At 62.0% G+C, this 55,683-nt stretch carries 53 protein-coding genes and 1 pseudogene (1 of these 54 only partly in view); 25 read left to right on the top strand and 29 right to left on the bottom strand.

Features of this window, described 5'->3' with window-relative positions; all coding sequences use genetic code 11:
* Positions 1–101, top strand: partial view of a galactan export ABC transporter ATP-binding subunit Wzt/RfbE gene (locus HMPREF2736_RS10930; protein ID WP_070422008.1) — the end only. It extends 685 nt beyond the left edge of the window; the window shows 101 of its 786 coding nt (coding positions 686–786); its start codon lies beyond the left edge, outside the window; the stop codon is at positions 99–101.
* A gap of 121 nt (positions 102–222) precedes the next feature.
* Here the strand turns inward: HMPREF2736_RS10930 and HMPREF2736_RS12275 are convergent, their stop codons facing one another.
* A complete protein-coding gene (locus HMPREF2736_RS12275; RefSeq protein ID WP_070422007.1) occupies positions 223–1,179 on the bottom strand; it encodes a hypothetical protein in 957 nt (318 codons plus the stop codon).
* A 73-nt stretch (positions 1,180–1,252) separates the two neighbouring features.
* Here HMPREF2736_RS12275 and HMPREF2736_RS10915 point away from each other — a divergent pair, with 73 nt between their 5' ends.
* Positions 1,253–2,155 (top strand): galactofuranosyltransferase GlfT1, encoded by a 903-nt coding sequence (locus tag HMPREF2736_RS10915; protein WP_070829774.1) that lies wholly within the window; start codon positions 1,253–1,255, stop codon positions 2,153–2,155.
* On the opposite strand, the gene HMPREF2736_RS10910 is transcribed toward HMPREF2736_RS10915, so the two are convergent.
* Entirely contained in the window at positions 2,118–2,561 is a 444-nt protein-coding gene (locus HMPREF2736_RS10910) for a GtrA family protein (RefSeq protein WP_070829772.1), read from the bottom strand. The two genes, HMPREF2736_RS10915 and HMPREF2736_RS10910, sit on opposite strands and share 38 nt — an antisense overlap.
* A 29-nt stretch (positions 2,562–2,590) precedes the next feature.
* On the opposite strand from HMPREF2736_RS10910, the gene HMPREF2736_RS10905 reads away from it, so the two are divergent.
* Genes HMPREF2736_RS10905 through HMPREF2736_RS10895 form a run of 3 tightly spaced genes read left to right on the top strand, consistent with a single transcriptional unit; the run spans position 2,591 to position 5,011 of the window.
* Complete coding sequence (locus HMPREF2736_RS10905; protein ID WP_070422004.1) at positions 2,591–2,818, top strand: hypothetical protein; 228 nt, start codon at positions 2,591–2,593, stop codon at positions 2,816–2,818.
* 21 nt (positions 2,819–2,839) lie between these two features.
* Positions 2,840–4,237, top strand: coding sequence for a decaprenylphosphoryl-beta-D-ribose oxidase (locus HMPREF2736_RS10900; protein WP_070484962.1), 1,398 nt, complete (start codon positions 2,840–2,842; stop codon positions 4,235–4,237).
* 9 nt (positions 4,238–4,246) lie between these two features.
* Positions 4,247–5,011 (top strand): decaprenylphospho-beta-D-erythro-pentofuranosid-2-ulose 2-reductase, encoded by a 765-nt coding sequence (locus HMPREF2736_RS10895; RefSeq protein ID WP_070829770.1) that lies wholly within the window; start codon positions 4,247–4,249, stop codon positions 5,009–5,011.
* A 115-nt stretch (positions 5,012–5,126) separates the two neighbouring features.
* Here HMPREF2736_RS10895 and HMPREF2736_RS10890 read toward each other — a convergent pair whose 3' ends face one another.
* A complete protein-coding gene (locus HMPREF2736_RS10890; RefSeq protein WP_070829768.1) occupies positions 5,127–6,518 on the bottom strand; it encodes an FtsX-like permease family protein in 1,392 nt (463 codons plus the stop codon).
* Entirely contained in the window at positions 6,515–7,180 is a 666-nt protein-coding gene (locus HMPREF2736_RS10885; RefSeq protein WP_070472485.1) for an ABC transporter ATP-binding protein, read from the bottom strand. Before HMPREF2736_RS10885 ends, HMPREF2736_RS10890 begins: the two co-directional genes overlap by 4 nt.
* A 92-nt stretch (positions 7,181–7,272) precedes the next feature.
* Here HMPREF2736_RS10885 and HMPREF2736_RS10880 point away from each other — a divergent pair, with 92 nt between their 5' ends.
* Genes HMPREF2736_RS10880 through HMPREF2736_RS10850 form a run of 7 tightly spaced genes read left to right on the top strand, consistent with a single transcriptional unit; the run spans position 7,273 to position 17,081 of the window.
* Complete coding sequence (locus HMPREF2736_RS10880) at positions 7,273–7,947, top strand: sensor histidine kinase (RefSeq protein ID WP_070829766.1); 675 nt, start codon at positions 7,273–7,275, stop codon at positions 7,945–7,947.
* Positions 7,944–8,588 carry a response regulator transcription factor gene (locus HMPREF2736_RS10875; RefSeq protein WP_070421998.1) on the top strand — a complete coding sequence of 215 codons (645 nt, stop codon included), beginning with the start codon at positions 7,944–7,946 and terminating at the stop codon, positions 8,586–8,588. The genes HMPREF2736_RS10880 and HMPREF2736_RS10875 overlap by 4 nt, the downstream gene beginning before the upstream one ends.
* 30 nt (positions 8,589–8,618) lie before the next feature.
* A complete protein-coding gene (locus HMPREF2736_RS10870) occupies positions 8,619–10,484 on the top strand; it encodes a galactan 5-O-arabinofuranosyltransferase (protein WP_070829764.1) in 1,866 nt (621 codons plus the stop codon).
* 10 nt (positions 10,485–10,494) lie between these two features.
* Positions 10,495–13,710 (top strand): arabinosyltransferase domain-containing protein, encoded by a 3,216-nt coding sequence (locus HMPREF2736_RS10865; protein ID WP_246822149.1) that lies wholly within the window; start codon positions 10,495–10,497, stop codon positions 13,708–13,710.
* Between the two features lie 12 nt (positions 13,711–13,722).
* A complete protein-coding gene (locus HMPREF2736_RS10860) occupies positions 13,723–14,571 on the top strand; it encodes a cutinase family protein (protein WP_070829760.1) in 849 nt (282 codons plus the stop codon).
* Positions 14,572–14,580: 9 nt separating this feature from the next.
* Positions 14,581–16,431: a M13 family metallopeptidase gene (locus HMPREF2736_RS10855; protein WP_070829758.1), complete on the top strand. Its 1,851-nt coding sequence runs from the start codon at positions 14,581–14,583 to the stop codon at positions 16,429–16,431.
* Entirely contained in the window at positions 16,425–17,081 is a 657-nt protein-coding gene (locus HMPREF2736_RS10850; RefSeq protein WP_070829756.1) for a hypothetical protein, read from the top strand. Before HMPREF2736_RS10855 ends, HMPREF2736_RS10850 begins: the two co-directional genes overlap by 7 nt.
* On the opposite strand, the gene HMPREF2736_RS10845 is transcribed toward HMPREF2736_RS10850, so the two are convergent.
* From HMPREF2736_RS10845 to HMPREF2736_RS10820, 6 genes are read right to left on the bottom strand one after another with little or no spacing between them, the layout of a single operon-like run.
* Positions 17,017–17,751 (bottom strand): hypothetical protein, encoded by a 735-nt coding sequence (locus HMPREF2736_RS10845; RefSeq protein WP_070820007.1) that lies wholly within the window; start codon positions 17,749–17,751, stop codon positions 17,017–17,019. The genes HMPREF2736_RS10850 and HMPREF2736_RS10845 overlap by 65 nt on opposite strands.
* A complete protein-coding gene (locus HMPREF2736_RS10840) occupies positions 17,748–18,437 on the bottom strand; it encodes a VOC family protein (RefSeq protein ID WP_070829752.1) in 690 nt (229 codons plus the stop codon). The genes HMPREF2736_RS10845 and HMPREF2736_RS10840 overlap by 4 nt, the downstream gene beginning before the upstream one ends.
* Positions 18,437–18,718: an RNA-binding S4 domain-containing protein gene (locus tag HMPREF2736_RS10835; RefSeq protein ID WP_371326004.1), complete on the bottom strand. Its 282-nt coding sequence runs from the start codon at positions 18,716–18,718 to the stop codon at positions 18,437–18,439. Before HMPREF2736_RS10835 ends, HMPREF2736_RS10840 begins: the two co-directional genes overlap by 1 nt.
* Before the next feature lie 16 nt (positions 18,719–18,734).
* On the bottom strand, positions 18,735–19,445 hold the full coding sequence (locus tag HMPREF2736_RS10830) for an SDR family oxidoreductase (RefSeq protein WP_070829750.1): 711 nt from the start codon (positions 19,443–19,445) through the stop codon (positions 18,735–18,737).
* Positions 19,442–20,014, bottom strand: a complete 573-nt coding sequence (locus tag HMPREF2736_RS10825; protein ID WP_070421988.1) for a LysE family translocator — start codon at positions 20,012–20,014, stop codon at positions 19,442–19,444. Before HMPREF2736_RS10825 ends, HMPREF2736_RS10830 begins: the two co-directional genes overlap by 4 nt.
* Positions 20,014–20,649 (bottom strand): alpha-ketoglutarate-dependent dioxygenase AlkB, encoded by a 636-nt coding sequence (locus HMPREF2736_RS10820; protein ID WP_070829748.1) that lies wholly within the window; start codon positions 20,647–20,649, stop codon positions 20,014–20,016. The genes HMPREF2736_RS10825 and HMPREF2736_RS10820 overlap by 1 nt, the downstream gene beginning before the upstream one ends.
* Positions 20,650–20,808: 159 nt before the next feature.
* Here HMPREF2736_RS10820 and HMPREF2736_RS10815 point away from each other — a divergent pair, with 159 nt between their 5' ends.
* A complete protein-coding gene (locus HMPREF2736_RS10815; RefSeq protein ID WP_070829746.1) occupies positions 20,809–21,060 on the top strand; it encodes a hypothetical protein in 252 nt (83 codons plus the stop codon).
* A gap of 55 nt (positions 21,061–21,115) precedes the next feature.
* Here HMPREF2736_RS10815 and HMPREF2736_RS10810 read toward each other — a convergent pair whose 3' ends face one another.
* The 4 genes from HMPREF2736_RS10810 to HMPREF2736_RS10790 all read right to left on the bottom strand — a co-directional run bounded on the left by HMPREF2736_RS10810 (position 21,116) and on the right by HMPREF2736_RS10790 (position 24,772).
* Positions 21,116–21,739 carry a response regulator gene (locus tag HMPREF2736_RS10810; RefSeq protein WP_070484946.1) on the bottom strand — a complete coding sequence of 208 codons (624 nt, stop codon included), beginning with the start codon at positions 21,737–21,739 and terminating at the stop codon, positions 21,116–21,118.
* A 181-nt stretch (positions 21,740–21,920) separates the two neighbouring features.
* Complete coding sequence (locus tag HMPREF2736_RS10805) at positions 21,921–23,015, bottom strand: sensor histidine kinase (protein WP_070829744.1); 1,095 nt, start codon at positions 23,013–23,015, stop codon at positions 21,921–21,923.
* Positions 23,016–23,744: 729 nt separating this feature from the next.
* Positions 23,745–24,323, bottom strand: coding sequence for a hypothetical protein (locus HMPREF2736_RS10795; RefSeq protein WP_083279376.1), 579 nt, complete (start codon positions 24,321–24,323; stop codon positions 23,745–23,747).
* A 140-nt stretch (positions 24,324–24,463) separates the two neighbouring features.
* Positions 24,464–24,772 (bottom strand): hypothetical protein, encoded by a 309-nt coding sequence (locus tag HMPREF2736_RS10790; RefSeq protein WP_070829742.1) that lies wholly within the window; start codon positions 24,770–24,772, stop codon positions 24,464–24,466.
* 160 nt (positions 24,773–24,932) lie between these two features.
* Here HMPREF2736_RS10790 and HMPREF2736_RS10785 point away from each other — a divergent pair, with 160 nt between their 5' ends.
* Positions 24,933–26,498, top strand: a complete 1,566-nt coding sequence (locus HMPREF2736_RS10785) for an HNH endonuclease signature motif containing protein (RefSeq protein ID WP_141761647.1) — start codon at positions 24,933–24,935, stop codon at positions 26,496–26,498.
* A 1-nt stretch (position 26,499) separates the two neighbouring features.
* Here the strand turns inward: HMPREF2736_RS10785 and thpR are convergent, their stop codons facing one another.
* Positions 26,500–27,042 (bottom strand): RNA 2',3'-cyclic phosphodiesterase, encoded by a 543-nt coding sequence (gene thpR / locus HMPREF2736_RS10780; protein ID WP_070829738.1) that lies wholly within the window; start codon positions 27,040–27,042, stop codon positions 26,500–26,502.
* 25 nt (positions 27,043–27,067) lie between these two features.
* Between thpR and HMPREF2736_RS10775 the strand changes: the two genes are divergently transcribed.
* A complete protein-coding gene (locus HMPREF2736_RS10775; protein WP_070829789.1) occupies positions 27,068–29,185 on the top strand; it encodes an ATP-dependent RNA helicase in 2,118 nt (705 codons plus the stop codon).
* Here HMPREF2736_RS10775 and HMPREF2736_RS10770 read toward each other — a convergent pair.
* Positions 29,163–29,807 (bottom strand): Rib/alpha-like domain-containing protein, encoded by a 645-nt coding sequence (locus HMPREF2736_RS10770; protein WP_070829735.1) that lies wholly within the window; start codon positions 29,805–29,807, stop codon positions 29,163–29,165. The genes HMPREF2736_RS10775 and HMPREF2736_RS10770 overlap by 23 nt on opposite strands.
* 88 nt (positions 29,808–29,895) lie before the next feature.
* Here HMPREF2736_RS10770 and HMPREF2736_RS10765 point away from each other — a divergent pair, with 88 nt between their 5' ends.
* Entirely contained in the window at positions 29,896–31,263 is a 1,368-nt protein-coding gene (locus HMPREF2736_RS10765) for a basic amino acid/polyamine antiporter (protein ID WP_070829734.1), read from the top strand.
* On the opposite strand, the gene HMPREF2736_RS10760 is transcribed toward HMPREF2736_RS10765, so the two are convergent.
* Positions 31,234–31,983 carry a TSUP family transporter gene (locus HMPREF2736_RS10760; RefSeq protein WP_070829732.1) on the bottom strand — a complete coding sequence of 250 codons (750 nt, stop codon included), beginning with the start codon at positions 31,981–31,983 and terminating at the stop codon, positions 31,234–31,236. The genes HMPREF2736_RS10765 and HMPREF2736_RS10760 overlap by 30 nt on opposite strands.
* A gap of 18 nt (positions 31,984–32,001) precedes the next feature.
* Here HMPREF2736_RS10760 and HMPREF2736_RS10755 point away from each other — a divergent pair, with 18 nt between their 5' ends.
* Complete coding sequence (locus tag HMPREF2736_RS10755; protein WP_141761646.1) at positions 32,002–33,021, top strand: AbrB family transcriptional regulator; 1,020 nt, start codon at positions 32,002–32,004, stop codon at positions 33,019–33,021.
* Here the strand turns inward: HMPREF2736_RS10755 and HMPREF2736_RS10750 are convergent.
* Positions 33,018–34,649, bottom strand: a complete 1,632-nt coding sequence (locus HMPREF2736_RS10750; RefSeq protein WP_246822147.1) for a DUF885 domain-containing protein — start codon at positions 34,647–34,649, stop codon at positions 33,018–33,020. The two genes, HMPREF2736_RS10755 and HMPREF2736_RS10750, sit on opposite strands and share 4 nt — an antisense overlap.
* A gap of 67 nt (positions 34,650–34,716) precedes the next feature.
* Between HMPREF2736_RS10750 and HMPREF2736_RS10745 the strand changes: the two genes are divergently transcribed.
* Together HMPREF2736_RS10745 and HMPREF2736_RS10740 are read left to right on the top strand one after the other, a co-directional pair.
* Positions 34,717–35,781 (top strand): ROK family transcriptional regulator, encoded by a 1,065-nt coding sequence (locus HMPREF2736_RS10745; RefSeq protein ID WP_070421975.1) that lies wholly within the window; start codon positions 34,717–34,719, stop codon positions 35,779–35,781.
* Positions 35,781–36,533 carry a hypothetical protein gene (locus HMPREF2736_RS10740; RefSeq protein ID WP_083308797.1) on the top strand — a complete coding sequence of 251 codons (753 nt, stop codon included), beginning with the start codon at positions 35,781–35,783 and terminating at the stop codon, positions 36,531–36,533. The genes HMPREF2736_RS10745 and HMPREF2736_RS10740 overlap by 1 nt, the downstream gene beginning before the upstream one ends.
* Positions 36,534–37,297: 764 nt before the next feature.
* Here the strand turns inward: HMPREF2736_RS10740 and HMPREF2736_RS10730 are convergent.
* Both HMPREF2736_RS10730 and HMPREF2736_RS10725 read right to left on the bottom strand, forming a co-directional pair.
* Positions 37,298–38,437 (bottom strand): glycosyltransferase 87 family protein, encoded by a 1,140-nt coding sequence (locus HMPREF2736_RS10730; RefSeq protein WP_070829726.1) that lies wholly within the window; start codon positions 38,435–38,437, stop codon positions 37,298–37,300.
* Positions 38,434–39,366 carry a Sir2 family NAD-dependent protein deacetylase gene (locus HMPREF2736_RS10725; RefSeq protein ID WP_070484936.1) on the bottom strand — a complete coding sequence of 311 codons (933 nt, stop codon included), beginning with the start codon at positions 39,364–39,366 and terminating at the stop codon, positions 38,434–38,436. The genes HMPREF2736_RS10730 and HMPREF2736_RS10725 overlap by 4 nt, the downstream gene beginning before the upstream one ends.
* A 36-nt stretch (positions 39,367–39,402) precedes the next feature.
* On the opposite strand from HMPREF2736_RS10725, the gene HMPREF2736_RS10720 reads away from it, so the two are divergent.
* Entirely contained in the window at positions 39,403–40,284 is an 882-nt protein-coding gene (locus HMPREF2736_RS10720) for a hypothetical protein (protein ID WP_070829724.1), read from the top strand.
* 142 nt (positions 40,285–40,426) lie between these two features.
* Here HMPREF2736_RS10720 and amn read toward each other — a convergent pair whose 3' ends face one another.
* Positions 40,427–41,785, bottom strand: a complete 1,359-nt coding sequence (gene amn, locus HMPREF2736_RS10715) for an AMP nucleosidase (RefSeq protein ID WP_070829722.1) — start codon at positions 41,783–41,785, stop codon at positions 40,427–40,429.
* A gap of 11 nt (positions 41,786–41,796) precedes the next feature.
* The gene (locus tag HMPREF2736_RS10710) at positions 41,797–42,387 is read right to left on the bottom strand and encodes a TetR/AcrR family transcriptional regulator (RefSeq protein ID WP_070421969.1); all 591 of its coding nucleotides are present in this window, start codon (positions 42,385–42,387) and stop codon (positions 41,797–41,799) included.
* Positions 42,388–42,428: 41 nt separating this feature from the next.
* Between HMPREF2736_RS10710 and HMPREF2736_RS10705 the strand changes: the two genes are divergently transcribed.
* Positions 42,429–43,742, top strand: coding sequence for a M20/M25/M40 family metallo-hydrolase (locus HMPREF2736_RS10705; RefSeq protein WP_070829720.1), 1,314 nt, complete (start codon positions 42,429–42,431; stop codon positions 43,740–43,742).
* 197 nt (positions 43,743–43,939) lie between these two features.
* The gene (locus HMPREF2736_RS10700) at positions 43,940–44,509 is read left to right on the top strand and encodes a hypothetical protein (protein ID WP_070829719.1); all 570 of its coding nucleotides are present in this window, start codon (positions 43,940–43,942) and stop codon (positions 44,507–44,509) included.
* Here the strand turns inward: HMPREF2736_RS10700 and HMPREF2736_RS10695 are convergent.
* From HMPREF2736_RS10695 to HMPREF2736_RS10685, 3 genes are read right to left on the bottom strand one after another with little or no spacing between them, the layout of a single operon-like run.
* Positions 44,488–45,645 (bottom strand): alpha-amylase family protein, encoded by a 1,158-nt coding sequence (locus HMPREF2736_RS10695; protein WP_070829717.1) that lies wholly within the window; start codon positions 45,643–45,645, stop codon positions 44,488–44,490. The two genes, HMPREF2736_RS10700 and HMPREF2736_RS10695, sit on opposite strands and share 22 nt — an antisense overlap.
* Positions 45,646–45,655: 10 nt before the next feature.
* A complete protein-coding gene (locus HMPREF2736_RS10690) occupies positions 45,656–46,900 on the bottom strand; it encodes an ATP-binding protein (protein WP_070829715.1) in 1,245 nt (414 codons plus the stop codon).
* Positions 46,901–46,948: 48 nt separating this feature from the next.
* Entirely contained in the window at positions 46,949–48,610 is a 1,662-nt protein-coding gene (locus HMPREF2736_RS10685) for a glutaminase (protein ID WP_070452048.1), read from the bottom strand.
* An 89-nt stretch (positions 48,611–48,699) separates the two neighbouring features.
* Here HMPREF2736_RS10685 and HMPREF2736_RS10680 point away from each other — a divergent pair, with 89 nt between their 5' ends.
* Positions 48,700–49,950, top strand: coding sequence for a hypothetical protein (locus HMPREF2736_RS10680; RefSeq protein ID WP_070421965.1), 1,251 nt, complete (start codon positions 48,700–48,702; stop codon positions 49,948–49,950).
* 48 nt (positions 49,951–49,998) lie between these two features.
* Positions 49,999–51,171, top strand: a complete 1,173-nt coding sequence (locus HMPREF2736_RS10675) for a globin domain-containing protein (protein ID WP_070421964.1) — start codon at positions 49,999–50,001, stop codon at positions 51,169–51,171.
* Here the strand turns inward: HMPREF2736_RS10675 and HMPREF2736_RS10670 are convergent.
* Positions 51,168–51,854, bottom strand: coding sequence for a helix-turn-helix transcriptional regulator (locus HMPREF2736_RS10670; protein ID WP_070421963.1), 687 nt, complete (start codon positions 51,852–51,854; stop codon positions 51,168–51,170). The genes HMPREF2736_RS10675 and HMPREF2736_RS10670 overlap by 4 nt on opposite strands.
* Positions 51,855–51,980: 126 nt before the next feature.
* Between HMPREF2736_RS10670 and HMPREF2736_RS10665 the strand changes: the two genes are divergently transcribed.
* The gene (locus HMPREF2736_RS10665) at positions 51,981–52,367 is read left to right on the top strand and encodes a cupredoxin domain-containing protein (protein WP_070829713.1); all 387 of its coding nucleotides are present in this window, start codon (positions 51,981–51,983) and stop codon (positions 52,365–52,367) included.
* On the opposite strand, the gene HMPREF2736_RS10660 is transcribed toward HMPREF2736_RS10665, so the two are convergent.
* The 3 genes and pseudogenes from HMPREF2736_RS10660 to HMPREF2736_RS12270 all read right to left on the bottom strand — a co-directional run.
* On the bottom strand, positions 52,345–53,541 hold the full coding sequence (locus tag HMPREF2736_RS10660; protein ID WP_070829711.1) for a hypothetical protein: 1,197 nt from the start codon (positions 53,539–53,541) through the stop codon (positions 52,345–52,347). The genes HMPREF2736_RS10665 and HMPREF2736_RS10660 overlap by 23 nt on opposite strands.
* Entirely contained in the window at positions 53,534–54,925 is a 1,392-nt protein-coding gene (locus HMPREF2736_RS10655; protein ID WP_070829710.1) for an MFS transporter, read from the bottom strand. The genes HMPREF2736_RS10660 and HMPREF2736_RS10655 overlap by 8 nt, the downstream gene beginning before the upstream one ends.
* A 45-nt stretch (positions 54,926–54,970) precedes the next feature.
* Positions 54,971–55,683 (bottom strand): annotated as a pseudogene (locus HMPREF2736_RS12270) (hypothetical protein); the annotation flags it as partial.

The following is a 55,683-nucleotide window of genomic DNA, read 5'->3' as shown; positions in this document are numbered from 1 at the left end:
AAATTAGGGAAGCCGGCCTGGTTGCCGACGTCGTCCGCGCCTACGAAGGCCCCGAAGCCGGCGACCACGTCGCAGAACTGGTGCAGCGCTTCCACGGGTAGGTGTCAACCATCTCCCGAAGAAAGTTCCCCGCCCGGGAACTTTCTTCGATTTCGGCCCCCAAAAGTTTCACTTTGCCCAGGACGCCGGGCGACACACCCCGTAAAAGTTCCACGAATCCCATTATCGCTGGGAACTTTTTTGCATCAGGGACTCGACGAGGCCCAGGCATTCAAACATCGTCCTGGACGAGCACCTCGCGGGCGTCCATCCCGCCAAGGTCATCTTGAGGTTGATGGAAGAGTCTTTGTTGCGCTGCTTATAGTCCGAGTGGTGTTCGCCGTCGTACATCACGGCAATCTTCAGATCAGGAATGGCCAGGTCAAACGTGGTCACTGTCCTGCCGTCGACGACCAGCGGCACCTGCTCCTGCACGACGTGGCCATACCGAGCCGCGAGCACCGCAACGAGAAGGCGCATCTCGGTCTCCTTGGGGGAATCAGCAAGAGAGCTGCTGAGCCGCAAGACCTTCCTTAACCAACTGGCGTTGATTTTGTGGCGGGCAGCTGCCGTAATGTCGGCGAGTGTGATGCCCCAGAAGCGACGGACACAGTCGACGAGTTGCACCGCTCGGACTTCCTCGGCAGACAGGCCCTCTACATCGACGACATTCCAACAGTGCTCCCCGCGTTTGACCTGGATCAACGCCTGGACAACTGCCGCCACTGGGCTAGCCGTCCGAAGGCCAACGCCACGGTGGGTGACTTTCCAAATGGGGAAGGTTGCTCGGGAGTGGCGTCGGATCGTCGGTAAGCAAGGCCCTGCGAGTTGGTTGCGTCCCGAGGAGGCGAGCAGCGTGGTGTCGGCTCCTTCGACCAGGTAGGGCAAGCCATAGAGGGCGAGTGCCGAGAAGCCGGAGACGATGCTGCCGGGGCGTTCGACGGCGTGGGCGATGGCACGGGCGGCGGCGCAGCCGTGGTAGCGCACGCCGCGTGGGTGGTGACGGGCGTCGTTGTCCACCCGCCATTCTTCACGGCAGTGTTCGGTGGCGAGGTAGCGGTCGGCGCTGACTTGGTGGTAGGTGAGGTCGGGTGTGCGTTGTTTGTCGTGGATGAGGATTGCTTCGATGTCGACACTCATGCCGTTTCGTAGGTTGGTCATGGTTATTAGACGCAAGAACGACGGTTTGGGATCCCTCGGGCACAATAAATGTATGACTGCCTTGAATCGCAACGGTACGACTGCTGCCGTGATTGTGACCCATAAGCGCGTTGACCTGCTGCGGCATTCGTTGGAGCAGGTGGTGTCGCAGACGCATCCGGTGGATTGGGTCATTGTGGTGGATAACGGTGATGAGGATGCGGTGCGTGTGCTTGTCGACGAGCTCGCCAACGACAAGGGCGTCTACCTACCAAGCAAGACCAATCTGGGCGGGGCGGGTGGCTTCGCCTACGGATTCTTGCACGCGCTGGCGTTGGGGGCGGATGCGATTTGGTGCGCGGACGATGATGGTCGCCCGCGGGATCACACGGTGCTGGAGGTGTTGTACCGAACCGCAGAGAAGCATCAGTTGTCGGAGGTGTCGCCGGTGGTAGCGAACATCAACGACCCGGAGAAGCTGGCGTTTCCGCTGCGGCAGGGCACGACGTGGCACCGGCGTGTTGATGAGCTGCAGGGCGATTTTCTGCCGCAGTACGCCAGTCTGTTTAATGGCGCGTTGATTTCGGCGAAGGCGATGGAGCGCATCGGCGTGCCGGATTACCGTCTGTTTATCAGGGGCGATGAGGTGGAGTATCACCGTCGTTTGGCGCAGTCGGGGCTGAAGTATGGCACGGCGTTGACGGCGTTTTATCTGCACCCGGATGGGTCGGACGAGTTCCATCCGATCATGGGCGGGCGGGCGCACGCGCAGTTCCCGGACAATGAGACGAAGCGGTATTTCACGTACCGCAACCGTGGCTACATCATTAATCAGCGCGGCATGAAGAAGATGCAGTTGCAGGAAGTTGTCCGGTTTGGGTGGTTCTTCCTGGTGGAGCAGAAGGACCCGAGGGGCTTCGTCGATTGGCTGAAGTTGCTTAGGCGGGGGGCGCGAGAGGACTTTCGCCGCCCTTAGCGCCACGGAAGATCCAGTAGCGCTGGAGGAGGAAGTTGGTAGTCGTCGCTACGCCTTGTGCGATGACGAAGGACACGGCGTTCTTCCACGAATCTTGCAGGCCTAGCGACGACAACGGCTCGTCCGTCACCCTCCACAGCAGCATCTGCACCGCGAAGGTGGTGGCGTAGAGGATGAACACGGCGCTGGCTTTTTTGGCGTCGATTTTGGCGTTGAAGGCGAACTTGGAGTTCAGCACGTAGGCGGAGATGGTGCCGAAGACCCAGCCCACGGCCTTGGCAAGGTCGCGCTGGACGTCGAGGGCTTGGTCGAGGGTGTTGGTGATGCCGAAGTCGATGACAGCGCAGCCGATACCGATGACCAAAAACGGGATGAGCTGCTGTTTTAGGGAAGCGTTCGAGGACACGGGCGTTTACCCTACTAGGCTCGTGTGCCATGAGGAAGCATTACAAAGGTGATGACCCGGACGCGATCCACGAGGCAGCACAGCGTGTCGACGTCCCCCTGTCCGACTTCATGGTGCGCCTGATGGCCGAGGAGCTGCCGTTTGTGGACTCCAAAGGCCGCACACGTATCTATGAGATTCTTCGCGAACACGACGGACCTGTGATTTCGAGCCAAGAAGAACTGCCCGCGGAGATTCGTAGCATTATGGATCTCTAGTCCGGCGGTAGGGTTGTGGGCATGGAACTGACAACCCAATCCCTCTACGGATGGGGCCGTACTGCCCCTTCCACCGCCCAGGTCCTGTCCACCCCTGATGTGGACACGATTGCGGAGGCAGTCAAGCGGGTCGCGGATGAGAACGCGGACCTGCCCGAGCACAAGCGCCGCGGCGTCATCGCCCGTGGTCTGGGTCGCTCCTATGGTGACCCCGCCCAGAATGGTGGCGGTTTGGTCGTCGATATGACTCCGCTGAACCGGATCCACTCCATCGACCCGGATTCTGGCATTGTCGACGTCGACGCGGGCGTGAGCCTCGACCAACTGATGAAGGCCGCCCTGCCGTATGGCCTGTGGGTTCCGGTGCTGCCGGGTACCCGCCAGGTCACCATCGGTGGCGCGATCGGCCCGGATATTCACGGTAAGAACCACCACTCGGCGGGTTCCTTTGGCAACCACGTGTTGTCCATGGAGCTGCTGGTGGCGGACGGCCGCGTGCTGCACTTGGAGCCGACCGGCGAGACCGCCGAGCTGTTCTGGGCCACTGTTGGCGGCATGGGCCTGACCGGCATCATCCTGCGCGCCCGGATCCAGATGACCAAGACGGAGACCGCCTACTTCATCGCAGACACCGACCGCACCAACACGCTCGACGAGACGATCGCGGTGCACTCCGACGGCTCTGAGGTGAACTACACCTACTCGTCGGCCTGGTTCGACGCGATCTCCGCACCGCCGAAGACGGGCCGCTCCACCATCTCCCGCGGCTCGCTGGCCACCTTGGATCAGTTGAAGGAGTTCGCCCCGAAGCTGGCTAAGGACCCGTTGAAGTTCAACGCCCCGCAGTTGATGACGGTGCCGGACATTTTCCCGTCCTGGACCATGAACAAGCTCTCCCTGATGGCTATCGGCGAGGCGTACTACATGATGGGCTCCCCCGCCCGGAACCAGGTGCTGAACCTGACGCAGTTTTACCAGCCGCTGGACCTCATCGGGAAGTGGAACCGCGGCTACGGCAAGGCTGGCTTCCTGCAGTACCAGTTCGTCGTCCCGACCGACGCTGTGGAGCCGTTCAAGGACATCATTTACGACATCCAGTCCTCCGGCCACTACACCGCCCTGAACGTGTTCAAGCTGTTCGGCGAAGGCAACCAGGCACCGCTGTCCTACCCGATGAAGGGCTGGAACGTGTGCGTGGACTTCCCAATCCGTCCGGGCCTCAACGAGTTCCTCGACCGCCTGGATGACCAGGTCATGCAGTTCGGCGGCCGCCTCTACCTGGCTAAGGAATCCCGCACCAGCGCGGAGAAGTTCCACAAGATGTATCCGGAACTGCCAGGCTGGTTGAAGACCCGCCGCGACATCGACCCGACTGGCGTGTTCGCATCCGACATGTCCCGCCGTCTTGAGCTCAACTAAGGAGTACCCATGCTGAACGCAGTAGGCCAAGCCCAACACATCCTCCTCCTCGGCGGCACGAGTGAGATCGGGCTCGCGATTGTCAGCGAGCTCGTCTCCCGCGGCGGCAGCCCCACCGTCACCCTGTGTGCGCGCAAGGACTCCCCGCGTATCGACGACGCCATCGCCGAAGTCCAGCGCGCCGGCGCAGGCCATGTACGCCTGGTCGATTTCGACGCCCTGGATTTCGCCTCCCACCCTGCCGTGATCGATGCGGCGTTTGAGGACGGCGAGGTCGACGTCGCCGTCGTCGCCTTCGGCACCCTGGGTGACCAGGAGCAGCTCTGGCAGGACCAGGCTGCTGCCGTCGCCTCGGCGCAGACCAACTTCACCGCCCCGATGTCGGTCGGTGTGCTGCTGGGCCAGGAGATGAAGCGTCAGGGCCGCGGCAACATCATCGCCCTATCGTCGGTGGCGGGCCAGCGTGTGCGTCGCTCCAACTTTGTCTACGGCGCAGCGAAGGCCGGCATCGACGGCTTCTACCTGCAGCTCGGCGAAGCCTTGAAGGACAGCGGCGTGAAGGTCACCGTGGTCCGCCCGGGCCAGGTGCGCACCAAGATGACCGATGGTCTCGACGAGGCCCCGCTGACCGTGAACAAGGAAGACGTCGCCGAGGCTGCCGTGGAGGCTGCCCTGGCCGGCAAGCCATCGGTGTTCGTGCACAAGCTCTTCGGCCCGATCTCCCTGGTGTTGAAGGCGATCCCGGCGCCGATCATGAGCAAGCTCAACTTCTAGCGCCAAAATAGTTCCCAGCCGGGGAACTTTCTTCAAAAACGACCTGCAAAAGATTCACTCCCTGCAGGTCGTTTTCGTCTTGGTGGAAGATAGTTCACACCCCGGGAACTATTTTCTAGTCCTTGGCGCGGCCCATCCCCATCAGCACTTGCTCGCGAAGCCGACCGGTCCCCACCACCGCCAGGACACAGCCAACCAGCGCGACCGCAACAAGCGCGCCGAACAGGGCCACCTTGTCCAGCACGTTGACGTGAACCATGACCATGATGGTGCCCATCAGGCTGCCCATGCCGAATCCCAGCAGGGCCACCACCAGCATGGGAACCCCAACCTCGCGCACGGCAACCTTGGTGTGGAACGCGGCCGGCGCGCCAATGAAGTAGAGCGATTTGGTCAGTTGCTTCTGCTCCACCACGGACAGTGCCTGGGTGAGCAGCGTGGACGACACCAACAGGACCGCCGCGAAGACGGCGGTGATGGCCACGCCGGAGGGAATATCACCCGTAATCATCTTCAGGGCGGGCTCGTCCTCGATGTCCGGTACTGCGGAGATCCAGGCGCCGACGCCGCCGATGAACGCCACGAAGTACAGGGCGGTCACTCGCTTCCAGGTGGTTTTCGCGCCTCGGCCGACCCGGCGCGTGGCCACGTAATTCGCAGCTCCGGGGACCCAGTAGCTCAGGCGTGCGAGGAGTTGGATCACGCCGACGGCGATCAATGCGTTGACAGTAAGGACGCCGCCTGCCACGACCAACAAGGCGCCGAACTCCAACGCGTCTGCCTGCGGAGCGATAGTCAGCGAGCTGAGGTAGCGGTACAGCACCACCGCGCCAACCAGTGACAGCACCAGCGTGATCATGTTTTGTCCCTTTGGCGGGATTTTCTTGGTGACGCCGAGAGGGGTGACGGCGACTCGTCGCAAGGCAAGCCACACTGAGCACGCGGCTAGTACCAACACCACGATCCACGCGATGGGGATGACCCACCAGGTGAGCATCTCCCAGGCGCCGACGGGTTTGTCCTGGAAAGTCAGCAGCGACCACGCGGGACTCGTGACCACATAGAGCACCGACCCGAGCACCAACCCAACCAGGGCCTGGCGCAGGGACTCCAAGATCATCATCCCGCGCACTTCGCCGGCTGTCGCGCCGATGAGGCGTAGCGCCGCCAGGTGTTCTTCGCGCCCGCCGAGGTTCGCCCGTGCGGCTTGGGTGAGCAGCCCCAGCAGGCTCGGCACGAGGAGCACGCACGCGAACAGCGCGAGGAAGATATACGCCGTGGAAATCGGCCCGCCCATCGACTCTGCGATTTCCACGAGCGCCTCATGCGGGTGCAGGTCGCGGGCGAGGAACATCCAGGTGCCGCCCATGAGCGTGCACAGCATCCAGGTCGCTACGGTTACCGCCACCAGCGACAACGCGCGGACCCAGCGTTCGCCGATCTGCCGTTGCGAGCGCCCTTCGCTTGTCTGCGACACCGCCGAGCGCATCAACGTCACTGCACTCATCGCGCCACCTCCGAGTGGATCAGGCCGTCGCGGATTTCGACGCGGCGGCTGCACCAGTCGGCGATCTTCGGGTCGTGCGTGACCAGCACGAGGGTGACGCCGAACTTCTGCGCGATTGCCACGATCTGCTGCATGACCTCGTGCCCGGTGGCTTGGTCCAACGCCGCCGTCGGTTCGTCGGCAAACACCACCGATGGCGGCCCGGCCAAGGCGCGGGCGATGGCCACGCGCTGCACCTGGCCGCCGGAGAGTTGCCCCGGGTACCGGTCCACAAAGGCGCCCAAGCCCAACCGGGTCAGCATGTCGATGGCCTCGGCGTGCGCCTCCGCACGCGGCACCCCGCGCATGATCTGCGGCAGGGCGACGTTTTCGGTGGCGGTCAGCTCCGGCAGCAGTTGGCCGTCTTGGAAGATGAAGCCAAAGTTTTCCAGGCGCAGGCGCGAGCGTTCGGCGTCGTTCATGGCCGACACGTCCTGGCCGTTGAAGCGCACCTGGCCGTCGTCGGGTACGAGCACGCCGGACATGCAGTGCAGCAGGGTCGATTTGCCGGAGCCAGAGGGACCCATGATCGCGACGGATTCGCCGCCGCCAACCGTCAGGCTGATGCCTTCGAGGACCCGTTGTTGGGTGAAGGACTTCGTGATGTCGTTGAGTTCAAGCATGGTTTCTATTCCACAGGTGGTCGTCGATAAGCACTATGGCCCTGGCTCCCGAATATGGGTAGTGCTAGCTCTACCTGGCTACGCTCGGGGCCATGCGGCGACATAAACACGAGGAGCGAGCTGCCACCAAAATCCACCAACTGACGGTTTCGCGGCGCAGGATCGCGGAGGCGTATGAGGTGGAGCGGCTGCGCATCGAGCGCGACCTGCACGACGGCGCGCAGCAATATTTTGTGGCTGCCGCGATGAAGTTGGGCGAGGCAAGGTTGGACATTGCATCGCAGCTTCTCGACGACGCCGCCCGCGACCTCCACAACGGCCTCGACGCACTCAGAAGAACCGTACGTGGCATCCACCCGCGGGAGCTGTCGGACCACGGGCTGGTCGCCGCGATCGAGACTGCCGCCGCACAGCACGGCCCGCATGTCACGGTCCGTGCCCCGCACGAGCTGCCGCGTATCGACGCCTCCGTCACCGCCGCCGCCTACTTCTTCACCACCGAAGCCTTAACCAACGCCGCGAAGCATGCACCCAAGGAAAACGTCAGCGTGCTCGTGACCTGCGACCACACCCTGAATGTTTCCGTCACCGACCAGGGAGGCGGCAACGCACGAATCACGCCCGGCGGCGGGCTGGAGGGTATGCGAGAACGCATCGCGGCGTTCGGCGGTGAGATGGAGCTGCACTCGCCGGACGGTGGGCCGACCACCGTCACCGCACGTATTCCGTTGCTGTTGTTCCGAGGAGAAAGTGGGATTGCGCCATGAGGATCGTTATCGCGGACGACTCCGCGCTGCTGCGGGAGGGTGTTGCAGGGTTGCTCACCCGGCGCGGCCACGAGGTTGTGGCGCAGGTGGAGTGTGCGGATGGGTTGCTGGGGGTCGTCGATAAGTATGGGCCCGACCTGGTGATCACGGACGTGCGCATGCCGCCGAACATGCGTGACGACGGCCTCCAAGCCGCCCTGGAACTGCGCAAACGCGGCCCAGTGAATGTGCTGGTGCTGTCGCAATACGTCGCGCCTGCTTATGCCCGTGAGTTGTTTGCGGACGGCGACGGCGGCACCGGCTACCTGCTCAAGGACCGCGTCGCTGAGGTGAAGGACTTCATCCAGGCCTGCGAAACCGTGGCAGGCGGCGGCGTGGTCATCGACCCGGACGTGGCGGGCGCACTCATGGCGGCGAGCTCACGCTGGTTAACCACGCTCACCCCTCGCGAGGTGGAGGTGCTCGAACTTATGGCAGAAGGCCTGTCCAACAGTGAGATCGCGGGCAAGCTCTACCTCTCCGGCGCGGCGGTGGCGAAGCACGTGTCCAGCATTTTCTCCAAACTGGGGCTCACCCCAGACGAGGACAACCGTCGCGTCCGCGCCATCCTCATGTACCTGGCGGAACGTGGCGTGGGGTGAGTGTCGGCAGCGTATGCGACACTATTACGCATGACTACCGCTTATCATCCCGACGAGCTGTCACCGGGGCAGGCAGCCGTCCGTACCGTCGCGGCGGGGCTCGCAGGCGGCATTCTCTCGCTTGCTGCGTGGTTTGTGCTGCACCAGATCTCGCTGCCGGCGTTCAATACCTCCATGGTGACCAGGTCGTTGGCCACCGGTGTGTCGTTCGTCCTGTTGGGCATCGCCGCTGTGCTGGCGGTGCTGTGGACGCGCGGGAAGCAGCACTGGATTATTTCTGCGGTGATGGCGTTGGTGCCGGCGGGGTTGGTCGTCGCAACGCTTGGCATTCCGCTATCTGCCACCAAGCTGTATCTCGACGGCATCCAGGTTGACCAGGGGTTTAGAACGCAGTTCCTGTCCCGCATGACCGAAAACCTGGGCCACGCGGACATGGCCTACAAGGACCTGCCCACCTTCTACCCCATGGGCTGGTTCTGGGTTGGCGGGCGCGTGGCCAACGTGCTGGGTATGGACGGTTGGGAGGTGTACCAGCCGTACGCGATTGCCACCCTGGCGGCGGGTGCGGCGATGCTGACGCCGATCTGGCGCAGGCTCGTCGGTTCCCTGCCGGTTGCTACCGCGATTGCCGTGGTGACCACCGCGATCGTGCTGACGGAAGTCCCAGAGGAGCCTTACGCGGCAATCGTGGCGATGTTCCTCCCAGCGGCTGCGGTGTGGGCCCACAGGGCGCTGAGTGGCTCGTGGGCAGCCACCGCCGCGTTGACGATCTACCTGGGCATTTCCGCGTCGTTCTACACGCTGTTCACCGCCATTGGCGCGCTGACGGTCGTGGTGATCGCGGTGGTGATGTTCTTCACCGGCGAGCGCACCTTGACCCCGCTGAAGCACCTGTTCATCGTCGGGTTCGCCTCCATGGCCATCGCTGCGATCTCGTGGGGTCCGTACATCTGGCGTGTAGTCACCGGTGACGAGGCGCTGAAATCTACCGCGAACCACTTCCTGCCCATCGAGGGCACCTACTTTGCCCTGCCGTTCCTGTCGTTGTCCCTGGTAGGCCTGCTGTGCCTGTTCGGCCTCATTGGACTTATCGTGCGGTTCCGCGACCCGGAGATCGCCTCCCTGGGCGCGGCGATTGGCGTGAGCTACGTGTGGGCGCTCGCCTCCATGGCAATCACGCTGCTGGGTACCTCCCTGCTGGGCTTCCGCCTCGAGGTGCTGGTTGTGTTGCTGTTTGCCACCCTCGGCGTGATTGCGGTAGCGAACTTCCGCTTGACCTGGTTGGAGCGGAAGGTGAAGAACAAGGCCGCCCTGAACGTGGTGGCGATCGTTTTGGTGGCTGTGGCGTCGCTGCAGATGGTGCAGCACATTGCGGTGAAGAACGAGGCGTACATCGACCAGGCCTACGCCGATACCGACGGCTACGGCGAGCGCGCGGACCGCTTCCCGCCGGATGCGGGCCAGTACTACAACGAGATCGCCGACTACATCGAAGAGCACGGCCACATGAAGAACGACGCGGTGATCTACACCGACGAGATCAACTTCATGGCCTTCCAGCCATTCTTCGGCTTCAACGCGTTTACCAGCCACTACGCTAACCCGCTCGGCGAGTTCGAGCAGCGCAACGGTGAGCTGGAGTCGTGGTCGCAGATTTCTTACGACGACCCGAAGAAGTTCACGGAGGCTATCGACAACAGTCAGTGGGAGCCGCCGACTGCCTTCATTTTCCGCGGCAGTGAGGATTCTGACTTTAAGACCCACATCGCCCACGACATTTACCCAAGCCAGCCGAACGTGCGCTACCAGGGATTGTTCTTCAACCCGGAGGCGTTTGACAAGGCGAATTGGGACGTGAAGTTCATCGGACCGTTTGCTGTCGCGGTGAGGAAGTAAGGTGACCGGAGTGAAAACTGGATCTACTCGTCTTATTGCGACCGTTTCTGGTCTCATCGCGTTTGTGCTTCTGCTGCTCACCCCGTTTTTGCCGGTGAAGCAGACGGAGGCGAGCGTGTCGTGGCCGCAGAACGACACGGTTGGTTCGATCAACGCACCGCTGATTTCGTTGGCCCCGCAGGACCTTGAGGTCACGGTGCCGGCCAGCAGCGTCGGCGAACTGCGTGAGGGCCAGAGTCTGATCTTCGGTACGTTGCCGGAGTCGTCGAATAAGGCGACGGACCGTGGCCTGTTCATCACCGCTCCCGACGGCGGTTTGGTGGTGACTTCCCTCAACGACGTACTTTTCGAGCTCACCCCAGACGAAGTCCGCAACCTCCCCGACGATGCGAAGCTGCACGTCAGCGTGACGCACGAGGAAACGACGGTTGAGATCCCCGGCACGTCTCACTCGGAGACCAGCGAGGATGATTACCGCCCGCAGGTCACAGGCATGTACACGGAGCTTGAGAATAAGCACACGCTTATCGACGACGGCCTTGCCGCCCACATGAACATCAACTCCCGCTTCACGTCCTCCCCGACGCTGATCAAGAGCATTGCGATGTGGGGCGGCCTGCTGAGCGCCCTGGTCAGTTTGTGGGCGTTGAGGAAGTTGGATGGTCCGGCGCGCTATCGTCGTCGTCAAGCAAAGGGCTTGAAGCCTCTCGACGGCGTCGTGGCCGGTGTCCTTGGCTTTTGGCACATCTTCGGCGCGAACACCTCCGATGATGGCTTCCTGCTGACCATGGCGCGCGTGGCCGCGAACACGGACTACATGGCCAACTACTACCGCTGGTACGGCGTGCCGGAGGCCCCGTTCGGCTCCCCGTTCTACGACGTGTTGTCGTTGCTGTCGGAGGTCACCACCGCGTCGATGTGGATGCGCCTGCCGGCCCTGTTTGCAGCGCTTGGCACGTGGTGGTTGCTGTCGCGCGAGATCCTGCCGAAGTTGGGCCCGGAGGTCGCCGAGCGCAGGGTCGCCCACTGGACGGCGGCGTTTGTGTTCCTGGCGTTCTGGCTGCCGTACAACAACGGCACCCGCCCGGAGCCGATCATCGCCGTTGGCCTGATGGCTACCTGGGCGCTGTTCGAGCGCGCGATTGCCACGAACCGTCTCACCCCGGCAGCGTGGGGCACCGTGACCGCCGCGTTTACCCTGGCGTGCGGCCCGACCGGCCTCGCAGCGGTTGGCGTGTTCCTGATTTCGCTGCCTGCGGTGCTGCGCATGATCGGTTCGCGCCCGCAGCCCCGAATTTCTTACGTCGCGCCGTTTATGGGCGCGGGCCTGGCGGTGATGGTGCCGGTGTTCCACGACCAAACTCTGGCCACCGTGCTCGAGGCGACGAAGGTGCGCTCCGAGGTCGGCCCTGCCCTGAGCTGGTTTGAGGAGTGGACCCGCTACGCAACGCTTCTCGAGCAGACCGTCGACGGCTCCATGTCGCGCCGCTTCCCCATGTTCGTGCTGCTGCTGTGCACCGGCCTGATCCTGTGGGCGCTGGCGAAGGGCGACAAGACCACCGGCACGACCAAGCGCATGATGCTGATCCTTGGCATGGCGACGTTCTTCCTGCTGTTCACCCCGACGAAGTGGACGCACCACTTCGGCATCTACGCGGGTCTCGGCGGTGCGATCGCGGCTGTGGGTGCGGTGGTGCTCTCCCGGATTGCGATGAAGTCGGACCGCAACCGCACGTTCGCTATGGCTGCGGTGCTGTTCCTCATGGCGTTTACCCTGGCGGGTTGGAACGCGTGGTGGTACGTGTCCTCGTTCGCGGTGCCGTGGTGGGACCGCACTGTGCAGTTCAAGGCCATCGAGGCCAACACCGTGGTGCTGGCGATTGCCCTGGTGGTGTTCGCAATTGGTGTGGTGCAGTCGATGCGCGGCCCGCGCGCGATCAGCACCCGTTGGTCGGGCGTGATGGCTGCGCCGATCGCCGTGTTTGCGATCCTCATGGTGACGTTCTCGTGCCTGACGTTTGTGAAGTCGTTCGTCTCCCAAGCCCCGGCGTATTCGGTGGGTATGGGCAACGTGAAGTCGTTCAAGGGCGACGTGTGTGCCCTCGGCGGCGACGTGCTTCTGGAGGACGACACGAACGAGTCCTTCCTCACCCCCGTCGGCGGCGTTCCACTGGGCAAGTCCCTGGATGCGGGCAAGAACATCGGCTTCACTCCGGACGGCGTGCCGGCGTTCATCGCTTCGGAGACGGCCGATACTTCGGACCGCACGCTGAGCGACACACAGTCTGACGACGACACCGCCGACGTCGATCCCGCTTCCGACGAAGCCCAGTCCACCTCCCGCGTGAACACCCAGGGCAACCGTCCGAATTCGATGCGCGGCGTGAACGGCTCGACCGTGCGCCTGCCGTTCGGCCTGGACTACAACCGCATTCCGGTTGCCGGCACCTTCGATGATGAGCCGAAGCAGTCCGCGTCGCTGGAGACCACGTGGTACGAGTTGCCGCAGCTTAGCGACGACCGCCCCCTCCTGGTCACCTCCGTCGCCGGCCGCATCGCCCACCACGACATCAATGGCGTGGAGCAGGAAGGCACCGAGCTGAAGCTGGAGTACGGCACCAACAAGGACGGTGTGGTGCGCAAGCTCGGCGAGGTAGAGATGCTCGACCAGGGGCCAACCCCGCTGTGGCGTAACCTGCGCTTCCCGCTGGCGGACCTGCCGGAGGAGGCGAACGTGGTGCGTCTCGTCGGCGAGGACACCTCCCTTGCGGAGAAGGACTGGCTGGCGGTCACGCCACTGCGCAACCCGAAGCTGATCCCACTGTCTGAGCGTTTCGATTCCGACACCCCGGGCCTGCTCGACTGGACCGTCGCGTTCCAATACCCCTGCCAGCGCCCGTTCTTCCACGCCAACGGTGTCACCGAGATTCCGGAGTTCCGCGTCATGCCGGACGGCCCGGGCAAGCAGCAGCTCTCTGGCTTCATGGACTTCCTCGGCGGCGGCGCGCTCGCCCCTGCGGAGGCCGTGAACACCTCGTATGAGATCCCGGGCTACCTCAAGGACGATTGGCAGCGCGACTGGGGTTCGGTGGCGCAGTACGAGCCGCGCCGTAATTCTGCGGGCGACGTTCCTGAGTTGGCGCACGTGGACACCGAGGTGACCACACGTTCCGGCCTGTACACCCCCGGACCGATGAAGGTGCGAAACCCTGACGAGCAGGGTTAGGATGCACATGTCATGAAACTCAGAAATGTTCTCGCAGCCTGCGTCGCTGCCCTCAGCGTCCTGGCCGCCACCACTGCGGAAGCACAGCCCTTCAAGCAGCAGGGGTGCTCCGCGCATTACCTGGTTGCGGTGCCGGGCGGAGCGAACACGGCTGAGGGGATCCCCGACTACGTGCCGCACGGTGGCAACGTATTCATGACGGGCATCCTGACCAAGCTCGGCACCGCCGGCGAGATCGATCCAGTCTGGGTTTCGTACCGCTCCACCCCGTTCGCGGCTACCCCGTACAAGCAGGCGTCCGCCACTGGCTACAACAAGGCGCGTGCAACTGTCACCCGCCTAGCCAATGCGTGCCCGGACGCCCGCTTCTCCTTCACCGGTTACTCCCTCGGCGCCGACATCGCCGCCCGCTTGACCAGCGATATTGCGCACGGTCGCGGCCCGATCGCGCCGGAGAAAGTCTCGGGTGTGGCACTGTTTGCCAACCCGTACCAGGGCGACAACGGTGCGGTGCTGTCCCACGGCACCTCCCCGCACGCCCGCGGGTCCCTCGGCCCGCTCCCGGAGGGCTACGGCGAGCTCGGCCCCCGCGTGCTGGAGATCTGCAACGCCGGTGACCTGGTGTGCAACATGAACGAGGCGCACCGTGGTCTTGTCTCCCCGGCGATGCGCACCAACCTGGCGGCGGGCCAGATCCCGTTTGCGGAGTTCAATAACCTCTTCCGCTCCCTTGGGCTGGGTACGTTCACCGTGTTCCACGACATCCGCCTGCACGGCAGCTACACCCTCGGCCAGCAGCGGGAGGCATCCAACTGGATTATCGAGCAATCTTTGGCCCCGATCCAGGTGCCAATTCCGTAGCATGGTGGCATGCATGACCTCTTTGAAGTAGTAAACGGCGAGTGGGTCGCCAACCACGAAATCCCCGCTGACCGCGGCATTGACGGCGCGTTTTACGCCCTGCGCGATAAGGCGGAGGAAGATGTCCACGCCATTCTTGCGGACGGCAACGCCCTCTACACCTCCTTTATGGACGTGGATGCGGTCAACGCTGCAGGCATCGACGCCCTCAACGCCGACTTGGAGTTGATTGAGGTGGCGAGCGTTGAGGAGTTCGTCGAAAAGTTAGGGCTCTTGGAGCGCACAGGCATTGGCGCACCGCTGACCTACTGGGTGGAGAAGGATTCCCAGGGCGAGGATTCCGTCCCGTACCTCGTGCAATCGGGGCTTGGGCTTCCCGACGAGGCCTACTACCACGAGAAACAACACGCACAGACGCTCGCGGACTATGAGAAGCACGTCGCGCGCATGCTCGAGTTCCTCGCCCCGAAGTACCTGCTGGGCCTGAGCCCGGAGATCGCCGCACAGCGCATTATCAATGTGGAGAAGGCGCTGGCGGATTCGCACTGGGATGTGGTGAAGTCGCGCGACGCGATCGCCACCTACAACCCGGCCGAACTCTCGGACATGCCGCCGCTGGTGCAGAAGATGCTTCGCGCCTCCGGCCTCCCCGACGGCCGCGTCATCGACATGATGCCCTCCTACACCGCGGATCTGGATGCAATGCTGCGCCGCGAAACGCTCGCCGACTGGCAGCTGTGGGCTGCGTGGAACATCCTGCGTTCCCGCGCCGGCGTGCTCAGCGAGGAGATCGGAAGGGCAAACTTCGAGTTCTACGGCAAGAAGCTTTCCGGCGCGACCCAGCAGCGCGACCGCTGGAAGCGCGGCGTGGCCCTCGCAGAATCCCTCATCGGCGAGGACATCGGACGCGAATACGTCAAGCGCCACTTCCCGCCGGAGTCCAAGGAGCAGATGCTGGAATTGGTGCAGTACCTTATCGACGCCTACCGCACCCGCATCGCCGACCTCCCCTGGATGAGCGAAGAAACCAAGAAGAAGGCCGCGGAGAAGCTTTCCCAGTTCAACTCCAAGATTGGCTACCCCGACAAGTGGCGCAGCTACGAAGGCCTGGAGTTCACGGACAACCTCGTCGAGAACGTGCGCCGCGGTGCCGCGTTTGAGCACGACTACCAGCTGGGCAAGATCGGCAAGCCATCCGACCGCGACGAGTGGGTGTCCAGCCCGCAGACCGTCAACGCGTTCTACAACCCGGTAGTCAACGACATCACCTTCCCGGCCGCGATCCTGCAGCCGCCGTTCTTCGACCCCGATGCCGACGCCGCCCAAAACTTCGGCGCGATCGGCGCGGTGATCGGCCACGAGATCGGCCACGGTTTCGACGACCAGGGCTCGCGTTACGACGGCCAGGGCAACCTCAACTCCTGGTGGACCGAACAGGACCGCGCCAACTTCGAGAAACTCACCTCCAAACTGGTCGATCAGTTCAACGGTCTCGTCCCGTCCGTCTTGGAGGGCACCGACACCTCTGGAGTGAAGGGCGAGTTCACCCTCGGCGAGAACATCGGTGACCTTGGCGGACTCGGCATCGCCGTCGTGGCGTACAAGAAATACCTCGCCGACAAGGGCCTCGAAGAAACCCGCGAGGGCTTCCAGAACCTGTTCTACGCGTGGGCTCGCGTGTGGCGTTCCAAGGCCCGTCCGGAGATGGCGGCACAGCTGCTGGCCATTGACCCGCACGCCCCGAACGAGTTCCGCTGCAACGTCATCGCTGCGAATATCGACGAGTTCTACGACGCCTTCGACGTAGAGAAGGGCTCCAAGATGTGGATCGAGCCCGAGGACAGGGTGACGATTTGGTAGAGGAATACCCGCTCAACGAACAGGGTGACCCGAACTTCAACGTCGGTGGCGTCAAGCGCGACCTGCCGCCGGAACTGCAGTTGGAGCAGCTCGCCTCCTACATCGAGGCGACCTACGAGGACGGCCCGAACTACCTGGCACTCCTTCCAGACAGGATCACACACGCCGCCATGCTCATGCTTGGCAGTGCGGTGGATCATGCGATGCCGGCGACGAAGTGGTCGGGTGAGGTGGTCGTCGAGAAGCATGAGCTCGGTGTTGTGTTCAAGCCGAGCAACCCGACGGGCGCGTGGGCAGTATCCGTGTGGGACGGTCCCGCGAACGCAAAGGAAATGCTGTGGCGCCCCGACGTGGCCGCCGCCGCTGAACTCTCCGGCACGACGATCCTCGACGTCGACCGCGCAGAAGACGCCCAACGCGCCGTCGACCAACTGCCCGGCCCCGTCACCGCCTGGGTGCTTGGGGATACCCCAGCCCCCACCGCCGACGACTACGTCTTCACCTTCCCCACCACCAACCGAGAGGGATTCGTGCAGGTCCCGGCAGGTTCAGGGCTCGAAGGCACCGAGTACTACGCCAAGGGGTTCATTTCCACACCGGCAGAAATCCGCCGTCGAGTGCAGGATGTCGCGGAGCATCTCCGTCGTTGACCTGGTTGATACCCACGTTGGTATCCACCGTGTTTTCATAGGCGGTGCCGTACGTCAGTGCGGCCACCGCCCACGTTTCCTTGCCGATCTCACCCCAGGACACCGAGCCCGTCGCACTCTCCCGGTCGTCTGACCAACCCATCTTCGAGCCCTTCACACGCTTCAACCGGGCCGTGCCAAACCCCTGGATGAAACCGTCCGACGCCACCGCGGTCTGCTTCTCCATGCCCGCGAACAGCGGTTTCGCCGCCGGGTCCCACACAATCGACGCGATGAACGTGGCCAGATCCCGCGCCGAAGTTTGCGACTTCCCCCACGACACACCACGTGCCGTCTGCTTCAGGTCAAAGTCCTTGGCAATCTCATCAATCGCCTCCGGATACTTCGCATCCAACGTGCTAGCAATCCCGTCGTCGGACGACGCGATCATCTCCTCCACCTGCTTCTTCTCAGCCTTCGTGCCGTTGTACAGCACGTAGTAGCCCAGGTAGAGCTTCGCCAACGACAACGCCGGTCGGGCCTCCTCCGCCTTCGGCGAAATGGACACGCGCCCGTCCGGATGCACCACCGCAAGCCCCGTCCGATCCCTGTTGTACGACGGATCCACGTGGTACGCACTCAGCGGAAAACTTAACGACGCCACCAGCAACGCCGCCCCTACACGTTTCACAGCACAGAGTCCGCTTCGCTGATCTCCTCAAACGTCGGTGTTTCAACCTCGACGATGAAGCACTGCGCACCGTTCGGGTCCGCAATGCCCGCCATCGGCCCAAACGCGCCCTCGCCAGGTCCGACGAGCACCGTGCCGCCGTGCGCCTCGACCGCCTTGCACGCCGCCTCGAGGTCTTCCACACCGAAGTAACTCACCCACGACGCCGCCTCGCCGACGTACATACCCAAGAACGGCGCACCGTCCTCAAACGCCAGGAAGTAGCCGTCTTCCTCGCGGATCTCCCAGTCGAACAGGTCGCCGTAGAAATCGATGGTGGCCTGGTCCGTGGTCACCAACTCGTACCACACCGGCACCCCCGGCTCACCGGCCGCGACGAAGCGTTCCTCCGGATCCATCAGGCCGAACAGGCCGCCGGATGGGTCTTCACACAGTGTTAGCTCCCCGTCCGCGCTCAGAATGCGCCCGCCGAGCTTCCCTACCTCGCCGCCGCCCATAAACGACGTCACCCAACCGTCCGCCTTCGCCGACACCAGGCCCGCCACCGGCAACCCATCCTTGCGAGCAGTCCCGTCGACAATCTCCCAGCCGAATACGTTGCTGTAGAAGTGCGTGGACTTCAGCACGTTCGTGGTCATCAGGTCCTGCCAAAACGGCATGCCGTCCTTGCCTTCGAATGCAGGCATTACATGTTCCTCCACTTCTCCGGATCGAAATCGTCGTTGGCGGTGCGCTCATCGAAGTAATCGTCACCGTCCGAGTCCGTCATCACTGTTGCGGAGGCGTCGCCGATCGAGACGGTGTCTTCGTCGTGAAGCAAATGCCCCCGCGAGGTGACCACGTCGCCGTTAACCAGCACCTCGCCTCCCGCAATCGCTTCCTTTGCGTGACCACCAGATTCGACCAGGTTGGCCAGTTTCAAGAACTGTCCGAGCTTGATTGATTCGCCCGAAATCGACACGTCCATATGCATGCCGGACAGTCTATCGGTCCGCCTGATCGACCGGCATGATGCTCATTGTGTCGATGTTTACCCGCTTCGGCAGGCTCGCCACCCACCGCACCGCCTCCGCAATGTCCTCGGCGGTGAGGTTCACGTTGCCCTCGTAAACCTTCTGCGCACGTTCCTCGTCGCCGCCGAACCTGTTCAGCGAGAAGTCGGTCTTCACCCGACCCGGGTCGATCTCGCACACACGAATGTTGTTCTCCGCCTCTTCCCTGCGCATCGCCCTGGTCATGCCGCGCAGACCGTACTTCGCCGCGTTGTAGCCGGACCCGCCCTTGTACGCGTCCGTGCCCGCGACCGATCCAATGTTGACCACCAGCCCCTCCGATGCCTTGAGCTGCGGATACAACGCCCTGGTGACCCGCATCGTCCCCATCACATTGGTCTCGAGCATCCACTCCCAGTCCGCGTCGTCCGCATCACGCAGGTAGTCGGTTTCCTTCGCACCGCCCGCGTTGTTGACCAGCAGGTCCACGCGCTCTAGCTCGTTGAGTTTTGCCACGCTGGCCGGGTCCGTCACGTCCAACTCCACCGCAACGCCACCGATGTCGTCGGCAATCGCCTGGCACTTCTCCAGACGCCGAGCCGCCACGATGACCTTCCAGCCGTCGGCGGCAAGGGCCCGGCACGTCGCCTCGCCGATACCCGCGGAACCACCTGTAACTACTGCAACCTTTTGTTCGCTCATGTGCCGAAGTGTAGGCCCTCCCACAGCATCCATGTGGCCAGAAGGATAAAGATGATGCCCGTGACCACGTCGATCCACCTGCCGTAACGCTCAATCTTGGACGCCATCGCACGGACTGCCAGTGCGAACCCGACGAACCAGATGATGCCCGTGACAACCAGCAGCGGCACCGCCCACCAACCCACGTGCGCGAACTGGGCGAAGATCGCTCCGAAGAACAGGACGGCCTTCGGGTTGGACAGGTTCGTCGCCACACCGGTGAGGAACGGTCTGCTCACCTGCTGCGCTTCCGGCAACTCCGGGTCGCTCGCCCGAATCGCGCCTATGCCCATCCACAACAAGTAGGCGCCACCGACGATCTGCAGCACCGACAGGATCTCCGGGAACGCTTGAATCAACGCACTCAGACCCGCCAGCGACGCGACGATCCACACCGTGTTGCCCAGCATGATGCCGAGCGCGCACAGGATGCCATCCCGTCGATTCTTCGCGCCAACCCGGATGATCTGAAACAGGTCCGGACCTGGGCTGACGATTGCCGCGAACCAGACTCCAAGCAGTGCGATCATCACTTCTCCATCTGTCGCATAGTGATGTTGAGTCTTCCTTCTAGCAGCGTCGACGTCCCCTTCTTTGCCCCCAGCACGCCGTGTCTCGCGCGGCGGGCTGGGCCACCGAACACGAGGGCATCCCCGGACATCAGGAGAATATCGTGCCCCTCGATGCGAAACACACAGTCCTGACCGAACGACAGGCTGACCACCGCGTTCTCAGATTCTTCCTCCGCATCGACGTGCATGCCCATTCCTTTGCCCGGCGGGTAGAAATTCACTAACGCCGTTTCCACACGTGGAGTCTCACCAACCCGCGGATCGATCTCACGTGCCCGATCCATCACCTCCCCTGCGATCCGCTGGAAATTCTCCGGCACCGGCGGTACCGGGTATCCATCAACTTCCTGCAGCATGCGGTACGGATTCGTCGCCCAAAACCACCCGAGCGACAGCATCCACGCATCCATCTGCCCTTTGCCTACCCGTGGTTGGCGCATCGCCACCGGCGTGCCGGCAACCGACCTCACTAATTCGCTCGCTTGTTCGATAATTTCCCGCCGCTCATCAGAGGTGAAAAACGCAGGTAAATGCACCACCCCAGACATGACGCGGTTGGGTTCGCGTGGGATCACGGTGGCGTCGAAAAGCATCTGCTCCACCTTGCGTGTCGCGGTCGTTTTATATGATTTTCACACAATAACCCAAAGTGTTCGAATAGGCAACCGTATTACTTTTTATTTCTGCTGGTTAATCCCCTGCCGCTCGTTCGTGTGTTCGATATTGCTATTGACGACCCTGCAAAGGGGGCCATGACCACGGCAATCGAACCGATGTTTCGCAACCAAAGCACTAACGACCCGCACGCAAGCGCCGCCCAAGCGATCCGCGACATCTACTGGGGAATGTTCCGCATGTACGCGTACGAAGGCCACGTTGAAGACGACTTTTACATGATCTACCTCGACTGTCACTTTCTTGACGTAGCCGCGGCTTGCGGATTGGCAGAATGCGGACTGCACAGGCTTCGTGGCTGTAGTGGTCGTCTTCTTCGTGACTTCTAGCTGACGCCAAGAGCCTTTTTCCAGACAGCGAAAGTACTCCGCCGAAACAATTAGCTCAGTTCAGGAGAGCTATAAGTTCCGCCCTAGAGCTACAGTCCATTTTTTTCAGAAGAGAAGACACTATTTTCTTTATATAGGATTCAGAATAAAATAACTCTTTTGCTATTTGTCTATTGCTGTTTCCTCGGCGCAACAATTCCATGACAGCTTCCTCATTATCGGTTAATGAAGCGTGTGCCATTCGTTCGACAAACCGTCCCCACGGGGATTGAGCTACCAGCCGTTTCACGCATTGGGGTGAGAGACTGGTCCCTCCGTTAAGCGCATCTCTGAGTGCCTGAATAATTACCTGCGGAGGTTGTCCTTTAATGACGTACCCGGACGCCCCACGCGCAAGAGAAGTAATCATCGTGTCGTCAGTGTCGTAAGCTGTCATCACAACAAAAACAGGTGGTTCATCGAAACTGTTCGTCTGTTTCAGTAATTCGACTCCATCCATATCGGGCATGCGGACATCGGACAACACAACGTCACAGGTATGACTATCGAGCCATGTCAGCGCGCAGCGCCCGTTCGCGGCGGTGGCGACAACCTCTAGGTCTGGGGTTTTAGAGAAGTAAAGCGGAAAGGATTCCCGGATTACGGGATCATCATCAACAAGGAGGATCCTGGCGCTCATTTACTACACCAAGGATGGGTTTGACCTTTACTGCACCCCAGCCAGTCCTTAATAATCTGGTATGTATGAGTCACCGGTTTCCTCTCAGCGGGAGGTACCTCGACTGTTACGGGGGATCCTGCCACAAGGCTAACGGTAAGCATAAGAGAGATCACGGAATTCATATTTACGACGAAACCTTTCAGACGGGGACATGGAAAGTAATCGACCAACGGGCATCAGCGCTATCCAGTGTCATGCTTCCGCCTACGGCGGCAATCGTTCGCTGCATAGATACTAAACCAAAATGGCTGGAACCAGCTCGCCCACGCCCCGGTCTATAAGTGTTAGCGAGAGTCACAATGATTTGTTTGGCATCTGCAGTTGCAGTCATTCTCACCATGGAATCAGGTACGGCATACTTGATGATATTGGCACTGGCCTCAGACAAACATCGACTGAGCGCCTTGTCGATAGACTCAGTGCCGGGATCCACGCTGACATTCGCGGTGGATTCAACATGAAATCCGGCCTCCTGAAGCGCGCGATTAGTTTGTATCAGTGTCGTGGTTAGCGCTGGCACAGTCGCTTGCTGATGATTGATCGCCTGGGCATTGAGCTCGTCCACTAACGCGCGAATACCGCCTATTGACTTACGCGCTGTGGTAGCACACTTCTGTAGAGCTTGCTCTATCTCCGGCGTGGAGATCGCCAATGCTTCAAGCCTAACTATCAGCGCAGTTAGATCAGCAGCTACCGTGTCATGGAGAAGCCCAGCTACTTCTGCCTTACGTTGGCGTATCTGGAGATGGCGTTGCCTTTCTTTTGTATTCACCGTGTTGATAAACCACCCAACGGCAAATGCGCAAACCATCATGAGACTAAAGATGGTCACAGACTGCGAATCCACACTAAACGACTTTTTATCCGGGGAGTAAAACCCAAGTAGTGTCGTAAAAACTGCAAGGACTACTCCAGTCTTATACCTGCGTTGCGCAGTAACTACAGTAACCATCAGAACGGACGTCAACGTCACCAAATCTGGAGAACGAGCGGAAAAGCTTGCGACCGCAAACAGCGCAAGATGCCCCAGAGCGGCGACAGTAGGCCGATATGCCGCCAGAGGCAATGTAGCTGCTAGCAAGAAGAAAAGCACCCCAGTGCCAATGTCGACAGGAGCGACTACCGAAACGCGCAAGCCCCACAGAGTAAGAGCCAGCAAGCACAACACCAGCGCTATTACTACGCGGCCAGAATGAAACGCCTTAATAAACACATTAAGCACCCAGAGTTGCATCGATGGAAACCATAGAAGAACAGTGAAGCATGAAAGTTACGGTTCGTCCCGCCACCCAGCAATCGAATTTTCAACTATCAACTTATCGACGTTGAATCAAAAGCGATGCCAGAACCGGCCGATCAGAACCCCCGATATCCAATCGAAAAGCGAGGCGATAGCACTTCAAACTAGAGCACCTTTAGGCTTTGTTCCGCGACCCAAAGTACCTTTCCACTCTGAAGTGCCCCGAGTTTTGTTCCTAGGCATTTGCCTTGATTTCTATTTTTGCTTGGGGCGCTGTCCATGTTTTATCTGTTTGGCACCATCCCAGAGCCTCAACAAAAAGGGGGACAACGACCAGCAGTACCCGAACCAGGGAATTTGCCAGCTTCGGGGTAAAACTTTCCCAAGATAAGCAAACTAGATAGGGTCGCATTTTCCATTTTTAGCATCTCGTTTCTGCAGCTCAACAATTGATTCAGTGAGCGAGAAGTCCGGATTGTCTTGTCGGAACTGCTTGATTGCAGACGCTGAGGGGATGGGTAGGCTCGAATCGATTTCTTGGGCCTTCGAGAGGTTTCTGTTTGGCTTTAGTCCCCACACTCCGATGATTGCGAGAACAAGCGCTAAGACGAACTGCCCCGTAACGATGGCCACTACTGCCGCCCCAATTGACAAACAAGACCCTATGTACTCTAGTTTTTCGAGCATATCTTCCTCTTGTGCAACTATTGCTACATGCGTGCGCTAGTCGAAGCACTTTTCCTGCACGCCAGCGATTCCTACGAGCTCCGCCGCGAGTGCACCGACAGCTCCACCGAGAGCTTGCAGCTTCTCGTAGCTGAAGCTCGCCCCCCACATGACGCGAACGGCTTCCGCCACTCCTCCAAGTTCTTTGATATAGCGCTTTATCTTGAGAAGTTTGGCGGCTCCAACCAAATTACCTGCGATCATCCCCGTAATTGCCCCAGTACACCCAAGAACACTGGCGTAAGTAGTTACCCCCGGTGTCCCTGTCACAAGGTTTTGCTGGACCCATGTTTGAGTAGCAGCATCGCCTTGAAGGAGGACTTCATCTGGAATAGACATGATGGTTTTCAGGTCGGCTTCCATTTGCTGTGCCTGTTCGGCAAATGCAGGGTCAAATTCAGTGCTGGTGCCCGCTGCATGCTTCGTGGAAATCCCTTTACCATTGCTTTTTTGAGTGCTGATAGAGGGGGCGTCGGTGGGTGACGGAGTAGCGTACGCGGCTGACACTGACGCGACCGAGCATGCAATGGTCAGCGTGACTGCCCCTGCGAGGACACGATTACGGTGAAAAAACATAGTACCTCTCTAGTGGTGGACTGGATTGGAGACACTTTTGAAACTAACCGCCTACCTGCAGAAAGGGCAATAGTTCAGATCACTTCTGGAACTTTAGTATCCACAGTGGTTCCAAAGGTTGCACTCCTTTTTGGAGCGCCTTAATCTTTTCGGCTCAAAAACAACTTGACGCTGTCGCCGTTGGCGCCCCAGGGAGTGGTGGGAAATAGATCAGTGGTTAAAGAATTCGCCCAGAACCAGCCGAACGACAGCATCCACGCATCCATCTTCCCTTTGCCTACCCGTGGTTGGCGCATCGCCACCGGCGTGCCGGCAACCGACCTCACTAATTCGCTCGCTTGTTCGATAATTTCCCGCCGCTCATCAGAGGTGAAAAACGCAGGTAAATGCACCACCCCAGACATGACGCGGTTGGGTTCGCGTGGGATCACGGTGGCGTCGAAAAGCATCTGCCCAACATACCGTGTCGTGGCCGTTTTATATGATCTTCAAAATAGCCACCCAGGATGTTCGAACACCTGAACTCTTTATTCTTCATTGTTCCGTTATACCCCCTTGCGTATCGCTTGTTTGTTCGATACTATAGCACCATAGACGAAAGGGGGGACCATGACAACGGCAACCGCACCACCGAAAATTTTCCGCAGTCAGCGACCAGATGATCCAGACAGCCGAAACGCTCAAATGATTCGCGATATTTACTGGACAATGTTCGGCGAGTACGCATATCCGGGCCTCGAGGTGGATGATTTCGACCTCACTGTTGAGAAGGTGCAATCGGCCACCAGTTGGAACAAGGGGTTTGTAAAGAACGCGATCCTCGGACATGCAGTCCTACAAGAACTTCCACGGCTTCGCGCGCTACAGAGCAACACACGGGTGATGGACATCGGCCACCTGACCGCTACATATACCGCGATCGAGGAGCTCGGCCCAGATCCAGACGAGGAAGCACTCGCGCTTATCGACGAGATCCTGGTTGACACCTTCACCCCCAAGCGCAACAACCAGCAGGTTCCGCAACGCAAGACGGTCACCGACCGCATCCGCGCTGCAATTAAACGCCTGGACAAGTCGCGCGGGTACAACGCAAAGAAGCGCGATGAACGCGAAAAGGACACTAGCGACACGTTCCGGATCGACTGCTTCTCATTCGGTGGAGAGGACCGCGCGTCGATAGAGATATTCACCAACCCAATCGCCGCAGGTCGCGTCGGCGCAAGTGTGAAGGCTGTCGCCCGCGAACATGGCATCAGCATGCCCGAAGCCGCTTTGAAGTTGCTGTGTGGTGAAATCGCCGGCACATCCGTCACACCGGTGCTCAACGTGTACAGCCCGAAAGACCACGAGGAAGGCGACCCGGTTTTTCTGCCAGGTTTGGGTTGGACCGATGCTGAAACCACCGCAGCCTTCGAAGACTGGTTGGCGTCCACCGACCACGTCGAACGCGACCTCGACGCAGCAGCCGTACAGAAACTAGGTGGCTACGCCCCGAACGAGGCGATGCGTCACGCTGTCATCGCCCGTGACGGCACCTGCATTTACCCTGGCTGTAACCGCGCCGCTCAGCAGTGCCAGCTCGACCACCGCATCCCTTACGGCGAAGGTGGCGAAACCGCAGTGGAGAACCTGTTTGCACTATGCCAGCACCACCACAATCTGAAAACGGATCGTCGCGGGTTCTACATTCCCGATCCGGTCACCGGTGATATCGTCTGGCTTTTCGAGGACGGAACATACGAAATCTGCACGCCGGAAGGCCTCCTCCACGAGCAAGTCACTCCGACGAACCCGCGGTGGAAGTCCAGCCTGGCCAACGTACGTAAAAACCGTGCCCGGGCCGCCGAGTTCTACGCCAAAGGCCACCGAATCCTGGACATTTTCGACGACACCCTCGACGAAGAAGCAGCCACCACCGCGATCGAAGAACTCGAGCAGGAATACAACATGGAATTCCCATTCGCACCCGAAATGCCGTGGGAAGAGCCACTCCCTCCAGAACCGGACGACGAGGAACCGCCGTTCCCGGACCCGGAAGACTACTACCCAGAGGAAAACCCGTTCCACGAACAACCAAAGATTGATCTGCCTTACTTCGCTCACAGATTCAGATTTGATGACCTTAAAAACCTGGTGCTTGATATCGATGGGGACAACTTTGGGCTGGCCACGTAGATCACCGCAGGTAGAACCTGTCCACCACGTCGTATTTCGGGCCGCCACTTCTCCCCTTGCCCAGGTGGGACTCGAGCAGGAGCACTTCGTCGACGGCGAATTCGGGGCCGGTGTAGATGGCGAGGGCGTGGGCGTGGTCGTCGAGAAGCAATGGGTCCCGAGTTCGCGTGCCGGTGCGGGCGACGGTGAGATGCGCACGTTGGCGGCGGTGGGCATCTGGGTCGAGTTGGCAGTCCGCCATGAGGTCTTTCAGAGGTGCTTTGTCGCCGCCGACGCCGATCCACATGGTGCGGCGTTCGAAGCAGCCGGCGCCGCGAAGATGCAAGCGGAGGGGCCGAGTGAAGGCAGTCGCTTGGGAAAGGTGATCGGTGACCAGGTCGGCGTCGTTGGGTTGGTTGCCGTAAAACGCCAGCGTGATGTGCCAATTGTCCGGGTCAGACCAGCGCAGTTCAGTGCCGGAGAAGTCCCGGATGGGGCGCAGGGCGGTGATGAGGTGTTCGCGGACTTCGTCGGGTGGGACGATCGCTGCGAAGAGGCGTCTCATGCCCCACACGCTACCCTGGATTGCCATGTTCGACCTGGCGAAAATCGGCCGCGACCTTCCGGTGTCGCAAGTCGTGGACAAGATCCCCCATCGCGGTCCCCTTGTGGTGGAAGCGCCACCGGGTACGGGCAAGACGACGTTGATCCCGCCGGCGATCGCAAACATTGCAGGAAAGACGCTGGTCACGGCGCCAAGGAGGGTGGCGGTGCGGTCGGCGGCGAGGAGGCTTGCGTTTCTCGACGGCACGCCTCTCGGCACCAAAGTCGGCTACTCCATCCGCGGAGAGCACAAGGATGGCTCCGAGGTGGAGTTCGTAACCCCCGGGGTGTTGTTGAATCGCCTGCTCAAGGACCCCGGCTTGGAGGGGGTCGGTGCGGTGGTGATCGACGAGGTGCACGAGCGCCAACTGGACACGGATTTGGTGTTGGCGATGTGTATGGAGGTCGCGCTGCTTCGCGACGACCTCTACCTCACCGCCATGTCCGCCACCCTGGACGCACAGAAGTTTGCCGACCATATGGGCGCGCAGGTCCTGTCCACGGAGGCGGTGACGCACCCACTGGACATCACGTATGCGCCCCACCCGGACAGGATCCGGGGAACGCGCGAGTTCTACAAACACGTGGCGCAACAGACGCACGGCACGGAGCGGACCTTGGTATTTGTGCCGGGTGTGCGCGAGGTGGATTTGGTCTGCGGGTTCTTGGACGATGCGGTTCCGCTGCACGGGAGGCAGAGCAGCAAGGAGCAGGATGAGGCGCTGAACGGGCCAGCGAGGGTGGTTGTGGCGACGTCGGTGGCGGAGTCGTCGATAACTGTGCCGGGCGTGCGCAAGGTGGTGGACGCAGGCCTGTCCAGGGTGCCCAAGAGAGATAACAGGGGCATGACGGGCCTGGTCACGGTGTCGGAGGCGAAGACGAGTGCGGATCAGCGTGCTGGCCGTGCGGCCAGGCTCGGTCCGGGCGAGGTTGTGCGGGTGTTTTCGCGCGACGATTACGCCAACTTCCAGGCGGACATCACACCCGAGATCCTCACCGCGGATCTGACGGGTGCGCTGCTGACTATGAAGGCGTGGGCGTCGCCGGACCTGCCACTGTTGGATCAGCCGAAGGACCTCACGGAGGCGGAGCAGAATCTGGAGGCGATTGGGGCGCTAAGCAACGGAAAAATCACCGATTTTGGCAAAAGGTTGGCCAGTTTCCCGCTGGATCCGCGGCTGGGCGCGGCACTGTTGACGTTCGGTTCGCAGGCGGCGGGCACGATCGCGCGGCTTGCTGGTGAGGTGGATGCGAAGCGGCTGCGCAGGCTTGTCGACGACAAAGGCCCGGCGGACCCCGGCGAGGTGATTGCGGCGGCGTTTCCGCAATGGATTGCGAAGAAGGTCGGCGAGGGCGAGTACCTGTTGGCGTCGGGGACGCGCGCGAAGTTCAACTCGCATAGTGAGTGGATCGCGGCGGCGGAGATCCAGCGCACACCGACACAGGTGATCATCCGAGATGCCGAACCGATCGCGTTTCCGCAGGACAGGGTGACCGAAACCAAGAAAGCAATGCTTGTCGACGACAAGGTACGCGGCCGGCTCGTCACCTCCGTCGGTGCGATTGAGCTCTCCTCCACCCCGATCAAACTGACTCCCGACGAGGCGGCGGAAGCGCTCACCCACCTGCGGTTTGAGGACTTCCCGCTCACCGACAAGGAGCAGCACCTGAAGGAACGGCTGGACTTCCTGCACGCCACCCTTGGGTGGCCGGATGTGAGCGAAGGGGACTATTCGGTTGAGGTTTCCGAGGTGGCGAGGGGGTCGTCGATAGGCAATTGCGATATGCGGACGGCGATGTTGCGGCAACTGGATTGGAAGCAGGTCGCGGAGTTGGACCAGGTGGCGCCGAAGGAGTTTGAGTATGCGTCTGGCAGGCCGGTGAAGCGGGTGAAACTGCAGCACATGTTTGGCAAACACGGCCAAACAGTCGCGGGCGTGAAGGTGCTGTACCACCTGCTGTCGCCTGCGGGTAGGCCGCTTGCGGTGACGGATGACCTGGACAGTTTTTGGGCGGGGCCGTACCAGCAGGTGCGCAAGGAGATGCGGGGCCGCTACCCCAAGCACGCGTGGCCGGAGGACCCTACTTCACACACTGGGAAATAATCGCGCCTGCGCCAGCGAGGCCTGCGACGGCGAGGATGGCGGCGATGCCGAGGTCAACGTCGCGGGAGTTGAGGTCCCGAAGTTTCAGATCGACGCTCAGGGCGTTCTCGACGACCAGGTTGAGGTCGTTCTGACGCGCGGCCAGCGGCAGGCTCATCTGGGAGGCGAACCCAAGCGGCAGTAGCACGAGCAGTGGCAGGCCGACGCCGATGGCGGTGGCGGAGCACTTCGGGGAGACCTCGGGGGCGTATTCGACGAGTGCGTCGAGGATCGCGCCTTCCTGGTTGAGGTCGGTCGAAGCGTCCTTGCTGATGGTGACGCGGACGGGGAAGACTCGCTCGGTCTCGTCGGCAAGCACTGCGCGGACGGGCCACTCGTACACGCCGGGGGTAACCCCCTCCCCCGGCGTGAGGTGGATGGAACCGTCGGGGTTCAAGGTTGCCCAACGCGGTAGGTCCTCGGCTTCGTACCAGGCTTCGCCGATGGGCAGGGGTGCCTCGATGGTGGCGGTCAGGCCCGGCACGACTGCTGTTTGTTTGTATCCGTCATCGGCATATGCTGGGGAAACGGTTGCCAACGACAGTGCAATGGCACATGTCATTGCCGCAATTTTCTTGCGCATTTGCCGCCTCCCTCAGTTGTTTATGCTTTAAACGTTCTGTATCGATTGATGATTGTAGTAGACAACCCCTGGGGTAGTGTTAGTCGCCATGACAAAGCGCACCGTTTCGGTCTGGACGCTGGTCTCCCTCATCATCGGATCGACCATTGGTTCCGGCATTTTCGCGCTCCCCCAAAACATCGGCTCGGTCGCGAGCCCCGGAGCGATGCTTGTTGGTTGGGCAATTGCCGGCGTCGGCATGTTGTCCATTGCTTTCGTGTTCCAGATCCTGGCGGTGAGGAAACCCCACCTGGACTCCGGCGTGTACGCCTACGTGCGCGCCGGCTTGGGTGACTTCATCGGATTTACCGCAGGTTGGGGCTACTGGCTCGGCTCGGTGATGGCCCAGGTTGGGTATGCCACCTTGTTCTTCGGCACACTGAGCCACTATGTGCCGGTGCTGCAGAACCGCTGGGTGTTGGCAATCGCGGTGTCCGCAATGAGCTGGCTGATCCTGTGGGGGCTGACGCGCGGCCTGAAGCAGGCGGCGGTGATGAACGTGGTCACCACCGTGGCAAAACTCGTACCCATCCTGGCGTTCATTGTGTTGGTGGCGTTCCTGGGGTTCTCGTGGGACCGCTTCACCACCGACTTCTGGGGCAACGCCAACAGCGCACCGTTTAGCGCTCAGTTGAAGGGCATCATGCTGTACACGGTGTGGGTGTTCATCGGTATCGAGGGCGCGTCGGTGTACTCCAAGCAGGCTCGCCGCCGCAGCGATGTGGGCCGTGCGACCATCATCGGCTTCCTGTCGGTGTTGGCCCTGCTCGTGGCGGTGTCCACCCTGTCCTACGGTGTGCTCAGCCAGGAAGAGTTGGCGGCGCTGCCGGACAACTCGATGGGCGCCGTGCTTGAGGCAGTTGTCGGCCCGTGGGGTGGCGCGCTGGTCTCTATCGGTCTGTGCTTGTCGGTGCTGGGTGCGTACGTGTCGTGGCAGATGCTGTGCGCCGAGCCGATTGTGATGATGGCCCGCGATGGGTTGTTGCCCAAGCGATTGGCGACGACCAAGAACGCCCAGGTTCTGTCCACCATCGTGATCCAGCTGTTCGTGGTCGTGTTCTTCGTCTCGGCGGCGTCGTACAACGGCATGGTGCAGTTGGCCACGATCATGTACCTGCTGCCCTACATCTTCTCCTCCATCTACCTGGTGCTTATCGCGCGCGATAACCACGTTCACTTGGTGGTGGGGTTGATCGGTTCGGTGTACTCGCTATGGCTGATTTACGCGGCGGACCCGGTATACGTGCTGTTGGGCGCGCTGGCGGTGGTGCCGGGCATGGTGCCGTACGTGGCTACCCGGCGCGCCAACAACGAGCGTTCCTTCAACACCTTTGAGTGGTTCGTTGTGGCGTTGGTGCTGGTCGGCGCGGTTGCGGCCATTTATGGCCTAGCCAATGGCTCCCTGGTCCTTGAGTAGTTTCACGCACAGCACCACCACGAGGATGAGCAGGGCGACGCGCACCAGTTTGGAGCCGCCCTTGAGCACCGTTCTCGTGCCGATCTGCGCGCCGATCACGTTGGCCACCGCCAAGATCAGCGCCAGTTTCCAATCGATGTAGCCACCCACGCCAAAGACAATCAGCGCGCCGAGGTTCGTGGCGGTGTTGACCACTTTGGCCATCGCCGCCGACTGGAGAAACTGCTGCGTGAAAATGGCGGTGAACGCCATGATCAAAAACATGCCGGTGCCCGGGCCGAAGATGCCGTCGTAGGCGCCGATCAGCGCCGCTGCTGCGAATCCCAGCGCAATTCTTATCGACGACACCCTTCTCTCCCCGGTCGTCCCAAACGTCGGTTTGACCACCACGAAGATGCCGACGGCGATTAGGAGGGTGATGATGATCGGGTTGGCGATGGAGTCGTCGATAAGCGAAACTGCAGTTGCTCCAAGCGCGGCGGCGATGCCTGCGATGAGGGCATAAATCCACGTGAACTTGGGCACCCCGACGCGGCGAACGAGCGAAACTGCGGCCGAGGCGGTGCCGCTGATCGCCGCAACCTTGTTGGTGGCGAGCACGGATGCGGCGGGCATGCCGGTCGTCGCCATGAGTATCGGGATGAGCACGAGGCCGCCGCCGCCGATCACCGCATCGATCCAACCGGCGAACGCTGAGGCTGCGATAAGGAAGGCGAGCATACGACTACTATGCACCACATGAACCGTTGGATCGTCGCTGCTCCGCTGTCGGTGCTGTGCGGTCTCGTGTTCACCTACCTGCACGTGCCGGCCGCATGGATTCTCGCCGGGATCGTTGGTGCTGGAACGGTCGCGATTGTCACTGAGCGTGACCTGCGGATCAACGAGCACCTGTTCACCCTCGCCCGCGGTGTGATCGGCGTGGTGGCGGCGCTGCCGCTGGTAGGTATTCCACCAGGTGATTTGCTGCCGTTCTTGGTCCCTGGCCTCATCGCGGCGGTGTTGGTGATTGCAGTGGCGTTCTTCGGTGGTTTGGTGTTGGCGAACCATGGCGTTTCCAGGAAGACGGGTGTGCTGTCGCTGCTGCCTGGTGGGGCGTCGCTGATGCCGGCGCTCGCGCGAGACCTAGGGGCGGACATGCGCTACGTCAGCCTGAGCCAGTACCTGCGGTTGCTGACGGTGTCGATAACACTGCCGGTGGTGGTGTCATTTTTGGACGCACCAGCCGCCGGCGAAGTCATGCACCTCAAACCCTACTGGTGGATGTGGCTGCTGGTCCCAGCACTGATTGTGGTGGGGATTCCACTCGGCAAATTGGTGCGGCTGCCCAACCCGTCCATTTTCGGGCCGATGCTGGTCACGGTACTGGTTGGGTCGTTCGCGGACTTCACCATTGTTCCCCCGGAACCACTGAGCATTACGGCATTCCTGGCGCTTGGCTGGATGTGCGGCGGCGGCCTGTCCGTGCCGGCGTTGAAGGCGTTTTCCAAACTGCTGCCGGCGACGATGGCCTACATCGTCGGCCTCATGGTGTTCTGTGCGGGCATCGGGTGGGTCGTAGCCAAGTGGCTGGGTCTGACCCTCTACGAGGGCTACCTCGCCACCACACCCGGCGCGCTCGAGACCGCGCTGGCACTGTCCGCCGAGGGTGGAGCCGGACCCGCCGTGGTGGCACTGCAGCTCATCCGGCTGATCTGCGTGTTGATCTTCGCCGGGTTCGTCCCCCGAATCCTGAAACGAATCGAGCGAGACGACTAGTGCAGGATCGCGTGGGCCAGGATATCCATCGGCATTGAGCCCAGGCTCAGCGCCTTCGTGTGGAACTCGTCCTGGGTCATGCCGCGGCTGAGGGCCTGGTCGCGCAGGTCGATCCAGTCCTTGAAACCCAGGGCATACGACGGGGCTTGGCCCGGCCAGCCCATGTAACGGTCCAGCTCGAAGGCCAGGTTGGCTTCCGCCATGGCGGTGTTGTCGCGCAGGAAGGCCTTGGCGTACTGGGCGTCCCACACGCCGGTGCCTTCCGGGGTGGTCTTCTTCAGGTGTACGCCGATGTCCACCATCACGCGCGCGAGGCGCAGACGCATGGAGTCGAGTAGGCCCATGCGGTAGCCGAGGTCTTCGCGGTAGCCATCCATGAGGTGCTCGGCGTAGAGCGCCCAACCTTCGCCGTGGGCGGAGTTCCAGCAGACGGAGCGTCGCCAAATGTTCAGTTCACCGCGGTTGAGCAGGGCGTAGGCGTGCTGCAGGTGGTGGCCCGGGATGCCCTCGTGGAACACGGTGGTCAACTCCTGCCAGGTGTGGAACGTCTCCTGGCCTTCTGGGACGGACCACCACATGGTGCCGGGGCGGATCATGTCGTCGCTTGGCGGGGTGTAGAAGATACCGCCGGAGCCGGCGCGGTCGATGGCGCACTCCACCGGGGGCATGCCCTCGGGGATCGGGAACACCTTGGCCACGTCTTCGTTGACGCTGTTCATCCAGGCGAGGAGGTTGTCGGTGCCGTGGATGGTGTAGCGCTCGTCCTGGTTCAGGTGGCGGTATGCGGCGGCGACGGAGTCGTCGTCGTAAAGCTTGCGCGCGATCTGCTTCTGCTTATCGACGGTGCGCTTCAGTTCCTCCTGCGCCCAGGCGTAACCCTCGTCGAGGTCCACGTTGCGGCCGTGGAAAAGTTCGGCGAACAGTTCGTAGCGCTCGCGGCCCACGGCGTCGTCGTGGGGGGACTTGGGTCCGAGTTCGGTGGAGAGCCAGTCGGCCATCTGTGTGAACGCGGCCTTCGCCTCTTCGACGATCTTGGACTCCGGCGGGAGGCCCAGTTCGTCGAGTTGGGAGTCGCTTTCGCCCAGCGCCTCGCACTGGTTGATCACGGCGTCGATCTGGCGGTGGGATGCCACATCGCCGGCAGAGGCAGCCTCTGCCAGGGATTCGCGGTAGCCGGCGAGCGCTGCCGGGATGCGCGACATGCGGGCGGCGATGGCGTCGAAGTCCTGCTCCGTCACGCGCGGCATCAGCGCGAACGAGTCGCGGATCTCCTGAATCGGTGAGGCAATGTTGTTGAGCTGGCGCAGGAGCTCGCCGCGGTGGTGAAGCTCGAGCTTCATGCACAGGCGGTCGCGCAGGATGGCGGCTGTGAGGTTGTCTACGTCGTCGAAGTCGTCTTCGTCGTCGGAGTCATCGGTGGAGTCGTTCAACGCGTCAACGTCGGCGATGAGGTCGCGCATGCGGTCTGCGACCCGGTCCCAGTACTCGGGAGAAAAGTCCTGCAATTCGCCGTCGTGGCCATCGATGCCAATTTGGGTTGCCAGCGTGGGAGAGATGGCTGCGAGGTCGTAAACGAAATCCTCGCAGGTGGCGTCGAGAAGCGACGGCTCGCGCATGGGTTGGCTCATGCTGGGCGATTGTATAGGAGCTGGCCAAATGGACAATTCGTCGCACCATCCAGTAAATATATTCATTATGGCTTGGGCTTCGTTTTCTCGTCCTCGTACTCCCGCGGCGAAATGCCTGCACCTCATTCGCCTGCAGGAACTCACCTCCCGCAGCGAGCTCGTCCGCGCGACCGGCCTGTCTCAGCCCACTGTCACCCGCGCAATCGCGGCGCTTGTCGACGCCGGATACGTCACCGAACGCAACGACCTCACCCAATCCCAAGGCCGCGGACGGCCCACCATCCCCCTCGAACTCGCCGAAACCACCGAAACGCACGCGGGTGTGTCCGTGGGCACCGACTCCACCTACATCGCCCTGTTCGACCTCAAGGGCCGCACCCTGCGCAGCGTGGACGTGGACCTGCCGGTCTCGCGTATGAGCGAGGACGACTTCATCCAGCACATCATGGCCGGCCTGAACAAACTGACCACCAGCGTCGGCCGCCCGCTCGCCACCGTGGGCGTGACCACATCCGGCACGGTGCGCGGCAGCGGCGACGTCTACGCCCCCAACCTCGGCTGGGACGGGGTGAACATCGGCGATCAGATGCGCGAGCAGTTCTCCGTGCCGGTGCAGGTCACCTCGATTTCCAGCGCGATTGTCGGCTCTGAGATGCAATCCACCGCGGACCTGGACACCCCGTCGGTGATGGCGCTGTTTGCCGACGACTCCCTCGCCTGCGCCATCTCCAGCCCCGAAGGGGTCAACCCCATCGAGGTCGAGCAGGGCGAGCTGACCACCCAGGGCCTGCTGGACGCCATCGATGTGCCCACGATCCGCACCCTGCGCCAGGCGGTGGAGGACGCCGGGGAGGCAACCCGTTCCGCGCTCGACAACCGCGCCCGCGGCCTTGGCACGCTCGTGGCTGGGCTGTGCTCCGACCACTGCCCCAACACCGTGGTTGTTGCTGGCAGTGCGTTTATCGACGACCCCCTCGCCTCCGCCCCCTTCGCCCGCACCGTCCGCGAACATACCTCCGGCCCTATCGATCTGCGCCTGATCCCTAGCCACAAGGATGTGGTGCGCGACATCGCCCGCGCCGTGGCGTTGGATTACGTGCTTCGCGAGCCCCTGGCGGTTGCGGGGGCGTAATGCGCAAGGTCGCCTGGGTTGCCGTGCTACTGCTGGCCGGCTGTTCCACAGAAGTTCCGGTTGAGCCGTTGCAGACCGAGGCAGTACCGACGCAGACGCAGGAGCAGTATGAGGGCCTTGAGGGGGTCGTCGCAAAGATTGAGGAGGCGACAAACACCGAGGTGGGCGTCGCTCTTTACGACGGCACCACCCTCACCCAAGCCGGCTCCCTGGACACCCTGCCGGCCTGGTCCACCATCAAAATCCCCATCGCACGCGCCGCCGAACGGCACTGCGAATACGACCACGCCACCATCGCGGACTTCACCCAGGCCTCCATCGAATGGTCCGACAACGACTCCGCCCGCGCCCTATGGGACTGCATGGGCGACGACCTCGAAGCCGCCAAACTCGTCGGCGAGGAAATCGAAAAAGCCGGGCCGCACGTCAACGTGCGCGGCGCGTTTGGCACCACCAGCTGGACGTTCGCCGACCAGGCGAAATACGCCCACTACTTAAGCACCCGCGACCAATCCCAACCCGTCCTGGCGGACATGCGCAACATCACCGAAGACCAGGCCTACGGGCTCGGCCAGTTGGGGGTTCCGTTCAAAGGCGGCTGGTCAGACGTGGAGGAAGACGGCTCCTGGCACACCCGCCAACTCGGCTGGATCAAACACGTTGGGGTAGCCATCGGCGCGCGCAGCGCCGACGGCAGCTACGAGGACACCATGGATGCCCTCGACCAAGTCGCCGAGGCTATCGCCCCATAAACTTATCGGCGATCGGGCGCAGGTACGGCTCGATGAACTTCACAATCGCGGCCAGGATCGATAGCACCGTCAACACAATGCCCACGGTCCGACGCACGTCGTCCGGCGACTTATCGCCGACACCCGCGAAGACCAACTTCTTCGGCGTGGTGTTCGGGGTTTCGTTGCCATCCGCCGGACGGTGCAGAACCACCTTCTGGGATCCCTGCGGCATGGATTCCACGTCGGTCGGCTTGTATCCCACCACCGCAGCCGATGCCTCGCCCTCAGCGGTGACCGCACCGGCGAAACCGACACGAGTCACGGTGGGGTTCAGGAACGTGTGCAGGTGGCCGGTCATGCTGTTCTTGTCGTCGGACCACTTGCCGTTCAGACGCTTCAGGTCCGCCAGCTCGCCATAGCCCCACCCCTGCATGGCGCGGCTCATGTTAGCCGTGCTGTGCAGGTTCGCGCCCCAGCCTCCTTTGCCGCCGATGGTGGCGGTGTCCTCCGGGCCGCAGTTGTCCGTACACGTTGCGTTGAACGGGCGGACGTGCGCGAACTTCTTCGCCGCCTCCACCGCACGCTGCAGTGCGATCAGGTTGTAGCCGGTGTCCAGTTGCACCGCGTTGACGTACTTCTCGCGGGTATCCAGGCCCTGTTCTGCAGCGACCGTGCGGAGCGTTTTTCCGTCGTATGGCACGTTCTGGTCCCACATGTCGCCGCGGAGCTTGCGCAGTTCACTGATGCCGGTTTCCGCATCGTTGGTCAGGTTGAACTTCGTCTCAAGCGCGATGACCTGGTCGGCGGGCTGGTTGAGTTCCACGTCGGTAACGGGGGCCGGGTCGGCGGAGGCTGCGGGGGCGAGGACGAGTGCTGTGGCTGCCGCGGTCGCTGCGGCGTATAAACGGATGCGCATAACCCGAGGGTAGCGTGTACCACGCCATAAAGAGCACTGGCACGGCAATGTAAAGGAACTGCGGGGCGCCAGGCCAGAGCACTACCGAAGCGTACGGGGCCATCAGCACCATGAGCGCCACCGAACCGTAGCGCTCGAAGACGAACACGCCAAGCGGCACGATCCATACCCAGTGGTGGTACCAGGAAAACGGACTAACCAGGCACGCGGTCAGGCCGATGAAGGAGACGGCGAGGGGTGCGGGGGCTCGTCGACAAGCAAGAAGCGCAAGGATGGTCACGGCGGCACACAGCGTGAGCCACAGCAGCGTCGAATCCATCCCGGCGCGGGCCAGCACTTGGCGTATGGACTGCGCCCCCGGATTCTCGTCCACCCCAATCCGTTGCGTGCTGAAGATCGCGCGCGTCCAAAAGTTCGGCGCGTCCACCACATTCATCCCGCTCGCCGCAGTGCACACGAACGTGAACGCGGCAACGAATGCCGAGCCCCACCTGCGCTGATAGATCAACAACACGATGAAAAACGCGGGCGTGAGCTTGATCCCCGCAGCCAGGCCCGTCCCGATGCCCGGCAACCTGTTCTTCGGCAGGAAATCCAGGCACACCAGCCCCATGAGCAGCAGGTTCACCTGCCCGAAGTACAGCGTGCCCTGCACCGGCTCCGTGCACAGCACGAAAAAGGCCACCAGCGGCACCACGTGCTTCTTGCTTATCGACGACCCCCACACCACCCCGGCCAACACCACCACACTGGCCAACTTCCAGGCGACGCCGAACCACTCCTCGGTTGGCAGCCACGAAAACACCACGCCCGCAAACGGCGGATACGTAAACGGCAAGCCCGGCAACAGGTCGTGCGCATAGAGCGGCAGGTGGTCCTTCACCTGCTGCCCGCCCAGCACGTAGACGTGGAGATCACTTGGGTAGGCGGTGGAAAACGCAGTCTCCAACGGCGTAGTGACGTAACGATAAACCGCTACTGCAACAACAATGAGCAGGAGAATCACAAGTCGAGCCCGTCCAGGATCGCATCCATGGCGTCAGCGACGTCGGTGCGCCACAGCGTGCCCACCTTTGTATCCGCACGCCCCGGCCCGCCGTTGATCACGGCGGTAGGTTTGCCCTGCTTCTTCGCATCCAGAATGAACTTGTAGCCGCTCATCACCGCAAGCGACGTGCCAATCGCAACCACACCCGTCGACTCCGCCAGCCACTGATCGGCCTGTGTTCGCGTGGCCTTGGGCACGTTCTCGCCGAAGTAGACCACGCTAGGCTTCAAGCGCTCCGAGCCACAGTTCGGGCACGTGATCATGCGGAAGCGCTCCACGTCCTCTTGGCGCAGTTCCACGTCGCCGTCCGGGTTGATCATCGTCCCGACCACCTCGACAGAATTGAAGTAGTTGGGGTTGGCGGCGGTGAGGAGGTCGTCGATAAGCGATCGCTCATGCAACACATTGCAGTCCAGGCACACCACATGCTCCATATCGCCATGCAACGCAATCACGTTTCGCGAGCCCGCCTGTGTGTGCAGTCCATCGACGTTTTGCGTGACAATGCCACGAATCAGGCCGGCTTGCTCGAGCTCCGCAAGCGCAAAATGCGTCCGGTTTGGCCGCGCCGCCCGCATGAACTGCATACCGACGAACGCACGCGCCCAATACCGACGCACCTGACGCGGCGAATGCGCGAACTCCTGAAACGTCATCGGACGGCCCTTGGTCAAACGGCCGGTTTCGGAGCGATAGTCGGGAATGCCCGAATCCGTCGACACACCCGCGCCCGTGATGACCAGCGTTTTTGGGTTCCTTAACTGTTCTATGACGCGTTGCTGTGCGTTCGGGGTCGGCGTTGCCGTTTCCTTGACCACCCGCTCAATCGAACGCACAGCGGACCGATGCGCCATCGCAATCGCGGGGTCGTCGAAGAAAGTTTCCATCGCCAGGCAGTGTACAAACCACCTAGGATTTCCCGCATGGGGGAATGGAAAACCGAAATCAGAACCAACCTTGTCGACGTCCGGGGGCAGACATATCTCAGCAGCGACCTACTTCGCCTATCCACGTCACACGCGCTGGCGCGCCGCTCGTACGACGCCTTGAAGGTCCACCAGCAGCACTGGGCCCGGGCCTACTGCGCGGGCCTTGCCGTCCACGCCGCCGTGATCACCGGTCGCGCCTCCGCGTACCTCAACGACATGTGGGTCGTGAACACGCCGCTAGACCAGGTCGCGCTGGTGTTGCCGTCGGTGCCGCGGCGCTCAACATGGCCCGCCGGCGTGCGCTACGTGCAACGCACACTCCCCGCCTCCCGGATCCGCCGCGGGGAAGCCATGTCCACTACGTCACCATTGCAAACCTTTCTAGACATTGCCCGCCTCGACGGCTTCACCCACGCACTCGTCGCCGCAGACTGGCTCGTCCAACGCGGTGGCTTCACACCGGCCCAGCTTCAGCACCTCGTCGAAACTGAGCCGCGCTTCCCAGGCAAACCCGCCGCCCGCATGGCGGCGAGGCACGCGTCGACCCTGTCCGAATCCGCACCCGAGGCCTACGCGCGCGCCCTGCTCATCGAAGCCGGCATCACCGACGTCCGCGCCAACGTCACACTCACCCGGTGGAGGTACCGCGTTGACCTGCTGATTAACGGCTGGTTGGGAGTTGAGATCGATGGGCGCGTGAAGTACGACGACACCACCTTCGGCCCTGCGCACAAGGCACTTCTCGACGAGAAAACGCGCGCCGACCGCCTCGGCAACGCCGGCCATCCCCTGCTCCGGTACGCGCCGCGCTACCTGGAGGAGCACCCCGAGGAGTTCGTCGGAGCGGTGCGGGCGCGCCTCGAACTTGGCCGTTAGGTGTGCGGGGTTTTGTTCATATGCAGGGCTCGATATGCGTAAGTGCAGGTCGGCGCGTTTTCAGAAATTTTGGCCAATTTTCCGCAAAACGCCGTGACCAGGGGTTACGCATATCGAGCCCTGCATATGAAGCGCGAAGGGCCTACCGGAACGGGACCTCACCGATCGTGCGGCGCAACTTCCGGGTGCGCAGGCGTTCGGGGCGCCGGGCAAGCTTCTCCATCGCACGCACGGCACACATGACGTGGGCTTCCTTCGAGTTGGAGTAGAACGCCTGGGCGCCGGCGGGCAGTTTCGGCACAGCGTGCAACGGCAGGTCGGACACCGCGAGCAGGGTGCCGTAGGGGACGCGGTAGCGGTAGCCGTTGGCGGCGATGGTGCAGGACTCCATGTCTACGGCTGCGGCGGTGGATCCCCGGAGCCATTCCCACAGGTCCTGCGGGTCTTTCCACTCCCAGTTCCGGTCGCCGGTGGACAGGACGGTGCCGGTGCGCATCAACGACGTGTCGTCGCCGTACACCTTGGTCACGGCCTTTTCCAGGGTGCGTTGCACTTCGGGGACGGCGGGGATGGGCAGTTCGCGGCGCAGGTAGTCGTCGAGAACGTGGTCGTGGCGTTCGTAGGCGTTGCCGAGGATGAGGTCGCCGATGCGCATGCGGGCGTCCAGGCCGGCGCAGTGGCCGATCATGATCCACGCTTCCGGACGCAGAACGGCCAGCGAGTCGGTGATGGTTTTGGCGTTGGAGGGGCCGACGCCGATGTTGATCATGGTGATGCCGTCGCCGTTTTCGGTGATCAGGTCGTAGCGCGGCATCTGGAACTTCGACCCCAGCTCCAGGTCTTCGAGCGCGACGGTGTCGGAAACTGTTTCGCCGGAGGGGAGGACGAGGCGGGTGTAGCGCGAGTCGGGGTCGGAAAGTTCACGCAGGCCGAAGCGCACGAATTCGGTGACGTGCATGGCGTAGTTGGTGAACAGGATGTAGCGCTGCAGGGTGTCTACGTCGATGCCGGTGTAGTGCTCGAGTCGCGCGATGGCGAGGTCGAAGCGTTGCGGGCCGAAGTGGAACAGGGGTTTTTCCGGACCGTGGAAGGCGTCCCAGTGGCCGTCGACAATGGCGTCGTGGACGTCGTCGAGGGCGGGTCGGGGCAGGTTGCGTGTTTCGTCGATAGGCGGTGTGCCCTTGATGTAGGCGGGCGGGATGACGATATCGGAGTACTCCACACGCATGGAGCACGGATAGTTCGAGGTCAGCGCCTCGAGTTGGGCGATGAGGTAGTCCTCGAGCAGGTCGGGGCGGGAGAGGACGGCGGAGGAGGTGCCGGCTTTGTCGACGTAGCCGAAGGTTTTGGAGCGGTCGATGGGGCGCCATTCGAGCACGTCAACGGTGAGTTTGGGGTAGCGCACTTCCCCGTAGCGTTCGAAGTCCCCGGCGCGTGCAATGTCGCACGACGCGTTGTACAGGGCTTTTAGCTTTTCGACGACCTCACGTACCTGGTTCATACCCCGCCAGGCTACTCACGAATGAGCACGCGGCGCACGGCTTCGGCGCGGCGACCAAACTCCTCTGCGGGAACGCCTTCGCGGATGCACTGCTCAATGAGTTGCTGCATGCCTGCGATGTAGAACCGGGCCATATCGTCGACAAGCTTCATGTCCGCGTTTTCCCAACGGGCGGCGCGGGGCAGGAGTTGTTCGCGCATGGTGGGCAGCATGACCTCGTAGACCTGGTTATCCAGGAGGCTGTGGATCGGCGAGTCGATGATGCGCGTGGCGGCGGTGTAGTGACCAGCGGTCGCCTGTGCCAGTGCAGTGACCGACGCTTCAAAGTTCTTGTCAATGCTGAATCGTTCCGCGAAACTGCCGTAGGCCGCCAAGACCCACTGCGCTGCGGTGGCGAGCACGAGGGCGTCGCGGTCCTCAAAGTGCTGGTAAAACACCTGACGGCTCACGCCTGCTTCTTTCACGATTTGCGAGACGTTGAGCTCAGCGACTTCGTAGTCGTTGAGGAGGCGCATGGTGGCGTCGATTAGCGCCTTGCGAGTGCGCAGCGCGCGCGGGTCTTGGCTGTCCGAGCGGCGGCCCGGGAGGGTAGTTTCAGTCATCCCATGTCTCCAAAAGATTTCCGACATTAGTGTTATGTGGTATGAGCCTAACCGATGACACCCTGGAACTGTTACATGCCCTTATTAGAAATGGATGCGTCAACAACCTAACGGCAGATTCTGGACACGAGGAAAGAAACGCCCGCACGCTGCAGGAATTCTTCGGGGATACCCGTGTAGACGTAGAACGCTTCGAACCCCATCCGGGTCGAGTTTCCGTAGCGTTTTCCATCGAAGGCACCGACCCCAACGCTGAGCCACTCACCCTTTTGGGCCACACCGATGTCGTGCCCGTCGACGAGGATAAATGGACAGTTGACCCGTTCGGGGGTGAGATCAAAAACGGCCGCATGTACGGGCGCGGCGCCACCGACATGCTCTACATCACCGCAGCGATGGCGGCGGCTGTGCGCGACGTTGCCCTGTCCGGTGTGCGCCCGAAAGGCACCCTGACCTTTGTGGGATGCGCCGACGAGGAGGCCCGTGGCGGCCTCGGCGCGGCGTGGCTTTCGGAGAACGCGTCGTTCCCTTGGGCGAACTGCCTGTCCGAGGAGGGCGGCTCCCACCTGCCTGTGTCCGACGGCTCCGACGCGCTCGTGGTCGTCGTCGGCGAGAAGGGCGCAGCTCAGCGGCGTTTGACGGTGCATGGCGACGCCGGCCACGGCTCCGCGCCGTTCGGCCGCGACATGGCGGTAACCAAGATCGGTGAGGTCGCGCGCCGCATCGCCACCATCACGCCCGAAGTGCGTAGCGACGACATCTGGGAGGGCTACGTCCGCGCCTGGAAATTCGACCCCGACACCGAAAAGGCGTTGCTTCGGGGCGAAGGCTACGAAGCGTTCGGTCAGCTGCAGAGCTACTCCCACGCCATGAGCCACCTCACCATCTCCCCCACCGTGCTGCGTGCCGGCGAGGCGATCAACGTGTTGCCGTCCGTCGCTTGGATGGAGCTCGACATCCGGCCCTTGCCTGGCCAAACGCAAGAAGAGATCGACGATCTGCTGCGGGAAGCGCTCGGCGACCTTGCCGACGAGGTGGAGATCACCCACCTCATCACCGAACCCGGCACCGTCTCCCCCACCTCGGGCCCGCTTTACGACGCCATCGTGGACACCTTCCACGAATTCTTCCCCGACGTCCCCGTCGTCCCGACGATCGCGGCGGGTGGATCCGACCTGCGCTTTGCTCGTCGTAAAGGTGGTGTCGGCTACGGATTCGCCCTCCACGGGCGCGGCGAAACGCTGGGGTCTGTTCTAGGTGAGCTCCACAGCCACGACGAATCCGTCTCCCTCGAAGACGTCGACCTCACGGTCCGGGCGTACCGTTCCCTGATCCGCCGCTTCGTCGGGGCGTAGTTCCGCCATTTCGGTTCATATGCAGGGCTCGATATGCGTAACCGCTGGTCACCGCGTTTTCCGAATTTCGGCCACAATTTCTCGAAAACCCTCCTACCTGGACTTACGCATATCGAGCCCTGCATATGAAGGTTTCACGCCCTTCCAAGGCTCGCACCACCTGTCACATCTGCCCCATCCGTGACATACTGTCCCGCATGAAGTTTCGTACTCTCGCTATGACCGCGGCGCTGGCCGGCACGATCGCCGCCGCGCCGACCGCCCAGGCTGACGCCATCGACGACACCCTGGCGAAGCTGCCGTCCGGTCCAATCTCGTGCGACCAGGCCTCCCGCTACTGGACCAACGACGCCGACTACCAGCAAAAAGTCCGCCAGGCGCGCACGATCGCGATGTTCGACCGTCGCGGCCCGCAGATCCTGGATGCGCTTTCGCGTGTCGACGAAGCCGCCAACCGCTGCGGCCTCAAAGGCACCACCGGCGGCAACAACACCAACTCCAACAACGCCAACAACGCCAACAACGCTGCGCCGAAGCAGAACGCGCCCGCGCAGCAGCCAGCACCTGCCCAGCAACCAGCCCCGCAGCCAAAGCAGCAGCCGAAGATTCAGCCACAGTTCCCGGAGCGCATCAACCTCACCCCGGCTGGCGTGCCGTCGGTTGATGTGCCGGTCGCGGGCGTGACCACGCTGCAGTTGCCGGACCTGCTGAAGATGCTGCAGGACGCGTTGGCGCAAATCCTGGCTTACTTCAACATCCAGCTGTAAAGCTCGTTGCCGTCGGCGTGGATTCGCACGCCGGGCGTGGGGTCAAGCCACAGGTCGGTCTGGAGGGTGTGTTCGCCGTCGGTGCAGGTAAACGAGATCGTTTCGTTGGTTTTATCCAGCACCTCAACGCGTGCGCGTGTGAGCCATGCGTTGCGGCGACGCACCCCAATCAGCTTCTGATACTCCGTAAAAATCCACCCACCCAGTGGCGAGAGTTCGGCCGGGGTGGTTGGCAGGGCGGGGCGGACGGCGTCGTCGGCAGACCAGCCCTCGCCGCGGGTGCCGGTGAAGCCTTGTTCATCGCCGTAGTAGATCGACGGCATGCCGGGCACGGTCATGAGAATCGCGGCGGCGAGGATCAGTTTGTCGGATCCGACTGTGGAGGCGATCCTGTCCACATCGTGGTTGCCGATGAACGTGTTGGTCAACAGGTCGGCGGGGTGGCGTTCGAGGGCATGGGCGAGTTCCCAAAAGTTGGCGTCGGCAAGCGATGACCAGGTGGCTTTCCACAGTTCATACTGGGTGACTGCGTCGAGCGTGCCGGCCGCGGCGATCTCTGCGTAGTCGCCGTGGATGACCTCCCCGAGGAACATTGCGTCAGGGAACTCCTCGCGAACGCGGGAGAGCACGTCGCGCCAGAATTCGGACGGGACGGCGTAGGCGACGTCGAGGCGCCACCCCGCGATGCCGCGGCGCAGCCAGTGGCACATGATGTCGACGACCGCATCCCGGATCTCTCGCTCGTCGTGGTGGAGTGTGGCCAGTTCGTTGTGACCCTCCCAGTCCGTGTCGCCGGCAAGACCTTGCTCAACCCAAGGGTGGGTGCGGGCCACGTGGTTAAAGACCCCGTCGAGCATTATGTTGATGCCACGGGTTGCGCAGGCGTTGATAAGCCAGTCGATGTCGGTGTCGTCGCCAAGCCTTGCGTCAATGCGCAGGTGGTCGAGGGTGTCGTAGCCATGGGTGACCGACTCGAAAATGGGACCGAGCAGCAGGCCATTGCAGCCGAGTTCGACCAGGTAGTCCAGCCACGCCTCGAGTCCGCGTAGGCGGTGTGCGGCATCTTTAGTGTCGCGGATCGGCGCGCCGAGCGCGGCGAGCGGGTAGACGTGCCACCAGATTGTGCGATCCAACATGTGCCCGAGCCTACGCACCGAGCAGCGCCAGCGGTACGACCGCGATTCCGTCGGGGCGGCGGTAGGCGCGGGTGCCGGTGGTGAGGATCACCGCGTCCACAACATCGTCCGGGAGTTTCTCGCGCAACCAAAGCAGGTGCTTGACGTCGTCGTCACCCACGTTGGCGGCCAGTTTGACCTCCAATGCCACGATCGCACCGTCTTGGTCCTGCGCAATGAGGTCGACCTCTCGATCCCCTTTGACCGTGCGGAAGTGGCCGACGGTACCGAAGGATGCTTGCGCCGCTACCCGCACGGTGAGGGTGGCGAGCGACTCGAACAGTGGTCCGAGCAGATAGTTAAACCGCCCCGTGAGTTTCGCAGCTGGAATCTCCAGCAGACGCAGGACAAACGCTGGGTCCGCAAGCTGGTGTTTCGGTGCTTTCGCGAGGCCAGCGAACGGGGAGCGTCGCATATCCCAAGCTGGCACGGGGTCCAGCATCCACAACTCGGCGAGTTTTTCTCTGTACACCATCGTCGTGGATTTAGCGGGTTTGTTGGTTTGTCCGGGCGTGGCTGCGTCGAGAATCTCCTGGTAGCTCGTCGTCGTGGAGCTGGCTGCTGCGTACGCCGCTAGCCAGTTCATCAACGCTGTTGGGTTGCGCGCGGTGTAGCCCTGCTCAGGGAGGTCGCGATCCACCACACGGGTGAGATAGGAGTCCAGCTGCTGGTTGCGGAGTACCGGTGGCGCTTCATAGAAGCCCGGGAAGCCGCCGGACGCTATCGCGTCAATGTAGTCTTTCAGGGTTTTGTCGGTCTCGCCTGCGATGGTTGCGTCACCTTGAAAAAGTTCGCGCATGCTTATCGACGACTCCCAGCCACGCCGTTCAAACAACGCCAACGGTCTCATTCGCATTGACAAGATGCGCCCTGCTCCGCTGTGAGTATCAGTCCCGGCTACGGGAGTGGCTGAGCCGGTCAGGAGAAAACGCCCGGCGGGAGCACCATTATCCACCGCCCGCCTGACGTAATCCCAGGACTCGGGGTGGCGCTGCCATTCATCGATCAAGATCGTGCCATCAGGGCTTGCGGTGAACGCCGGATCGGAGGCGAGAACTCCGGCACCCTCATCCGTGTCGAGCTTGAGCACCGTCGGCGCTCGCCGGCGCGCAGTTTCGGTTTTGCCGACACCTTTCGGCCCCTCAACCGCAATAGCAGACGCATACGGAAGGAGCTGGTCAAGTTGGGTGTCTACGGCCCGTTGCAGGTATCCCATAGACACGAACCATACCAATTTTCCGTCGTGAATCGGTCGTTTTTTCCGTCATGAATCGGTCGAATTTTCCTCCCTGCGCCGAATGAGCGGCTGCAGGCCCTTGGCGATGCGCTCGCGCCACTCCTTGGCAATTTCTTCGTAGCCGCTGTCGTGGGGCCGCATGCCGCGGTGGGTGAAGTTGACCTTGGTTTTGCCGGATTCGTCCTCTTCGATGTCAAAGATGAGGGAGGTGTCGTCCCACTCGTGGTCTTCCTTGGGGTTGTCGGTTGGTTCGACGTCCCAGACGATGCGTTTGCCGTCGTCGGCTTCCTTGACGGAGAAGCCGACGTAGCGGTCGTCGTCGGAGTAGTGGAACTCGGAGCCTTGTTCGGCGGCGTCGCCTTCGACGCGTTCATCCCACCAGGTTTTGGGTTTGGTGATCGCTTGGTAGACCTCTTCGCGCGTGGCGGGGACGGAGAAAGATGCGGTGAAGTCGCGGATGGCTTGGGCTGTGGTGCCGTCGGCAAACTCGTAGTCCGACAGCGTGTGGTCCGGGTCGTAGATGGAGATGTTGTAGCCCTCGTCCCGGTACTGCATGAGGCCGTCTTTGATCAGGTCGCGGCCGGCCTTGTTAAATGCGGTCACGCCAGAGACGTCAAGGATGAGGTTTGTGCTGGTCAGACGGCGCTCGGAAAGACCACGCAGGATCCTTTCGGCGGAGGTGAACGTGATCATGCCTTGCAGTTCGACGATTTCGGCGTCGTCGCGGCGTTCAATGCGACGGATGCCCGGCGCGAAGTAGAAGTTCGACGACAGCAGGTTCAGCCCCATGGAGCTGGACAGTTCTCGGAAGATTTTCACGCCGCGCACGGAGTTGCCCTGTTTATCCAGGCGCGGGCTTAGCGACGCAATACCTAACTGGCCTGGCAACGTCCCGATCAAACCGCCGGCCACGCCTGACTTCGCAGGGATGCCGACGTTGACCATCCAGCGCCCGGAGGCGTCGTACATGCCTGCGGAGACCATGACTGCCTGGGCGAGGCGAGCTGCTTCCGCCGAGACGATGCGCTCACCGGTGACCGGCTGGATGCCAGCGTTGGCAAGGGTGGCAGCCATGACGGCGAGGTCTTTCACGGTGGCCAGAATGGCGCATTGGGCGATATAAGAGGCGACGGCCTCGTGGGCATCGTCGCTAATCGTGCCCGCTTCGCGCAGCATGTGGGCGAACGCCTTGTTGCGGTCGGCGGTTGCCTTCTCGGATTCGAATACCCGCTGATCAATGCTCAGTTCGCGGCCGGCAAGGCGGGAGAAGTAGGCGCGGAGTTTCTCGCTGCGCTGCTCCACGGGGATGTCGGGGCCGCCGATAAGTTGGTTGACGGTGATGGCGCCGGCGTTGATAAGTGGGTTGGCGGGGCGGCCTTCGTCGTCAAGCGAAAGCGCGTTGAATGCCTCACCGGAGGGCTCAACGCCGACGTGGGCGTGGACCTCATCGGGACCGTACATGTCCAGCGCCAGCGCGTAGACGAACGGTTTGGAGATGGACTGGATGGAGAACTTGTAGTCGCAGTCCCCGACCGCGTAGAGCTGTCCGTCCGCAGTGCAGAGTGCGAGGCCGAGCTTGTCGGGGTCAGCGTGTTTGAGCACGTCGATGTAGTCGGCGCGGTGGCCGGAGTCGTGGTCGCGCACGGATTCGACGATGTCCTGCAGGTATTCAGTCACTGGCGAAGGCATGGTGGCAAGTGTAGGCCCGAGCACGACACATTCGAACATGTTCGAACACCTGTTCGCCTCGTGTCGTGCGCGGTGGTTAGATTCACCTCATGAGCGATTACAGTGGCACCGCCCGCCCACACGGCCTTGAAGTTACGTGGAAGATCTGGGGCGATCTGAACGACCGCGATCTGCACAACGTGCAGGCTTTTATGGACGACTTCTTCGCGGTCTGGAAACCACGCCCGACCCGTGGTTTTAAAACTCCCATGGACTACGCGACGCTCGCGTATGCGCGGCAGTGCTTTGACCTGGCGGGAGACGCAGCCGACATGCACGTCTCCGATCAGTTTTTCTACCTCGACGCGCTGCGGCAGGCGATGGAGCAGTTGGAACGGGTCGAACCCCGGTTTGTCTACGCCCACTCTCTCGCCCGGTACGCAACGCAGCTTGCGGGTGAGTTCGATATCGAAGACGCGATGGACGGCGCCTGGGACGAGCTCCGCGCGGTGATGCCTCAGCCGTTGACGCGGCCGATCCCAGGAGTGACCGAGTACGCGATTGTCGACGACACCCAGTCCCCCGCCGACTTCGACATCATGCGCCTGCCCGACCCCGACACGTTTAGCGTGCGTATCGGCTCACTCACCGCAGACGAATTCGTCCGCGAAGGACGCCAGGTGTTTTCACTGGACATGGTCCCGGAGGAGACCGTCCCACTGGTCTTTATCGACCGCGCATTTCCCCTCGGAAGAGTATCTCTGCGGGTGGACGTGGACGACGACGGCACGGAGCTGCCACACGAGATCCTGCGCGATGTGCGCGTCGGCATCGACGACTACCTGGACAGCCTGGTGGGCTGCGGCACGAGCGCGGTCGAGTACTACTTGTCGTGCGCCCGCGCCCAGGAGTGTACGGGCCTACTGGTCGAATCCCCCGCTGCGGGCCCGCTCGTTGCTGCGGTCGGCGAATCGCTACATCACGTTGTGGCCCGTAACCCTTCCGCGGCACCCGCGCGTTTGCTTTACGACGAACTCACGTCCACCACCGATCCCGACCTGATTTTCGAGTACGCAAATGCCATCTACCACTGGATCCCGCGTGACTTTCGTGTCTGTTTCCCCACCAGCAACACACCGGAGGCGGACGCGTTGAAAGACGCGCTATTCGAGTCGTTTAGGGAGCAAGACATCGGATTTGCCCGGGTGGTGCTACGCGGGCGGCAACAACAGAACCAGGCTCCGCTGTTGAACCACTTCGCTGTGGACTTTTTAGACACGTTCGGGGAGGCGGAGGACCTGCCGTATTCAAACTGTTTCCTCATCCAAGACATCGACTCCGCAACACGCGACCTGTTTTAAAACGGCTATAATCGTGTTTATTCGATCCGCGACTTCAAGGAGGCCCTGATGTACGTTGACACGTTCCCCGACTCGAAACGCAAGTATCTCTCGGATGCGCACGCTGAGACTGTGAAGGCCACGCTCGCACCGGTCGCCGACAACATGCAGACCATCGCGACCACCTTCTACTCCAAGATGTTCGCGGCGCACCCGGAGCTCATCTCCGACCTGTTCAACCGCGGCAACCAGAAGCAGAACGCACAGCAGAAGGCGCTGGCCGCGTCGGTGGTGAAGTTCGCGGCGCATCTTGTCGACGACTCCCAGCCCGACCCCGTGATGATGCTCGACCGCATCGCGCACAAGCACGTCTCCCTCGGCATCACGGAGGACCAGTACCAGATCGTGCACGACAACTTGATGGCCGCGATCGCCGAAACGCTCGGTGAGGCCGTCACACCCGAGGTGGCCGAGGCCTGGGACGCGGTCTACTGGCTGATGGCGGACGTACTGATCAAGCACGAAAAGGAGCTCTACGCCTCTGACGGTGTGGCGGATGGCGATGTGTTCCGCCGCGGCACGGTGACCGCCAAGGAGGCCCTGAGCGAAACGGTCACTGCGTTCACCGTTGAGGGGGATTTCTCCGCGCCGAAGCCTGGGCAGTACACGTCGATCGGCGTGAAGCTCGACGACGGCGCCCGCCAGCTGCGTCAGTACTCGATCATCGATGGCGACGCATCGCACTACCGCATCGCGGTGCAGAAAGACGGCGAAGTGTCGTCGTACCTGCAGGAGCGCGTCGCAGTCGGCGACACCGTCGATGCCACTCTCGCCGCCGGCGATCTCGTGCTGCGCCCGGGCGAGAACCCGATTGTGCTCATCTCCTCCGGCATTGGTTCGACGCCGCTGACTGGTATCCTCACGCACCTGGTCAAGCACGACGATCCGCGTCGGGTGACCTACGTGCACTCAGACTCGTCGGAAGCCACTTGGGCGCAAGCGCAGGAAAGCCGCGACCTGGTGGCCGCGCTCAACGACGGCTCGATCCACCCGTTCTTCCGCGACAGCGGTGAGCGCATCGACATCCACAACATCGATGTCGCAGGCGCCGACGTCTACCTCTGTGGCGGGACCGGCTTCTTGCAGTCGCTACGCGACGACCTTGCCGCCCTCCCGGAAGACAAGGCGCCAGCGAACGTCTTCTACGAGCTGTTCAGTCCGAATGACTGGCTCGTGTCCTAAGCACGCTTGGTCAGCCGGGCACCGCACTCCCCCGGCCTGTCGTGGGGGCGCAGTTGCACCTTGACGCCGCCAAGCCTCCCGTCCAGAAACCCCTCGTGCAGCGCACAAATTACCGGAGCCGGACGTTTGTTGCTCTCGGTGACAAACGGGCAGGCATTGAGGCTAAGTTCGCGCACTTTCCGGGTGGTCGCATCTGGACGCTGCAGCGGGTCAAAGCCCAGCTCGCGCAGCAGTTCCGCGATTTGTCGTTCAGCCGTGGCCAGGTCCACCTCATCTGCGCCGTTGTCGCGACCTTCGTTCACACGGTCTGCCCACTCGCGGCCAAGTGCCTTGGCGGCATCGGTGTCGTCGGCAGACAGTTGGCTGGCCAGCACCTCCACGAGCGACACAATCGCACCCGATGCCCGGCTCGTAGGCGCAACGCGTGCGGTGTAAATATGCGACGGGCGCCCCCTGCCAGAACCAGTGGCAACCCTGCGACTGATCACCCCGGCGGCCATGAGCTCGTCGAGGTGCCCGCGCACAGTGTTGGGATGCATGCCCAGTGCTTCGCCAATTTCAGCAACCTGGATGCCTTCGGCGTGGGACTGCACCTCTTGGAAAACCTCGACTTGTTTCGCGCTCAGGCGGTGGACGGCGGTTATCAGCTCACCAGCTGGCCGCGGAGCATACCTACGTTCCATGCGCGTTCTCCTGAGGGGTGTATCAAGTCCGCCAAAATTATATGTGTTGCTGAGTTGTAGTCCAACTTGGTTTTTCTCGGATTATACAATCTCAACGTCATCAACGAACACCAAAGGAGCCGATCCGTGGCACGCACAACGCACTTCGCCGCCTGGTCCGCAGTGACTGCGCTCGTCGCTGGTACCGCAACGGCAGCGACATTGCTCGCACCTGCGCAAGGTGAGATCCCCACCGGCGACGACGTCGTCCACGTTGATGTGGACATCGAAGGCATGCGGTTTATCCCCGACCGTGTCGAGGTTCCACGTGGCACCAAACTCGTGGTCAACCTGACAAACTCCGGCGACAAAGAACACGACCTGAAAGTTGGCGAGGGATACTCGGGCCGACTCAGCCCCGGCGAGAGCGCGAGCGCCTATTACGGCGAGTTCAACGTTGACACGCTCGGGTGGTGCACCATCGCCGGGCACAAAACAATGGGGATGCTCTTTAGGGTCGACGTGACGCCTTAATCAACGCCACCTGCGCCTTCACGGCCCGTGCGAGCAGCGGAATGAACGCCACGAGCACGCCAAATACGACGAAGGACAGCACAATCCGCGCGTAGGAATTGTTCACCGCCAGCCATGCCAACAGCGCCACATTGAACAGGCCGACGCGCACGTAGGCAGCCCGGTTGAGTTCACGGAGCCCGGCCTTCACCGCTGCCGGCCCACCGCCCATCATGGTTGGCATGAGGTAGCTCATCGCGCCGATGAGCAGTTGTGCTGCAAACCCGAGCAGCAGCGGCAACGTTGGAATGTCGGTAGATCCGCCGAACAGGCGCACCGCGTACCAAGTCAGCCCGCCAATCAGCCACGCAACCGCGAACAGGGCCGATAGCGCTGGGTAGGTGATGCGACCTCGGGGATCGCGAAGCACCGTCAGCGCGTTAACCACAAAGCCCTGGTAGAGCCACGCCCAGCCCGCAACGATCACCATGGTGCCGATGCCGGTAACCACGGACATCCGCAGCAGCGCACCCGCGACCGCCACGGTGACGCCAGCGCCAGCGAGCACCAGTGCCACACCGACCCTCCCCACGGCGCGCGTGCGCCACATCGCGGGAAACAGCACGCTCAGCGCGCCCATGGCTGCAAAGCCGACGAAGCCGCCAACGTTGATGAACATGTGCGCCTGGCGCACCGCACCGTGCCACTGACCAGGCAGTCCGGCCGACAGCGCCGCGCCGAACAGCGCACCGACCGGCAGACAGCACGCCGAGGCCACGAAGCCGTACACACTCGCATTGCTTCGTTGCGACGCCCTCACCTGCCCCGCCAACACCACCGCATGCCACGCCACCACAATGCCGACGACCAGCGCGCCGACCCAGGTCAGCCAGTACCACAGCGCCACCTGACCAACGAGCGTGGCAACGACGCCGGCGTTGAGCAGATAGGTGCGGGTGAGCTGGGCGGGGCGGGTGGCGTCGTCAAGCTTGCGCCCCAGGAAGCGCTCAGTGAGCGTCTGCGACCACAACAGGATCGAGTTTGTCAGAATGCCCAGCGTAAAAATGTGGATGAGCAGCCACGATCCCTCAGGGATGAACGGGTGGACAAGCCCCACGATGATGAACACGCCCATCCAAATGCTCACCGGCTTGGAGGCTTTGCGGTGCCACGCCCGCGGATTCATATCAGGCATTGACCGACCCCGACTTCGGGTTGTCGCGGAAGCACCACCACGTGGCCGCCGCGAACACAACCGCAGATACGGCCAGCACGAACAGCACATTCTCGTACGACTCGGTGTACGTCGCGCCACCATCCAGACCCCGCTGGAGCAGCGAACCGGTCAGCGCGACGGTGGTCAGGGTGCCGAACTCGTAGGAGACCTCCTCCACACCCGCCGCCATGCCGGAACGGTTCATCGGAGCCGCGCCAATGATCGCAATCGACGACACACTCATCACCGAGCCCACCGCAAAGCCTAACACCGCAAGCGACACAACCTCGAACAGCACGCTATGCGACGACGCGCCCACCACCAGCAGACCAGCCCCCACCACCGATAACGCGAAACCACCAGCGATCAACGGCATGAAGCCAACCTTGTGCAAAAACGCGCCACCGAGCGTCGACGCGGGAATGGCGGCCACGGCCATGGCGACGACGGTGGTGCCGGCCTTCAGGGGCGTAAATTCGTCGACAAGCTGTAGCTTCTGCGTCGTCATCAATTCCGCGCCCGCCATGATGAACATGCCACCCGCCGCGGCAACAACGCCGCCGGTGAACATGCGGGACCGGAAGATGTCGAAGGTGAGCAGCGGGTCATCGAGGCGCGCCTGACGCCGCACAAACAGCCACGAGCCCAACACGCACGCCACGATCGAGCCGACCAGCAGCGCGACGCTTTGGGTGTTCGCAGCCTGCTTGATCGCCATCGTCAGGCCCGACAGCGCAACCAGCGAATACAGCGAAGAAATGACATCCCACGCCTTGTTCGGATTCGGCAAATTCGGCGGAGCAAGCCACATCGTGAGCGCAAGCGCCAACAGCACAATCGGGACGTTGATGAGGAACACCGAACCGACCCAGAAGAACTCCAGGAGCAGACCACCAACCATCGGGCCCAGCGCACCACCAACAACGGCAACCGCGCCCCAAATACCGATGGCCAGGTTGCGCTCGCGCTCGTCGGAAAACGTCAGACGGATCAACGCCAACGTCGCCGGCATCATCACCGCCGCGCCCACGCCAAGCATCGCGCGTGCCGCGATCATCTCAGCCGTGCCCGGCGCGAACGCCGCCCCCAGCGACGCCACACCGAAAATCACCAAACCGATCAGGAACATCTTGCGGTGGCCCACCCGGTCCCCCAGCGTGCCTGTGCCAAGCAGAAGGCCCGCAAGTGCGAGCGGGTAGGCGTTAATGATCCACAGGCCCTCGCTGGGACCTGCGCCGAGACTACGTTCAAGCGCGGGCAACGCCGTGTACAAAATTGAATTATCCAGCCCGATCATGAGCAGGCCGAGAGATACAACAGCAAAGAAGCCCCAGCGCTGCGCGGGTGTGCTGGTGGATTCCATGCGGGGAATACTACCGCGCGGTTCTTTTTCACCTTGTCGCAGGATCTACGCCAGGTAGGCCGCACCTTGCTGCATAAGTCGCTCTAAGTACAAATAGCGCTGCTTAGTCACCCAACCACTGCCTTTACCGGACGCAGTATTTTCAATTTCACTTGGCAAAGTCCGATGCGCTCCAAGTGGTTGCGTTTCGTCCTTTGAGGTCAACACAAACGCTTGATACCGACCTTCAACCCCACTGCCATCACACCATCCATTTTGAGATAGCTCTTCAATGGCTTGCGCGATTTTCCGCAGTTCAGGCCTGTTGCGGTCTTTTGCCTCTTTCCTTAAGAGCCGCGCCTCGTTCAAATTCCAGGTGATATTGTCCTGCCGATACTTGACCGCAGGAATCTCAGTTTGAATCTTTCTGTCAACATAAAACGCAAGATGACGCACAGGACGAAACGTTCGTCCTGATTTACAGACATACACAGACGTCTTTTTATAAAGCTCCCATTCCTTCTTTCCAGGAACTAACAAAGTATCTGCTGGTTCGGTCGGGCGCCGGTTGTACAGGGACTCAACGCGGTCTACTGCCTTAAGAAAATGCTCGAACGCAGGATCAACATAGTTCGCCACCGCAAATATTCGATCGCATTCAAACGGGACATCGGTATCAAGAATCGAATCGTGGTGAGCCACGCGATTACGAAAGTTCCTAATCCCTTCCACTGCGGCGCCAACCTGCCGTTTCCGTGTAGTTGGTAGGGGCAATCCGC

The sequence above is a fragment of the Corynebacterium sp. HMSC036E10 genome, from assembly GCF_001836265.1.
In the GTDB taxonomy this organism is placed as follows: Bacteria; Actinomycetota; Actinomycetes; order Mycobacteriales; family Mycobacteriaceae; genus Corynebacterium; species Corynebacterium coyleae.
This window is presented reverse-complemented; position numbering and strand designations above follow the sequence as displayed.

What these genes read in the sequence shown, in the direction of transcription:
- HMPREF2736_RS12275 (WP_070422007.1), bottom strand. Translation starts at nt 1,179, where the DNA reads ATGAGTGTCGACATCGAAGCAATCCTCATCCACGACAAACAACGCACA.
- HMPREF2736_RS10915 (WP_070829774.1), top strand. Translation starts at nt 1,253, where the DNA reads ATGACTGCCTTGAATCGCAACGGTACGACTGCTGCCGTGATTGTGACC.
- HMPREF2736_RS10905 (WP_070422004.1), top strand. Translation starts at nt 2,591, where the DNA reads ATGAGGAAGCATTACAAAGGTGATGACCCGGACGCGATCCACGAGGCA.
- HMPREF2736_RS10900 (WP_070484962.1), top strand. Translation starts at nt 2,840, where the DNA reads ATGGAACTGACAACCCAATCCCTCTACGGATGGGGCCGTACTGCCCCT.
- HMPREF2736_RS10895 (WP_070829770.1), top strand. Translation starts at nt 4,247, where the DNA reads ATGCTGAACGCAGTAGGCCAAGCCCAACACATCCTCCTCCTCGGCGGC.
- HMPREF2736_RS10890 (WP_070829768.1), bottom strand. Translation starts at nt 6,518, where the DNA reads ATGAGTGCAGTGACGTTGATGCGCTCGGCGGTGTCGCAGACAAGCGAA.
- HMPREF2736_RS10885 (WP_070472485.1), bottom strand. Translation starts at nt 7,180, where the DNA reads ATGCTTGAACTCAACGACATCACGAAGTCCTTCACCCAACAACGGGTC.
- HMPREF2736_RS10880 (WP_070829766.1), top strand. Translation starts at nt 7,273, where the DNA reads ATGCGGCGACATAAACACGAGGAGCGAGCTGCCACCAAAATCCACCAA.
- HMPREF2736_RS10875 (WP_070421998.1), top strand. Translation starts at nt 7,944, where the DNA reads ATGAGGATCGTTATCGCGGACGACTCCGCGCTGCTGCGGGAGGGTGTT.
- HMPREF2736_RS10870 (WP_070829764.1), top strand. Translation starts at nt 8,619, where the DNA reads ATGACTACCGCTTATCATCCCGACGAGCTGTCACCGGGGCAGGCAGCC.
- HMPREF2736_RS10860 (WP_070829760.1), top strand. Translation starts at nt 13,723, where the DNA reads ATGAAACTCAGAAATGTTCTCGCAGCCTGCGTCGCTGCCCTCAGCGTC.
- HMPREF2736_RS10855 (WP_070829758.1), top strand. Translation starts at nt 14,581, where the DNA reads ATGCATGACCTCTTTGAAGTAGTAAACGGCGAGTGGGTCGCCAACCAC.
- HMPREF2736_RS10840 (WP_070829752.1), bottom strand. Translation starts at nt 18,437, where the DNA reads ATGCCTGCATTCGAAGGCAAGGACGGCATGCCGTTTTGGCAGGACCTG.
- HMPREF2736_RS10835 (WP_371326004.1), bottom strand. Translation starts at nt 18,718, where the DNA reads ATGGACGTGTCGATTTCGGGCGAATCAATCAAGCTCGGACAGTTCTTG.
- HMPREF2736_RS10830 (WP_070829750.1), bottom strand. Translation starts at nt 19,445, where the DNA reads ATGAGCGAACAAAAGGTTGCAGTAGTTACAGGTGGTTCCGCGGGTATC.
- HMPREF2736_RS10825 (WP_070421988.1), bottom strand. Translation starts at nt 20,014, where the DNA reads ATGATCGCACTGCTTGGAGTCTGGTTCGCGGCAATCGTCAGCCCAGGT.
- HMPREF2736_RS10820 (WP_070829748.1), bottom strand. Translation starts at nt 20,649, where the DNA reads ATGCTTTTCGACGCCACCGTGATCCCACGCGAACCCAACCGCGTCATG.
- HMPREF2736_RS10815 (WP_070829746.1), top strand. Translation starts at nt 20,809, where the DNA reads ATGACCACGGCAATCGAACCGATGTTTCGCAACCAAAGCACTAACGAC.
- HMPREF2736_RS10810 (WP_070484946.1), bottom strand. Translation starts at nt 21,739, where the DNA reads ATGAGCGCCAGGATCCTCCTTGTTGATGATGATCCCGTAATCCGGGAA.
- HMPREF2736_RS10805 (WP_070829744.1), bottom strand. Translation starts at nt 23,015, where the DNA reads ATGCAACTCTGGGTGCTTAATGTGTTTATTAAGGCGTTTCATTCTGGC.
- HMPREF2736_RS10795 (WP_083279376.1), bottom strand. Translation starts at nt 24,323, where the DNA reads ATGTTTTTTCACCGTAATCGTGTCCTCGCAGGGGCAGTCACGCTGACC.
- HMPREF2736_RS10790 (WP_070829742.1), bottom strand. Translation starts at nt 24,772, where the DNA reads ATGCTTTTCGACGCCACCGTGATCCCACGCGAACCCAACCGCGTCATG.
- HMPREF2736_RS10785 (WP_141761647.1), top strand. Translation starts at nt 24,933, where the DNA reads ATGACAACGGCAACCGCACCACCGAAAATTTTCCGCAGTCAGCGACCA.
- thpR (WP_070829738.1), bottom strand. Translation starts at nt 27,042, where the DNA reads ATGAGACGCCTCTTCGCAGCGATCGTCCCACCCGACGAAGTCCGCGAA.
- HMPREF2736_RS10775 (WP_070829789.1), top strand. Translation starts at nt 27,068, where the DNA reads ATGTTCGACCTGGCGAAAATCGGCCGCGACCTTCCGGTGTCGCAAGTC.
- HMPREF2736_RS10770 (WP_070829735.1), bottom strand. Translation starts at nt 29,807, where the DNA reads ATGCGCAAGAAAATTGCGGCAATGACATGTGCCATTGCACTGTCGTTG.
- HMPREF2736_RS10765 (WP_070829734.1), top strand. Translation starts at nt 29,896, where the DNA reads ATGACAAAGCGCACCGTTTCGGTCTGGACGCTGGTCTCCCTCATCATC.
- HMPREF2736_RS10760 (WP_070829732.1), bottom strand. Translation starts at nt 31,983, where the DNA reads ATGCTCGCCTTCCTTATCGCAGCCTCAGCGTTCGCCGGTTGGATCGAT.
- HMPREF2736_RS10755 (WP_141761646.1), top strand. Translation starts at nt 32,002, where the DNA reads ATGAACCGTTGGATCGTCGCTGCTCCGCTGTCGGTGCTGTGCGGTCTC.
- HMPREF2736_RS10750 (WP_246822147.1), bottom strand. Translation starts at nt 34,649, where the DNA reads ATGAGCCAACCCATGCGCGAGCCGTCGCTTCTCGACGCCACCTGCGAG.
- HMPREF2736_RS10745 (WP_070421975.1), top strand. Translation starts at nt 34,717, where the DNA reads ATGGCTTGGGCTTCGTTTTCTCGTCCTCGTACTCCCGCGGCGAAATGC.
- HMPREF2736_RS10740 (WP_083308797.1), top strand. Translation starts at nt 35,781, where the DNA reads ATGCGCAAGGTCGCCTGGGTTGCCGTGCTACTGCTGGCCGGCTGTTCC.
- HMPREF2736_RS10725 (WP_070484936.1), bottom strand. Translation starts at nt 39,366, where the DNA reads ATGGAAACTTTCTTCGACGACCCCGCGATTGCGATGGCGCATCGGTCC.
- HMPREF2736_RS10720 (WP_070829724.1), top strand. Translation starts at nt 39,403, where the DNA reads ATGGGGGAATGGAAAACCGAAATCAGAACCAACCTTGTCGACGTCCGG.
- amn (WP_070829722.1), bottom strand. Translation starts at nt 41,785, where the DNA reads ATGAACCAGGTACGTGAGGTCGTCGAAAAGCTAAAAGCCCTGTACAAC.
- HMPREF2736_RS10710 (WP_070421969.1), bottom strand. Translation starts at nt 42,387, where the DNA reads ATGACTGAAACTACCCTCCCGGGCCGCCGCTCGGACAGCCAAGACCCG.
- HMPREF2736_RS10705 (WP_070829720.1), top strand. Translation starts at nt 42,429, where the DNA reads ATGAGCCTAACCGATGACACCCTGGAACTGTTACATGCCCTTATTAGA.
- HMPREF2736_RS10700 (WP_070829719.1), top strand. Translation starts at nt 43,940, where the DNA reads ATGAAGTTTCGTACTCTCGCTATGACCGCGGCGCTGGCCGGCACGATC.
- HMPREF2736_RS10695 (WP_070829717.1), bottom strand. Translation starts at nt 45,645, where the DNA reads ATGTTGGATCGCACAATCTGGTGGCACGTCTACCCGCTCGCCGCGCTC.
- HMPREF2736_RS10690 (WP_070829715.1), bottom strand. Translation starts at nt 46,900, where the DNA reads ATGGGATACCTGCAACGGGCCGTAGACACCCAACTTGACCAGCTCCTT.
- HMPREF2736_RS10685 (WP_070452048.1), bottom strand. Translation starts at nt 48,610, where the DNA reads ATGCCTTCGCCAGTGACTGAATACCTGCAGGACATCGTCGAATCCGTG.
- HMPREF2736_RS10680 (WP_070421965.1), top strand. Translation starts at nt 48,700, where the DNA reads ATGAGCGATTACAGTGGCACCGCCCGCCCACACGGCCTTGAAGTTACG.
- HMPREF2736_RS10675 (WP_070421964.1), top strand. Translation starts at nt 49,999, where the DNA reads ATGTACGTTGACACGTTCCCCGACTCGAAACGCAAGTATCTCTCGGAT.
- HMPREF2736_RS10670 (WP_070421963.1), bottom strand. Translation starts at nt 51,854, where the DNA reads ATGGAACGTAGGTATGCTCCGCGGCCAGCTGGTGAGCTGATAACCGCC.
- HMPREF2736_RS10660 (WP_070829711.1), bottom strand. Translation starts at nt 53,541, where the DNA reads ATGCCTGATATGAATCCGCGGGCGTGGCACCGCAAAGCCTCCAAGCCG.
- HMPREF2736_RS10655 (WP_070829710.1), bottom strand. Translation starts at nt 54,925, where the DNA reads ATGGAATCCACCAGCACACCCGCGCAGCGCTGGGGCTTCTTTGCTGTT.